The organism is Pseudomonas delhiensis (assembly GCF_900187975.1).
GTDB classification, from domain to species: domain Bacteria; phylum Pseudomonadota; class Gammaproteobacteria; order Pseudomonadales; family Pseudomonadaceae; genus Pseudomonas; species Pseudomonas delhiensis.
Genome location: NZ_FZPC01000018.1, coordinates 112,324 through 163,780 on the forward strand (window position 1 = coordinate 112,324; position 51,457 = coordinate 163,780).

General features: G+C 69.5%; 48 protein-coding genes (1 of these 48 cut by a window edge). 15 read left to right on the forward strand and 33 right to left on the reverse strand.

Annotated features, from left to right (window positions below):
* The 5 genes in view from CHC02_RS17295 to CHC02_RS17315 are tightly spaced (at most 54 nt apart) and all read left to right on the forward strand, a layout consistent with a single transcriptional unit that may run on beyond the window.
* A protein-coding gene (locus CHC02_RS17295; protein WP_089392683.1) for an MFS transporter crosses the window boundary here: on the forward strand, window positions 1-305 show its final stretch. The gene continues 976 nt to the left of window position 1, outside the view; the window shows 305 of its 1,281 coding nt (coding positions 977-1,281); its start codon lies off the left edge, out of view; it ends in the stop codon at window positions 303-305.
* Between the two features lie 20 nt (window positions 306-325).
* On the forward strand, window positions 326-1,078 hold the full coding sequence (locus CHC02_RS17300; protein WP_089392684.1) for a 5-oxoprolinase subunit PxpA: 753 nt from the start codon (window positions 326-328) through the stop codon (window positions 1,076-1,078).
* Window positions 1,075-1,788, forward strand: coding sequence for a 5-oxoprolinase subunit PxpB (gene pxpB / locus CHC02_RS17305; RefSeq protein ID WP_089392685.1), 714 nt, complete (start codon window positions 1,075-1,077; stop codon window positions 1,786-1,788). The genes CHC02_RS17300 and pxpB overlap by 4 nt, the downstream gene beginning before the upstream one ends.
* Entirely contained in the window at window positions 1,785-2,711 is a 927-nt protein-coding gene (locus CHC02_RS17310) for a 5-oxoprolinase subunit C family protein (protein WP_089392686.1), read from the forward strand. The genes pxpB and CHC02_RS17310 overlap by 4 nt, the downstream gene beginning before the upstream one ends.
* Window positions 2,712-2,765: 54 nt before the next feature.
* Entirely contained in the window at window positions 2,766-3,644 is an 879-nt protein-coding gene (locus CHC02_RS17315; RefSeq protein WP_089392687.1) for a DUF1353 domain-containing protein, read from the forward strand.
* 562 nt (window positions 3,645-4,206) lie between these two features.
* Here CHC02_RS17315 and CHC02_RS17320 read toward each other — a convergent pair.
* Window positions 4,207-6,096 carry a filamentous hemagglutinin N-terminal domain-containing protein gene (locus tag CHC02_RS17320; RefSeq protein WP_244160964.1) on the reverse strand — a complete coding sequence of 630 codons (1,890 nt, stop codon included), beginning with the start codon at window positions 6,094-6,096 and terminating at the stop codon, window positions 4,207-4,209.
* Between the two features lie 215 nt (window positions 6,097-6,311).
* Between CHC02_RS17320 and CHC02_RS17325 the strand changes: the two genes are divergently transcribed.
* The 7 genes from CHC02_RS17325 (at window position 6,312) to CHC02_RS17355 (ending at window position 13,473) form a co-directional block, all read left to right on the forward strand.
* Window positions 6,312-7,271 (forward strand): AAA family ATPase, encoded by a 960-nt coding sequence (locus CHC02_RS17325; protein ID WP_089392689.1) that lies wholly within the window; start codon window positions 6,312-6,314, stop codon window positions 7,269-7,271.
* Complete coding sequence (locus CHC02_RS17330; RefSeq protein ID WP_089392690.1) at window positions 7,271-8,230, forward strand: DUF58 domain-containing protein; 960 nt, start codon at window positions 7,271-7,273, stop codon at window positions 8,228-8,230. Before CHC02_RS17325 ends, CHC02_RS17330 begins: the two co-directional genes overlap by 1 nt.
* Window positions 8,227-8,724, forward strand: a complete 498-nt coding sequence (locus tag CHC02_RS17335) for a DUF4381 domain-containing protein (protein WP_089392691.1) — start codon at window positions 8,227-8,229, stop codon at window positions 8,722-8,724. The genes CHC02_RS17330 and CHC02_RS17335 overlap by 4 nt, the downstream gene beginning before the upstream one ends.
* The gene (locus CHC02_RS17340) at window positions 8,717-9,727 is read left to right on the forward strand and encodes a vWA domain-containing protein (protein WP_089392692.1); all 1,011 of its coding nucleotides are present in this window, start codon (window positions 8,717-8,719) and stop codon (window positions 9,725-9,727) included. Before CHC02_RS17335 ends, CHC02_RS17340 begins: the two co-directional genes overlap by 8 nt.
* The gene (locus CHC02_RS17345; RefSeq protein WP_089392731.1) at window positions 9,724-11,469 is read left to right on the forward strand and encodes a VWA domain-containing protein; all 1,746 of its coding nucleotides are present in this window, start codon (window positions 9,724-9,726) and stop codon (window positions 11,467-11,469) included. Before CHC02_RS17340 ends, CHC02_RS17345 begins: the two co-directional genes overlap by 4 nt.
* The gene (locus CHC02_RS17350) at window positions 11,466-13,100 is read left to right on the forward strand and encodes a BatD family protein (protein ID WP_089392693.1); all 1,635 of its coding nucleotides are present in this window, start codon (window positions 11,466-11,468) and stop codon (window positions 13,098-13,100) included. The genes CHC02_RS17345 and CHC02_RS17350 overlap by 4 nt, the downstream gene beginning before the upstream one ends.
* A gap of 187 nt (window positions 13,101-13,287) precedes the next feature.
* Entirely contained in the window at window positions 13,288-13,473 is a 186-nt protein-coding gene (locus tag CHC02_RS17355) for a hypothetical protein (protein ID WP_089392694.1), read from the forward strand.
* A 46-nt stretch (window positions 13,474-13,519) separates the two neighbouring features.
* On the opposite strand, the gene CHC02_RS17360 is transcribed toward CHC02_RS17355, so the two are convergent.
* Together CHC02_RS17360 and CHC02_RS17365 are read right to left on the reverse strand one after the other, a co-directional pair.
* Entirely contained in the window at window positions 13,520-15,334 is a 1,815-nt protein-coding gene (locus CHC02_RS17360; protein WP_089392695.1) for a monovalent cation:proton antiporter-2 (CPA2) family protein, read from the reverse strand.
* Between the two features lie 68 nt (window positions 15,335-15,402).
* A complete protein-coding gene (locus CHC02_RS17365) occupies window positions 15,403-16,119 on the reverse strand; it encodes a lipoate--protein ligase family protein (protein ID WP_089392696.1) in 717 nt (238 codons plus the stop codon).
* A gap of 165 nt (window positions 16,120-16,284) precedes the next feature.
* Here CHC02_RS17365 and CHC02_RS17370 point away from each other — a divergent pair, with 165 nt between their 5' ends.
* Window positions 16,285-17,484: a GGDEF domain-containing protein gene (locus CHC02_RS17370; RefSeq protein ID WP_089392697.1), complete on the forward strand. Its 1,200-nt coding sequence runs from the start codon at window positions 16,285-16,287 to the stop codon at window positions 17,482-17,484.
* A gap of 546 nt (window positions 17,485-18,030) precedes the next feature.
* Here CHC02_RS17370 and CHC02_RS17375 read toward each other — a convergent pair.
* The 10 genes from CHC02_RS17375 to ccmA form a co-directional block, all read right to left on the reverse strand.
* The gene (locus CHC02_RS17375) at window positions 18,031-18,453 is read right to left on the reverse strand and encodes a hypothetical protein (protein WP_089392698.1); all 423 of its coding nucleotides are present in this window, start codon (window positions 18,451-18,453) and stop codon (window positions 18,031-18,033) included.
* A 25-nt stretch (window positions 18,454-18,478) separates the two neighbouring features.
* Window positions 18,479-19,687, reverse strand: coding sequence for a c-type cytochrome biogenesis protein CcmI (ccmI, locus tag CHC02_RS17380; protein WP_089392699.1), 1,209 nt, complete (start codon window positions 19,685-19,687; stop codon window positions 18,479-18,481).
* Window positions 19,684-20,154 carry a cytochrome c-type biogenesis protein gene (locus tag CHC02_RS17385; RefSeq protein ID WP_089392700.1) on the reverse strand — a complete coding sequence of 157 codons (471 nt, stop codon included), beginning with the start codon at window positions 20,152-20,154 and terminating at the stop codon, window positions 19,684-19,686. Before CHC02_RS17385 ends, ccmI begins: the two co-directional genes overlap by 4 nt.
* Window positions 20,151-20,693, reverse strand: coding sequence for a thiol:disulfide interchange protein DsbE (gene dsbE / locus CHC02_RS17390; RefSeq protein WP_089392701.1), 543 nt, complete (start codon window positions 20,691-20,693; stop codon window positions 20,151-20,153). Before dsbE ends, CHC02_RS17385 begins: the two co-directional genes overlap by 4 nt.
* A gap of 2 nt (window positions 20,694-20,695) precedes the next feature.
* On the reverse strand, window positions 20,696-22,672 hold the full coding sequence (locus CHC02_RS17395; RefSeq protein ID WP_089392702.1) for a heme lyase CcmF/NrfE family subunit: 1,977 nt from the start codon (window positions 22,670-22,672) through the stop codon (window positions 20,696-20,698).
* Window positions 22,673-22,674: 2 nt separating this feature from the next.
* The gene (gene ccmE / locus CHC02_RS17400; protein ID WP_089392703.1) at window positions 22,675-23,157 is read right to left on the reverse strand and encodes a cytochrome c maturation protein CcmE; all 483 of its coding nucleotides are present in this window, start codon (window positions 23,155-23,157) and stop codon (window positions 22,675-22,677) included.
* Window positions 23,154-23,330, reverse strand: a complete 177-nt coding sequence (gene ccmD, locus CHC02_RS17405; RefSeq protein ID WP_089392704.1) for a heme exporter protein CcmD — start codon at window positions 23,328-23,330, stop codon at window positions 23,154-23,156. The genes ccmE and ccmD overlap by 4 nt, the downstream gene beginning before the upstream one ends.
* Window positions 23,327-24,073 (reverse strand): heme ABC transporter permease, encoded by a 747-nt coding sequence (locus CHC02_RS17410; protein WP_089392705.1) that lies wholly within the window; start codon window positions 24,071-24,073, stop codon window positions 23,327-23,329. Before CHC02_RS17410 ends, ccmD begins: the two co-directional genes overlap by 4 nt.
* A 64-nt stretch (window positions 24,074-24,137) precedes the next feature.
* Window positions 24,138-24,809: a heme exporter protein CcmB gene (gene ccmB, locus CHC02_RS17415; RefSeq protein ID WP_089392706.1), complete on the reverse strand. Its 672-nt coding sequence runs from the start codon at window positions 24,807-24,809 to the stop codon at window positions 24,138-24,140.
* Window positions 24,806-25,477, reverse strand: a complete 672-nt coding sequence (gene ccmA / locus CHC02_RS17420; RefSeq protein ID WP_089392707.1) for a cytochrome c biogenesis heme-transporting ATPase CcmA — start codon at window positions 25,475-25,477, stop codon at window positions 24,806-24,808. The genes ccmB and ccmA overlap by 4 nt, the downstream gene beginning before the upstream one ends.
* 176 nt (window positions 25,478-25,653) lie before the next feature.
* Here ccmA and fliK point away from each other — a divergent pair, with 176 nt between their 5' ends.
* Window positions 25,654-27,231 (forward strand): flagellar hook-length control protein FliK, encoded by a 1,578-nt coding sequence (gene fliK / locus CHC02_RS17425; RefSeq protein WP_089392708.1) that lies wholly within the window; start codon window positions 25,654-25,656, stop codon window positions 27,229-27,231.
* Window positions 27,228-27,542, forward strand: coding sequence for an EscU/YscU/HrcU family type III secretion system export apparatus switch protein (locus CHC02_RS17430; RefSeq protein WP_089392709.1), 315 nt, complete (start codon window positions 27,228-27,230; stop codon window positions 27,540-27,542). Before fliK ends, CHC02_RS17430 begins: the two co-directional genes overlap by 4 nt.
* Window positions 27,543-27,589: 47 nt before the next feature.
* Here the strand turns inward: CHC02_RS17430 and CHC02_RS17435 are convergent, their stop codons facing one another.
* The 20 genes from CHC02_RS17435 to CHC02_RS17535 form a co-directional block, all read right to left on the reverse strand.
* Window positions 27,590-28,087 (reverse strand): hypothetical protein, encoded by a 498-nt coding sequence (locus tag CHC02_RS17435; RefSeq protein ID WP_089392710.1) that lies wholly within the window; start codon window positions 28,085-28,087, stop codon window positions 27,590-27,592.
* A 112-nt stretch (window positions 28,088-28,199) separates the two neighbouring features.
* Window positions 28,200-28,610: a DUF2802 domain-containing protein gene (locus CHC02_RS17440; protein ID WP_089392711.1), complete on the reverse strand. Its 411-nt coding sequence runs from the start codon at window positions 28,608-28,610 to the stop codon at window positions 28,200-28,202.
* 1 nt (window position 28,611) lies between these two features.
* Window positions 28,612-29,091, reverse strand: a complete 480-nt coding sequence (locus tag CHC02_RS17445; protein ID WP_089392712.1) for a chemotaxis protein CheW — start codon at window positions 29,089-29,091, stop codon at window positions 28,612-28,614.
* A 74-nt stretch (window positions 29,092-29,165) separates the two neighbouring features.
* The gene (locus CHC02_RS17450) at window positions 29,166-30,041 is read right to left on the reverse strand and encodes a CheW domain-containing protein (RefSeq protein ID WP_089392713.1); all 876 of its coding nucleotides are present in this window, start codon (window positions 30,039-30,041) and stop codon (window positions 29,166-29,168) included.
* Between the two features lie 83 nt (window positions 30,042-30,124).
* Window positions 30,125-30,913, reverse strand: coding sequence for a ParA family protein (locus CHC02_RS17455; protein WP_089392714.1), 789 nt, complete (start codon window positions 30,911-30,913; stop codon window positions 30,125-30,127).
* A 46-nt stretch (window positions 30,914-30,959) separates the two neighbouring features.
* A complete protein-coding gene (gene motD / locus CHC02_RS17460) occupies window positions 30,960-31,850 on the reverse strand; it encodes a flagellar motor protein MotD (protein ID WP_089392715.1) in 891 nt (296 codons plus the stop codon).
* Window positions 31,851-31,863: 13 nt separating this feature from the next.
* Window positions 31,864-32,604 carry a flagellar motor protein gene (locus tag CHC02_RS17465; RefSeq protein WP_089392716.1) on the reverse strand — a complete coding sequence of 247 codons (741 nt, stop codon included), beginning with the start codon at window positions 32,602-32,604 and terminating at the stop codon, window positions 31,864-31,866.
* Window positions 32,604-33,704, reverse strand: coding sequence for a protein-glutamate methylesterase/protein-glutamine glutaminase (locus tag CHC02_RS17470; protein WP_089392717.1), 1,101 nt, complete (start codon window positions 33,702-33,704; stop codon window positions 32,604-32,606). Before CHC02_RS17470 ends, CHC02_RS17465 begins: the two co-directional genes overlap by 1 nt.
* A gap of 53 nt (window positions 33,705-33,757) precedes the next feature.
* Window positions 33,758-35,989 (reverse strand): chemotaxis protein CheA, encoded by a 2,232-nt coding sequence (locus CHC02_RS17475; RefSeq protein ID WP_089392718.1) that lies wholly within the window; start codon window positions 35,987-35,989, stop codon window positions 33,758-33,760.
* A gap of 30 nt (window positions 35,990-36,019) precedes the next feature.
* Window positions 36,020-36,808 carry a protein phosphatase CheZ gene (locus tag CHC02_RS17480; RefSeq protein WP_089392719.1) on the reverse strand — a complete coding sequence of 263 codons (789 nt, stop codon included), beginning with the start codon at window positions 36,806-36,808 and terminating at the stop codon, window positions 36,020-36,022.
* Window positions 36,809-36,827: 19 nt separating this feature from the next.
* On the reverse strand, window positions 36,828-37,202 hold the full coding sequence (locus CHC02_RS17485) for a chemotaxis response regulator CheY (protein ID WP_009621098.1): 375 nt from the start codon (window positions 37,200-37,202) through the stop codon (window positions 36,828-36,830).
* 224 nt (window positions 37,203-37,426) lie between these two features.
* A complete protein-coding gene (gene fliA / locus CHC02_RS17490) occupies window positions 37,427-38,170 on the reverse strand; it encodes an RNA polymerase sigma factor FliA (protein ID WP_074984740.1) in 744 nt (247 codons plus the stop codon).
* Window positions 38,167-39,018, reverse strand: a complete 852-nt coding sequence (gene fleN, locus CHC02_RS17495) for a flagellar synthesis regulator FleN (RefSeq protein WP_370311049.1) — start codon at window positions 39,016-39,018, stop codon at window positions 38,167-38,169. Before fleN ends, fliA begins: the two co-directional genes overlap by 4 nt.
* Window positions 39,019-39,145: 127 nt before the next feature.
* Window positions 39,146-40,450 carry a flagellar biosynthesis GTPase FlhF gene (gene flhF, locus CHC02_RS17500; protein WP_089392720.1) on the reverse strand — a complete coding sequence of 435 codons (1,305 nt, stop codon included), beginning with the start codon at window positions 40,448-40,450 and terminating at the stop codon, window positions 39,146-39,148.
* Window positions 40,451-40,461: 11 nt separating this feature from the next.
* Window positions 40,462-42,570, reverse strand: coding sequence for a flagellar biosynthesis protein FlhA (gene flhA / locus CHC02_RS17505; RefSeq protein WP_089392721.1), 2,109 nt, complete (start codon window positions 42,568-42,570; stop codon window positions 40,462-40,464).
* 470 nt (window positions 42,571-43,040) lie between these two features.
* On the reverse strand, window positions 43,041-45,422 hold the full coding sequence (locus CHC02_RS17515; protein WP_089392723.1) for an efflux RND transporter permease subunit: 2,382 nt from the start codon (window positions 45,420-45,422) through the stop codon (window positions 43,041-43,043).
* A 14-nt stretch (window positions 45,423-45,436) separates the two neighbouring features.
* Window positions 45,437-46,537 (reverse strand): WD40/YVTN/BNR-like repeat-containing protein, encoded by a 1,101-nt coding sequence (locus tag CHC02_RS17520; RefSeq protein ID WP_089392724.1) that lies wholly within the window; start codon window positions 46,535-46,537, stop codon window positions 45,437-45,439.
* 900 nt (window positions 46,538-47,437) lie between these two features.
* Complete coding sequence (gene pepN, locus CHC02_RS17525; protein ID WP_089392725.1) at window positions 47,438-50,095, reverse strand: aminopeptidase N; 2,658 nt, start codon at window positions 50,093-50,095, stop codon at window positions 47,438-47,440.
* Window positions 50,096-50,156: 61 nt separating this feature from the next.
* The gene (locus tag CHC02_RS17530; protein ID WP_176450335.1) at window positions 50,157-51,002 is read right to left on the reverse strand and encodes a DUF2797 domain-containing protein; all 846 of its coding nucleotides are present in this window, start codon (window positions 51,000-51,002) and stop codon (window positions 50,157-50,159) included.
* A gap of 13 nt (window positions 51,003-51,015) precedes the next feature.
* Window positions 51,016-51,276: a YeaC family protein gene (locus CHC02_RS17535; protein ID WP_089392727.1), complete on the reverse strand. Its 261-nt coding sequence runs from the start codon at window positions 51,274-51,276 to the stop codon at window positions 51,016-51,018.
* Between the last annotated feature and the right edge of the window lie 181 nt (window positions 51,277-51,457).

The following is a 51,457-nucleotide window of genomic DNA, read 5'->3' on the forward strand; positions in this document are numbered from 1 at the left end:
CCATCGGCAACTCGGCGATGCTCTGGCTGGGCTTCCCCCTGGGCTTCTTCGCCTCGGGCATCTTCAGCGGCATGGGCGCCTTCCTCACCGAACTCTTCCCCACCCGCATCCGCGGCTCGGGCCAGGGCTTCTGCTACAACGCCGGGCGCGCCATCGCGGCGCTCTTCCCCATGCTGATCGGCATGCTCAGCCAGCACGTGCCGCTGGGGCTGGGCATCGGCGGCTTCGCCGCGGTGTCCTACGGCGTGGTGATCCTCGCCGCCCTGAGCCTGCCGGAAACCCGCGGCCGCCAACTGGAACCCTGAGACGTACAGCGAGGACGACCATGCACCTTCCCCTGCTCAACTGCGACATCGGCGAAAGCTTCGGCGCCTGGAAGATGGGCCTGGACGCCGAGGTCATGCCGCACATCGACTGCGCCAACATCGCCTGCGGCTACCATGCCGGCGACCCCGGCAGCATGCGCCGCACCGTGGCCCTGGCGCTGGAACATGGCGTGCGCATCGGCGCCCACCCCGGCTACCCCGACCTGCTCGGCTTCGGCCGCCGCTCCCTGGAGTGCAGCGCGCAGGAGGTCGAGGACATGCTGCACTACCAGGTCGGCGCCCTCGACGGCATCTGCCGCGCCCAGGGCGCCCGGGTGAGCTACGTCAAGCCGCACGGCGCGCTGTACAACGACATGATGCGCAAGCCCGAGCAACTGCGCGCGGTGATGCGCGCGGTCGCGGCCTACGACCGCGAGCTGCCGCTGATGCTGTTGTCCACCCGCGACAACCAGGGCGCCCTGGCCATGGCCGCCGAGTTCGGCCTGCGCCTGTGGTTCGAGACCTTCGCCGACCGCGCCTACACCCCCGAGGGCCACCTGGTGTCGCGCCAGCTGCCCGGCGCGGTGCACCACGACAGCCGCCAGGTGATCGCCCAGGCGCTGACCCTGGCCCGCGGCGAGGCGCTCACGGCCAGCGACGGCAGCGCGCTGCGCCTGCGCGCCGACAGCATCTGCGTGCACGGCGACAACCCCGGCTCGGTGGAGGCCGTGCGCCAGCTGCGCGCGGCCCTGGACGCCCTGGTGCCGGCATGAGGCCGCGCCTGGAAGTGGTCGCCCTGGACAGCTACATGCTGCGCCTGTTCGACGCCATCGACGAAGCCAACATGCCCTGGCTGCTGGCCGCCGCGCGGCGCCTGGGCGAGGTCTTCGGCGACGAGCTGCTGGAACTGGTGCCCTCCTACACCACCCTGATGCTGCGCTTCGACCCGCTGCGGCTGGAGCCGCTGGCGCTCCGCGAGCGCCTGTTCGCCGCCCTCGACGGCCTGCAGCCGCTGCCCGGCGAGAACAGCCGCGAGCAGGTGCTGCCGGTGTGGTACGACCCCGGCGTCGGCCCCGACCTGGCCCGCCTGGCGCGGCACTGCGGGCTGGATGCGGCCGAGGTGATCCGCCGCCACAGCGGCCGCGCCTACCAGGTGTTCGCCCTCGGCTTCGCCCCGGGCTTCGCCTTCATGGGCCTGGTCGAGCCGGCCCTGGCCTGCCCGCGCCTGGCCACCCCGCGGCAACGGGTGGCGGCCGGCAGCGTCGGCATCGCCGAGCGCCAGACCGCCGCCTACCCGCTGGCCTCCCCCGGCGGCTGGAACCTCATCGGGCGCACCCCGGCGCGCCTGTTCGACCGCGAACGCGACGGCTACAGCCTGCTGCAACCCGGCGACCGGGTGCGCTTCGAGGCCATCGACCGCGCCGAATTCATCCGCCTGGGCGGCGACGACACGCCCATGCCCGCCGAGGAGGGCCTGGCATGACCGTGCTGCACGTGGAAAAGAGCACCCCGCTGGCCCAGTTGCAGGACGGCGGCCGCTTCGGCGTGCGCCACCTGGGCGTGACCCAGGGCGGCGCCCTGGACTGGGAAGCCCAGGCCTGGGCCAACTGGCTGCTGGGCAACCGCCTGGACGCGGCAGTGCTGGAGATTCCCCTGGGCGGCGTGGTCCTGCGTGCCAGCGCCGACACACAGCTGGCCCTGGCCGGCGCCGACCTGGCCGCCGAACTCGACGGCCAGCCGCTGGCCCCCTGGCAGGCCTTCGCCATGCGCGCCGGCCAGCGCCTGGGCTTCCACCAGCCGCGCAGCGGCGCCCGCGCCTACCTGGCGGCCCCCGGCGGCTTCCTCGGCGAGGCGGTGCTGGGCAGTTGCGCCACCGTGGTCCGCGAAGGGCTCGGCGGCCTCGACGGCCAGGGCAAACCGCTGGCGGCCGGGGACGAACTGCGCGCCGCCGGCGGAACGCCCCCGCAGCGCCACATGCAGGCCCACCAGCGGCCGTGCTACGACGGCCCGGCGCACCTGGAACTGATCCTCGGCGCCCAGGCCGGCGACTTCGCCGGGCAGAGCCTGTTCGACGCCTTCGAGGCCACCTGGAGCCTCGACCAGCGCGCCGACCGCATGGGCATGCGCCTGCTCGGCCCGCCGCTGCACTACCTGGGCAGGCCGATGATCTCCGAGGGCATCCCGCTGGGCGCCGTGCAGGTGCCCCCGGACGGCCAGCCGATCGTGCTGCTCAACGACCGCCAGACCATCGGCGGCTACCCGCGCCTGGGCGCCCTCAGCCCCAGGGCCCTGGCGCGCCTGGCGCAATGCCTGCCGGGCGCCGAGCTGCGCCTGCGGCCCAGCGTGCAGCCCGCGGCGCTCCAAGCGCACCGGCGCCTGTTGGCGCAATGGCGACAGGTCGACTGAAGCCGGCGAGCGACAATGGCACAATGGCATCCTCCAGACATCACGGAGGATGCCATGCAAGCCGCCCCACCGCTGAACCGCCCGCTGCTGCGCCACCTCGCCAACCTGCTGGTCACCGCCCTGGGCCTGGTGCTGCTGGGCCTGGCCTGGCTGCTGCAGCCGCTGCTGGTGCAGTACCTGCTGGCCGGCGCGCTGCCGGTATACCTGGGCGTGCTGTTGCCGCAACTGGTGGGCCGCCGCGAGCGCCTGCGGCGCATCCGTGCCGCGCGGGCGGCCTCGGTGGAGCGCTGGGGCTTCTGCAGCCGCGACCGCCCCGGGCCCTGGGTCAACTACATCGACTTCCCGCTCACGGTGGTCTGCGAGGAAGCCCGTGGCTGCTTCTTCTATAGCGAATGGCTGGTGGTCCACGACGGGCGCATCATCGTCAACCCCGGGCACAGCGAGGTCGACCTGGCGCGCGGCGAGGTGCGCTACCACTTCGACCGGCCGCGCACCTATGCCTGGGACGGCTGCTCGCCGAAGGTGCCCTTCTACTGGCTGGCGATCTTCGGCACCCCGGACTGGTGGGAGCACCTGGAGGACGTGGCCTGCATCCGCGACGGCGAGGTCCGCCGCAAGCAGGTGTTCTGGCCCCTGGCGCACCATGCCAGCCTGGTGCACGACGCGCTCTACCAGTTCCTCAACGTCTCGCCGCTGGACAAGGCCTGCGCCGACCGCCTGTTCCAGCGGATGCTGCTGGACGCCGGCATGCCGCGCCCGCTGGCGTACCTCTATTACCTGGCGGTGGTGCTCGGCGGCGCGCCGAAGATGCGCCGGGTGCGCAACGGCAACAGCCCGCTGCGCTGCCTGACGTCCATACCCGGCGCGGCGGCCGAGCCGGCCCGAAAGGCCCGGCTCGAGGTGCCTGGTGCGGTTCATTTGGGCCAGGACTAAGCGTCCCTTTCCGGGGGCGTAGGTGCTGGGTTTCAGAGCGCCCTCTCCCCAACCCTCTCCCGCAAGCGGGAGAGGGGGCTGTCCCGAACAAGCGAATAACACAGCGTCAGCCGGCAAGACCGTAGGGATAACCGTTCGCGGTTATCCGCCGTTGACCGTGCCACCGGGGTGTCCGGCATGGCCGGTGAATCCAATCGCGGACGGAGTCCTACGACCGTGATTCCTGGAACCGTAGGAGCAACTGTCTTGCAGTCCGCGCCGGGGTGCTCTTTGTAGGAGCGGGCCCTGCCCGCGATTTCGCGCGCAGGGCGCGCTCCTACAGGGGAATGGCATGACTCGGGCTGCGTAGGAGCGGACTTTGTCCGCGATCATGGCGGATAACGCCGTAGGCGTTATGCGCCCTACGGACTATCGCGAACGCGGGAATGACAGGGGTTAGGTTGGGTACAAGGGGCCAAACCACAAGCAATCCATGACCCACCCCACATGAAAATGCCGTTTCTCCCATGCAGAGAAACGGCATTCTTTCTCAAGTGAACAGCATCGGGCCCGCAGCGCCGGCCTAGAGCGTCCACTTCCAGGGAATATGCGACTCGACGTCGCCGTTACTGAAGATATCCCCTTCATCCTCCAGGCTGCCCACGTCCAGGTAGAGCTCGGAGCCGCTGCCCAGCACCCCGTGGTTGACCAGGCGTTCGGCATTCACCCAGAACTCGTCGTAGGCGAGGATGGCGCCGTGGTTGATGAGCTCGCCGCGGATGTCGAGCCTGGCGTACAGGCCGCTGATCAGGCTGCCGCCCTGCTCTATCTCCATGGACTCGGCACTGAGCCGCAGGTCGTCCTGGCTGATCAGCCGGCCGCTGCCGCTGTAGCGCCCGCTCAGCTCCAGGTGCAGCTCGGATTCGCTGCCGATCACCCCGGCATTGCGCCAGTCGCGGCCCGTTCCCCGCACGCCCAGCACGCCGTTCAGCCGGCCGCTGGCGCCCTGCTCCAGCTCGGCCACGTCGAGGATCAGCTCGCGGGCCTGCAGGCTGCTGTTGTTGAACCAGTGGTCGCGTTCGATGCGCAGCACGGAGCGGGTGACGAAACGGCCGCCGGCCAGGCCCAGCTGCGCCAGGTCGATGCCGAAGCGGCCGTTGCCGTTGTGCCCCACCCAGCCGCCGTCGTTGAGCAGGCCCGCGCTGCGCAGGTCGAGGTCGCGGGCGTTGGTCTCCAGGGTGCCGTTGCGGTTGTCCAGCACGCCGCCGATGACGATCTCGGTGCTTCCCTGCCAGCCCCGGGCGCGGATCCGCCCGCGGTCGTTGACCAGGCCGGCGGCATGCAGGCGCAGGCTGCCGCGGCTTTCGACCAGGCCCCGGCCGTTGTCCAGGGCGCCGCCCAGGCTGAAGTCCATGTCCTGGGCGCGCAGCTCGCCGCCGCGGTTGTCCAGGCCGCCGCCCAGGCGCAGGAGCAGGCGGCCGGCGCTGTCCAGCCGGCCCTGGTTGACCAGGTTGCCGTCGGCCCACAGCTCGGTGTCGCCACCGGCGCTGACCGGCCCGGCCAGGTGCAGGTCGCCGGCCTTCAGGCGCAGGTTCCCGGCGCTGTGCAGGCGCGCCAGCTGCAGGCGGCCATTGGCGTCGATGTGGATGTCGCCGGCGCTGGCGGCCAGTTCCCCGGCCAGCCTCACGCCCACGCCCCGCTCGGTGCCGACCAGGCGGATGGCGTTGGCGTACATGCCGCCCAGGGCCGAGCTGTCGATGGCCAGGCGCGGCCGCGGGCGGCCGTCGTCGGCCTTGGCGCTGGCCGTCAGGCTCTCGCCGTCCACGCGGTTGCGCCCGGCGACCAGGTCGAGCTGCCGGGCGTGCAGCGCGGCATTGAGCGAGGCGCTGCGGGTGATCAGCTCGAAACGCCCCACCTGGCGTGCGTCGAGCCCGGCGCCCTCGATGCCGATGTGCCCGTCGTCGACGTCGTAGCCCACCAGGCGGTCGCCGTCGAACAGCGGCTTGCCGGTGGTCAGGGTGGCCCGCGGCATGTTGATGAAGCCGCAGCCGTTGCAGGTCACCCCATAGGGGTTGGCGAGGATGAAGTGCGCGCCCGGCCCGGCGATCTCGATGGCGCCCAGCAGCTGCGAGGGGCTGCCGCCGGTGACCTCGCCGAGGATCTTGCGCGCCGCGCCATCGTGCAGGTTGGGGTTGCCACCGATGGCGCCGCCCAGTTGCGACTGCGCCGCGCCCGGCGAGTTGTTGAGGATCAGGCCCTCGCGGCCGACGTTGAAGTGGCCGAACCTGTTGTGCGACAGGCCATCGGCGTTGGGGGTGGCGATGTTGACCACGGGCACGCCGTTGCCGGCGGAACCCAGGCTGGCGTTGCCGGCGCCGGGGTCCAGGGTCAGCGGGGCGGCCGCGGCGTGCGGGTGGCTGAAGAACAGCAGGCCGGCCAGGACGACCGGGAAATGCAAGGCATTGCGTTCCATGTCCATCGACTCCACGTTTTCCATGAGGAGCCTCCCACGTTAGAGGCAGTGCGCTTCGGAAACGCGTCCTTGTCCCGTGGGAAGCGTCCCCCTCGGCCAGCGGAACCGACGACCGCGCCGCCACGCCACCCTGCACGCGCCTGCGCCGATGCAGTAAAGTAATGCCCCCGGCGGCCGCGCCACGCCGCCCTCCCCATTCCAGGAACCCGCATTCGATGGAACACCGTGAGTCGCTCCTCGCGTTGCGACATTTCCTCTCCAGCCAGATCCTCGGCCAGGAAAAGCTCGTCGAGCGCCTGCTCATCGCCCTGCTCGCCGACGGCCACCTGCTGGTGGAAGGCGCGCCCGGGCTGGCCAAGACCAAGGCCATCAAGGACCTCGCCGAAGGCCTGGAGGCCGAGTTCCATCGCATCCAGTTCACCCCCGACCTGCTCCCGGCGGACATCACCGGCACCGAGATCTACCGCCCGGAAAACGGCACCTTCTGCTTCCAGCAGGGGCCGATCTTCCACCACCTGGTGCTGGCCGACGAGATCAACCGCGCCCCGGCCAAGGTGCAGTCGGCGCTGCTGGAGGCCATGGCCGAGCGCCAGGTCAGCATCGGCCGCAGCACCTACGACCTGCCGCCGCTGTTCCTGGTGATGGCCACCCAGAACCCCATCGAGCAGGAGGGCACCTACCCGCTGCCCGAGGCCCAGCTCGACCGCTTCCTGATGCACGTGAAGATCGGCTACCCGGAAGCCTCGGTGGAGCGCCGCATCCTCCAGCAGGCCCGTGGCGAGGCGCTCAACGGCGAGGCGCGGCCGGAGCGCCAGGTGACCCAGGAATCGATCTTCGCCGCGCGCAAGGAAATCCTCGGCCTGTACATGGCCGACGCGGTGGAGGAATACCTGGTGCAACTGGTCATGGCCACCCGCACCCCGGCCAAGTACGACACCGAACTGGCCGAGTGGATCGCCTACGGCGCCAGCCCGCGCGGCTCCATCGCCCTCGACCGCTGCGCCCGGGCCCACGCCTGGCTGGGCGGGCGCGACTTCGTCAGCCCCGAGGACATCCAGGCGGTGCTGTTCGACGTGATGCGCCACCGCCTGATCCTCTCCTTCGAGGCGGAAGCCGCGGGGATCGACCAGGACCGCGTGGTCCAGCGCATCCTCGACGTGGTCGCCGTGGCCTGATGCCGGACACCGCCAGCAACGGCGTGACGGTCAGCCTGCAAGAGCTGATCGACATGCGCCATCGCCTGCGCGAGGTGCAGCTGTTCTCCACCCCGGCCCGGCGCAGCCCGCTGATCGGCCTGCACCACTCGCGCCTGCGCGGGCGCGGCGTGGACTTCGACCAGGTGCGCGTGTACCAGCCCGGCGACGACGTGCGCACCATCGACTGGCGCGTCACCGCGCGCAGCCAGGAGCCGCACACCAAGCTGTTCCACGAGGAGCGCGAGCGCCCGGTGTTCGTCCTCGTCGAGCAGAGCCGGCGGACCTTCTTCGGCTCCGGCCTGTGCCTGAAGTCGGTGCTGGCCGCCCGCGCCGCCGCCCTCCTCGGCTGGGCCGCGCTGGCCCACAACGACCGCATCGGCGGCCTGGTGCTGAGCGACCACGACACCCACGAGATCAAGCCGCGGCGCAGCAAGCAGAGCCAGCTGCAGTTGCTCAACCTGATGGTGCGGGCCAACCACGCGCTGCTCGCCGACACCCCGGCGCCCGCCTCCGGCGACGGCTTCGGCCTGGCCCTGCGCCGCGCCCGCGAGGTGCTGCGGCCGGGCAGCCTGGTGATGGTCGTCTGCGACGAACGCGCCCTCGGCAATGCGCCCCAGGGCGACCTGGCCGAGCAGCAGCTGGGCCTGCTGGCGCGGCACACCGACCTGGTCCTGCTGCCGGTGTCCGACCCGCTGGACCACGCCCTGCCGGCCGCCGGGCTGATGCGCTTCGCCGAGGGCCAGGCCATGCTCGAGGTGGACACCCACGTCGACGAACAACGCCTGGCCTACCGCGCCCTGGGCGAGGCGCGCCGCGAGCGCTGGGCGCGGGTCAGCCAGCGCCTGGGCGTGCCGCTGCTGCCGCTGAGCACCCAGCTGGACCTGGTGGAGCAGCTGCGCGACCACCTCGAACAACCCGCCGCGGGGAAGCGCCCGTGAACCCCCTCGACGCCCTGGAACCGCTGCTCCAGCCCGCCGCCGTGCCCTGGTGGCCGCCGGCGCCGGGCTGGTGGCTGCTGGCCGCGCTGCTGCCGCCGCTGGCCTGGGCGGCATGGCGCTGGCGCCACCGCCTGCTGCCGCGCCGCCACGCGACGGCCCCGGCGGAAGCGCCGCTGGAGCCGATCCGCGTCGCCGCCCTGGAAGAGCTGGCGCGCCTGCCGCGCCCCTACGGCGGCGCCCCCGCCGGCCCCTGGCTGCAGGCGCAGAACGCCCTGCTCAAGCGCCTGTCGCGGGTGCGCTGGCCGGACGACAACTGCCACACCCTGAGCGGCCGCGCCTGGCTGGCGTTCCTCGACAACCGCTGCCCGGCAGCCGGCCTGACGCGCTGGATGATCCTGGTGGAAGGCGGCTACCGCGCCGAGTGCAAGCTCGACGACAAGGCCATCGACGGCCTCGCCGCCGCCGTGGAAACCTGGGTGCGCAAGCATGTTTGAGTTCGCCTGGCCCTGGGCCTTCCTGCTCGCCCCGCTGCCCTGGCTGCTGCGCGTGCTGCTGCCGCCGGCCGACAGCGGCGAGGCGGCGCTGAAGGTCAGCTTCCTCGCCGAACTCGAGGGCCTGGCCGGCCGCCGCGCCCGCGCGCAACTGCCGGCCTGGCGCCTGCAGGCGCCCTTCGTGCTGCTCTGGCTGCTGTTGCTGCTGGCGGCGGCGCGCCCGCAATGGGTCGGCGAACCGCTGCCGATCCCCGCCAGCGGCCGCGACCTGCTGCTGGCGGTGGACGTCTCCGGCTCCATGGACACCGCCGACCTCACCTGGCAGGGCAGCGAGATCAGCCGCCTGAACCTGGTGCAGAAGCTCTTCGGCAACTTCATCGAGGCGCGCCGCGGCGACCGCGTCGGCCTCATCCTGTTCGGCAGCAAGGCCTACCTGCAGGCGCCGCTGACCTTCGACCGCCACAGCGTGCGCGTCTGGCTGGACGAGGCGCTGATCGGCATCGCCGGCAAGGACACCGCCCTGGGCGACGCCATCGGCCTTGCGCTCAAGCGCCTGCGCCAGCGCCCGGCGCAAAGCCGCGTGCTGGTGCTGATCACCGACGGCGCCAACACCGCCGGCGAGATCCCGCCGCTGACCGCCGCGCGCCTGGCCGCCGAAGAGAGCGTGAAGATCTACACCATCGGCATCGGCGCCGACCCGCAGCCCGGCGGCGTGCTCGGCGCGCTCGGCCTCAACCCCGGCCTGGACCTGGACGAAGGCACCCTGAAGGCGATCGCCAACCTCACCGGCGGCGAATACTTCCGCGCCCGCGACGGCGCCGAGCTGGAGGCCATCTCCAGCACCCTCGACAGCCTCGAGCCGGTGACCCAGAAGCCCACCCAGGCGCGCCCGGCCCTGGCCCTCTACCACTGGCCGCTGGCCGCCGCGCTGCTGCTGAGCCTGCTGCTGGTGGCCGGCGAACTCTGGCCGCCGCAGCAATGGCGCTGGCCGTGGAGGCGCCCATGAACCTCTGGCCGCACCTGCTGCGCCCCTGGTGGCTGCTGCTGTTGCCGCTGCTGGCCTGGCTGCTGTGGAAGCTGCTGCACCGCCAGCGCCGCGCCGGGCGCTGGCAGTTGCTGCTGCCGGCGGCCTTTCACCCCTGGCTGCTCAAGGGCGGCAGCGGCCGCGCCGACCGCCGCCCCTGGCTGTACCTGGGCCTGGCCTGGCTGCTGGCGGTGCTGGCGCTGCTCGGGCCGAGCTGGGAACGCATCGAGCAACCGGCCATGCAGCGCAGCGACCCGCTGGTGGTGATCCTCGAGCTGACGCCGCGGATGCTCGCCGGCGACCTGCCGCCCAGCCGCCTGGAGCAGGCCCGGCGCAAGCTCCTCGACCTGCTGCGCGCGCGCCCCGACGCGCAGACCGCCATCGTCGTCTACGCCGGCAGCGCCCACACCCTGGTGCCGCTGTCCAACGACCTGTTCACCGCGCGCAACCTGCTCGATGCGCTCAAGCCGTCGATCATGCCCGAGCCCGGGCAGCGCGCCGACCTCGCCGTGCAGCTGGCGCGCCGCCTGCTCGACCAGGGCGCCCAGGGCAAAGGGCGCCTGCTGCTGCTCACCGGCGGCCTGGACGAAAGCGAGCAGCAGGGCATCGGCAAGGCGCTGCACGGCCACGGCCGGGACTTCGCCATCCTCGCCGTGGGCAGCGCCGGCGGCGCGCCCATCCCGCAGGAGGACGGCACCTACCTGAAGGACGGCCAGGGCGGCATCCTCCTGCCGCGCCTGGACGAAGCCGGGCTGCGCCGGTTCGCCGCCGGCCTGGACGCCGGCTACCAGCGCCTGGGCGCCGGCGACCGCGACCTCAAGGCCCTCGGCCTGCTGGACGCCAACCGCGGCCTGGAGGCCGCCGGCAACGACGCCGTGCTGCGTCTGCAGCGCTGGGCCGACCAGGGCTACTGGCTGCTCCTGCCGCTGCTGTTGCTGGCCGCCTGCGCCGGCCGCCGCGGCTGGCTGTTCAGCCTGCCCCTGCTGCTGCCGCTGTGGCTGGGCGCGCCGCAACCGGCCCTGGCCTTCGAGTTCGCCGACCTCTGGCTGCGCCCCGACCAGCAGGGCCAGCGCCTGCTCGCCGAGCAGCGCCCGGCCGACGCCGCCCGGCACTTCGCCGACTTCCGCTGGCGCGGCCTGGCCCTCTACCAGGCCGGCGACTACGACGGCGCGGCCCACGCCTTCGCCCAGGGCGACACCGCCGCCGACCACTACAACCGCGGCAACGCCCTGGCCCGCGCGGAGCAGTACGAGGCCGCCATCGACGCCTACGAGCGGGCGCTGGAACTGCAGCCGGACCTGCAGCAGGCCCAGCGCAACAAGGCGCTGCTGGAAGAGCTGCTGCGCCAGCGCGAGCAGGACGCCGCCCAGCAGCGCGCCAACGCCTCGCAGGCCCTGCGCAGCGGCGAGGCCGAGTCGTCGCCGACGGCACCGGCCAGGCCCTCGGGCCAGCAGGACCGGGAAGAACGGCCGGCGCGCCCTTCCGCGGCCCTGCAGAACCGCCAGCAGGCCAACGCCGAGCGCCTGCAGGCCCCGGCCCCGGACGACGAGCCGCCCACCGATGCGACGGAACTCCCGGCCCCCTCGGCGGACGAAGAGGAGCTCAGCGACGAAAGCCGCCAGGCCCTGGAACAATGGTTGCGGCAGATTCCCGACGAACCCTCCGAACTGCTGCGCCGCAAGTTCTGGTACCAACAGCAGCAGCACCAGGAAAACATGCCATGAAAGGGTTGATCTGCCTGATCCTGCTCAGCCTCCTCGCTTTCCAGGCGCAGGCCAGCTTCACCGCCAGCGTCGACCGCGCGCGCCTGACCGAGGGCGAGAGCCTCGACCTGACCCTGGAGTCCGACGACCCCACGCAGTTCGGCAAGCCGGACCTCACGCCCCTGGGCGAGGCCTTCGAGATCCTCGGCACCCGCCAGGTCAACCGCCTGACCACCCTCGACGGCCAGGCCCAGGCCACCACGCGCTGGATCATCACCCTGCGCCCCACCCGCACCGGCGCCCTGCGGATACCGGCGCTGCGCATGGGCAACAGCCAGACCCAGCCGATCGGCCTGCAGGTGCTCAAGGCCGAGGACGCGGCCGGGCAGCAGAAACTCTCGCCGGTGTTCATCGACGCCAGCCTCGACCACGAAACGGTCTACGTGCAGGCCCAGGCCATCCTCACCCTGCGCATCTACCACTCGGTCTCGCTGTACGACGACAGCAGCCTCAGCCCGCTGCAGATCGACGACGCCAAGGTCGAGCAGCTCGGCCAGCCGCGCACCTACGAGAAGGAAATCAACGGCGTGCGCCACGGCGTCATCGAGGTGCGCTTCGCGATCTTCCCGCAGCGCAGCGGCGAGCTGACCATCCCCGCGCTGAACTTCAGCGCCACCCAGGTGGCGCGCAACAACCCCGGCGACACCTTCGGCGCGCTGCCCGGCAAGCGCCTGCGGGTGAACTCGCCGGAGATTCCCCTGGAAGTGAAACCCAAGCCCGCCGACTACCCGGCCGACGCGCCCTGGCTGCCGGCCCGCGCCGTCGCCCTCAGCGAAAGCTGGGCCCCGCAGCCGGACCAGGCGAAGGCCGGCGAGGCCCTGACGCGCAACCTGATGCTGCGCGTCGAGGGGCTTTCCAGCGCCCAGTTGCCGCCGCTGCCCCAGGCCCTGCCGGCCGGGTTGCGGCACTACCCCGACCAGCCGCAGCTGGCCGAGGAACAGGGCGATCAGGGCGTGATCGGCAGCCGCGAGGAACGCCAGGCCCTGGTGCCGGACCAGGCCGGCCAGCTGAGCCTGCCGGACATCGAGATCACCTGGTGGAACACCCAGGAAGACCGCCTGGAGCACACCACCCTGCCCGGCCGCACCCTGGACGTCGGCGCCAACCCGCAGCTGGCGGCCCAGCCCCCGGCGGCGCTGGAAGGCGCCGTGGGCACCGGCGGCCAGCCTCTGTGGCCGTGGCAGCTGGCGACCCTGCTGCTGGCCCTGACCAGCCTGCTCGGCTTCGGCCTCTGGTGGCGCGCCCGGCGCCAGCCGGCCATCGTCCGCGCCGCGGCCAATGCGCCCAGCGCCCGCACCCTGCTCGACGAGCTGCGCCGCTGCTGCCAGGCCAACGACCCCCACGCCACCCGCCAGGCCCTCGACGCCTGGGCCCGGCAGCAGCCGGAAACCCTGGCCGACATGGCGGCGCGCTTCGTGCCGCTGTCCGACGCCATGGACGGCCTCAACGGCGCGCTCTACAGCGACAGCGAGGGCGGCCACAACTGGGAGGGCGAGGACCTCTGGCGGGCGATCCGCACCCTGCCCGCCGCGGAAGGCGGCGGCGCGGCGACGGCCGAGGGCAACAGCCTGCCGCCGCTCTACCCGCGCTGAGCCGGGCCGGCGCCCCGCCGCGGCATCGATGGCGTCGATAGTCACCAGCAGGCGGATTCAATTCCCTTAGCCGCGCCCGGGCGCGAGCATGCTCCCATGGCCCCGCGAACCCAGGGGCCGCGAGGCGGCCTGAGCGTGCATACCCCGGAACGCCCCGCTGACCACGAGGCTGACGGAGGATCGCAGCATGCAGGCCGCACTGGATATTCTGCTCATCATCGGCTCCCTGGCGGAGCTGCTGCTCTACGTCGCGCTGGCCGCCATCGGCCTGGCCGTGACCCTGCTGCTGGCCGCCATCGGCGTGCTCACCCTGCGCTCGCCCGGCGAACCCATCCGTATCGACGAGCCGCCGCGCCGCCGCGTGCGCGGCTGAAGCCCGCCCGCCGGCCAGGCGCAAGCGGCCCGGCCGCGGCGCCCGCTCAGGGCTTGCCCACGCCCCGGTCCTCCAGCTGGTCGGCCTCGAACAGCGTCTCCAGCTCCTGGCGCGCCTCGCGGGCGGTCTGGATCACCGCCGCGGCATCGTCGTAGACCTTGTACTGGGCCATCAGCACTTCCTCGTCGTGGCGGCGGAAGCGGCGGATGCGCGCCAGCGCCTGTTCCTCGGAAAGCCCCATCTCCACCAGCACCCGCCGGCTCATCTCCAGGCTGGAGTGGAACAGCTCGCGCACCGGGCTGGCCCCGGCGTCGAGCAGGTGGTAGACGTGCTGGCGGTTGCGTGCCCGGGCGATGATCTTCACGTGCGGGTAGAGCTTGCGCACCAGGCGCGCGGTGTCGATGTTGGTCTGCGGGTCGTCGGTGGCGACGACGAAGAACTCGGCCTTGTCCACCTGGGCCGCGCGGAGGATTTCCGGGCGCAGCGGGTCGCCATAGAAGATCGGGATGCTGCCGTAGCTGCGGCTCAGCTCGATGGTGTCCACCGAGGTGTCCAGGGCGATGAAGGGCACGCGCTGGGCGCGCATGATCCGCGCGACCACCTGGCCCATGCGGCCCATTCCGGCGATCACCACCCGCGGCGCGTCGCCCTCGATGCGCGTGTATTCCTCCGGCGCCTCGCGCACCGGCTCCGGCTTGGGCTTCACCAGGCGCGCGGCCAGCAGCACCAGCAGCGGCGTCACCGCCATCGACAGGGTGATGCAGAGCACCAGCAGGCTGTGCAGGTTGGCGTCCAGCAGGCCTTCGGCGCGGGCCAGCTTGAACACCACGAAGGCGAATTCGCCGCCGGCCGCCAGGACGATGCCCAGGCGCAGCGCCGAATGGCCGTCGAGGCCGCCGGTGAGGCGCCCGAGCAGGTACAGCAGCGGCAGCTTCAGGGCGATCAGCAGCACCGTCAGGCCCAGCACCAGCAGCGGCGAATGCAGCAGCAGGCCGAGGTCGGCGCTCATCCCCACGCTGATGAAGAACAGCCCCAGCAGCAGGCCCTTGAAGGGTTCGATCTGCGATTCGAGTTCATGGCGGTATTCCGAGTCGGCCAGCAGCAGGCCGGCGAGGAAGGCGCCCAGGCCCATGGACACCCCGGCCAGCTCCATCAGCCAGGCGGTGCCCACCACCACCAGCAGCGCGGTGGCGGTGGACAGGTCGGCCATGCCGGTGCGCGCCACCGTGCGGAACACCGGGCGCAGCAGGTAGCGCCCGCCGACCACCACCACGGCGATGCTGCCCACGACCTCCAGGAAGTGGCGCCAGTCGCCGCCCGGCGCGGCCTCGTCGGCACGCGCGCCGAGCAGCGACACCGCGGCGATCAGCGGGATGGCGGCGATGTCCTGGAACAGCAGGATGGCGAAGGCCAGGCGGCCGTGGGGGCTGGCCAGTTCCTTGCGCTCGGCGAGGATCTGCAGGCCGAAGGCGGTGGACGACAGCGCCAGGCCGCCGCCGAGCACCACCGAGGTGTTCAGCGGCAGCTCGAAGGCCAGGTGCGCCAGCGCGCCTATCACCAGCGCGGTGAGCAGCACCTGGGCCAGGCCGATGCCGAACACCGCCTTGCGCATCACCCACAGGCGCTTGGGCGACAGCTCCAGGCCGATGATGAACAGCAGCAGCACCACGCCCAGCTCGGACAGGCTGGCGACGCTCTCGGGGTCGTCGATCAGGCGCAGCACCGAGGGGCCGATCAGCACCCCGGCCAGCAGGTAGCCGAGCACCGCGCCCAGCTGCAGGCGCTTGGCCAGCGGCACCATGAAGACGGTGGCGATGAGGAAGACCACCGCCGATTGCAGATAGTTGGAACCATGCTCCATGCCGGAACGCTCCTTGGCAGGATGAGGCCCGGCGCGCGGCCGGGCGGGTGGAACGGAAAAGGTGTGGATCAGGCCGGCGGCGGCAGGCCTTCGCGGGCCAGGTGGCGCTGGAACTGCCCGGCCAGGGCTTCGACCTGCGACCAGGGCTGGGCGTGCCGTTCCTCCAGGGCCACGTGGCTGTCGGCGCGGATGACGGCCGGCAGCTCGACGGCGCGGTAGAAGGCATTGACCACCTCGGCCATGGCTGCGCGCTGGTTCTCCAGCAGGATGGCGCCATGGGCCAACACCACGTAGCGCCCGTCGCTCTGCCGGCGGCGCCAGCGCTGGGCGGTGCCGACCAGCTTGCGCCCGCCCAGGTTGACGTTGTAGCGGCCGTCGCAGAAGGCGCCCTCCACCTCGCCCAAGCCGGCCTCCAGGCCCAGGGCGGCGAGCCAGTCGCAGAGCGGCTGGCAGAGGCGCTGGTAGGCGGTGTCGATGCGCGTCTGCTCGTTGTCGCCGTCTGGCACCGCGTAGCACAGGGCGACGTTGAGCACCGCCGGCGACTGCGGCACCGGCTCGCCGCCGGTGTCGCGCAGGGCGATCGGCCAGCCGAGCTCGGCGCAGCGCGCCTCGGCCTCGGCGAAACCGGCCAGGCGGCTGAGCCGGCGCGGCATCACCAGCGCCTGCTGCAGCGGGCGCCAGAACAGCAGGCGGCTGTCGCCCTGGCCGCCGAAGACCTGGTCCAGGGCGGCGCGTTCGGCATCCAGGCCGTCTTCCGCGGAAAACCGCAATACCCGTTCGCCCATGTCCTTCTCCTTTCGCCGTGCTGCCTGACAGGTAGCGGACTATGCCCAGCCGCCACGCCAGGCTGCAAGCGAAAAGCCCGGCAATCCCCCGGCGGGCGTCGGGACAGCCTGGCGGCATCTCGCTATGCTCATAGCCGGATGCCATCGCGCACAGGACCTGCCCCCGTGTCCCAGCCGTTCCCGCAACGCCTTCGCCAGCAATTCAGGCTCGCCCGTTCCCTGGCGCGGCCGGTAGCCACGGAAAACCTCAGGCGCCTGGCCTGGCTGGCGCTGCTGGCCGTGCCCTTCGACCTGGTGCACATCCTGGTGTTCTGGCTCAACCTGCAGGGCAGCCTGCCGGCGTACGACGGCTGGCGCCAGCACATCATCCTCACCCACGCGGTGGCGGCCGTGCTGCTGCTCGGCCTCGGCCTGCTGGCCTGGCAGGCCCGCCAGCGCCCGCAGGCGACGCCGCCGTGGTACTGCGAGCTGCTGGCGCTGCTGGGCGCCGCCGTGCTGCTGGGCTTCGGCCTGGTCATCAGCGCCTTCGACCAGCAGGTGACCAGCAGCATCACGCCCTTCCTCATGGGCGCGGTGGCCACGGCGCTGATCCTGCTGCTGCGCCCGGTGTTCGCCACGCTGCTCTACGTGCTGCTGTTCATCGCCTTCGAACTGGCCATGGAAACGGCCCAGCCGGACCCGCAGCTGCGCCTGTCCAACCAGATGGGCGGCCTGACCATCTGCGGCATCGGCCTGCTGCTGTCGCAGATCCTCTGGTTCAGCCACCTGCGCAACCTGCGCCAGCGCCAGCACCTGCGCCGGCAGCGCAAGGAACTGGAGGAGAAGAACCGCCAGCTGGAATACCTGGCCGGCCACGACCCGCTGACCGGGCTGTTCAACCGCCGCCAGTTCGACCAGTTGGTGAAGCAGGAGCTGGCGCGCTGCGACCGCCAGCCGATGCCGGTGAGCCTGCTGATGATCGACCTGGACCACTTCAAGTTCATCAACGACCGCTACGGCCACCCGCTGGGCGACGAGGTGATCCGCCACACCGCCACCCTGCTGCGCAAGCACACCCGCAGCAGCGACAGCGTGGCGCGCCTGGGCGGCGAGGAATTCCTACTGCTGCTGCCGGACACCGCCGCGCCCCAGGCCCGGGTGATCGCCGAGAAGCTGCGCAAGCTGCTGGAAGACACCCCGCTGCCGATGAAGGACGGCCTGCTCTACCTCACCGCCAGCTTCGGCATCGCCGGCCTGGCCAGCGGCGTATCGAGCACCTACGAAAGGCTCTACAGCACGGCCGACCAGGCCCTGTACCGGGCCAAGGCCAGCGGCCGCAACCGGGTGGAAGTGATGGATGCGGCGCCCCATGGGACCTTGGAGTGAGCTTTTGTGTAGGAGCGAGCTTGCTCGCGAATGGGGTTTCCCGGCGGTATAGATGTTGGGTTCAAGAGCGCCCTCTCCCCAACCCTCTCCCTGAAGGGAGAGGGAGCTGTCCTGAGCGGCCTGGAAGTCAGGCGCCATCCTCATACCCTGTCGTGACTGCCAGCCCGTAGGGCGCATAACGCCTACGGCGTTATCCGCCGATATCGGTGGCACCGGTGTTCCAGCCAACGGCGGATAACCGCGAACGGTTATGCGCCCTACGGTTCCAGGGAGGCCGTGGTGATGGGTATCGCTTCGCTCAACACCATCCTACGACGATGTGCCTACCTGCCAAGGAGCGGACTCCGTCCGCGATTGGATTCGCCGGCCTCGGCGGCGGGTAGCCGCGTAGGCGTTTCAGGATGACTCCAGATTGATCGCTCGCTCCGAACGGCCCCCTCTCCCTCTGGGAGAGGGCTGGGGTGAGGGAACCGAGTCAACCCGAGCTTCACAGCCGCCGGGAAGCACCATTCGCGAGCAAGCTCGCTCCTACGAAAATCCCCGGCCTCAGGGCTGTGCGTAACGCCGGCTCAACCCCGGCGGCACGCCGTTGGCATCGGTGGCGGTCCAGGGCCCCTGCGGGCTGACGCCCCAGTACCAGGCGCCGTCCCAGTGGTAGTAGGTGCGCTGGCGGTAGTACAGGTCCTTCTGGCCCTGGATCACGTAGACGCCCAGGTTCGGGTCCCAGCGGCCCTTGCCGCCCGGCGGCGGGGCGAACTGGGTGTGGGTGCTGCGGGGCTTGTTCGAGGGGTTCTGCGGGTTGGGCGTGATGGCCGAACGCGGCGCCGGCTTGTTCGACGGCATGGCCGCCGGCGGCTGGCCGCTGGCGCCGGGCTGCGGGGCCGGCGCCGGGGCTTGCGAGTGGGGCTGCTGGCCGGCGCAACCGGCCAGGGCGAGCAGGGCCGCGAGGGCGAGGATTCGGCCTTTCACGGACGTACCTCCGGGAGTTTGTCGGTCAATGCTGGTCCGGGCTGTCGATGGTCACCGCCTGATCGCCCGCGCCGGCAGTAGACAACGGCTGGCTGCGTCCGATCCATTCGCCGCTGATGGCATTGCCGGCGCGCGACACCCGCGCCACCAGCTCCACCTGCGGGAAGGCCGACAGCTTCAGCTGCGGCATCATGGCGTCGGCATCGCTGAGCGACACCTCGTCCGGCAGGTCGGCCACCTTCAGGCGCTTGACCGCCAGCGGCATCGGCGGGCCGTTCACCGCGCGGGCGAAGACGAACACGCTGTCGTCCGGCTTGACCTGGCCCTTCACCGCGTCGCTGAGGTCAACCCGGACCTTCAGCGTCACGCCGGCGCTGGCCGCCGCGGCCGGCGCTTCCGGCAGCTTCTCGCCGCGTTCGGCCAGGTGCTGGCGGGCGCGCTCGATGCCGCTCTGGATGGCTGCGCGCGACGGATCGTCGGCCGGCAGCGCGGCGACCAGGCGCTGCCAGTAGCTGGCGGCGTCGGCGTAGCGTTGCTCCTCGAAGGCGGAGATGCCCATCAGGCCGAGGGTGGTGACCTCCTCCGGGTTCTGTTTGAGCGCCTCGTCGGCCAGGGTCTGGGCGGCGCCGGCCATCTTCTTGCCATTGGCGAAGTACAGCGCCTGGGCCCACTGGCCGAGCACCTCGGACTGGCGCCCGGACAGGTTGGCGGCGCGCTCGAAGGCCTTGGCGGCGTCCTCGAAACGCTCCTGGGTCATGTAGGTGCGGCCGAGGAAGTACCAGCCCTCGGCGGAATCCGGCTGGGCCTGCACGGCCTTCTCCAGGCGCGCGGTCATCTCTTCCATGGAATGCGGCGGCTCGGCGAACTCGCGGGACAGGGCCAGCTTGTCGCTGGCGCCCCAGTGCAGGTACAGGCCCAGGCCCAGCAGCGGCAGCAGCACGGCCACCGCCAGCGGCGCGGCGCGGCCCAGGCGCGCGCGGCGTTCGCCCTCGCCTTCGGTGTCGGCCAGCAGCTCGCGGCCGGCCTCGGTGCGCCCGGCCTGCAGCTGGGCGTCGTCGAGGGTGCCGGCGGCGTGCTGGGCATCCAGCTCGGCGAGGCGCTCCTGGTACAGGGCGACGTTGAGGGCGGTGCGGTCTTCCTCGGCCTGGGCGCGGCGGCCACGCAGCAGCGGAATCAGCAGGAAAGCCATGGCCACCAGCGCGAGCAGGCCGGCGGCGAGCCAGAAGTCGATCATTTGTCTTGGTTATCCAGCAATTGATTCAGGCGGGCCTGTTCCTCGGCGGACAGGCTGGCGGAGGGGCCGCTAGCGGCGCGGCGGCGGCGCGCCACCAGCACGCCGACCACCAGCACGCCCAGGCCCAGCAGGGCCGCCGGGCCGAACCAGAGCAGCCAGGTGCGGGAATTGACCGGCGGCTTGTAGCGCACGAAGTCGCCGTAGCGGTCGACCATGTAGTCGACGATCTGCTCGTCGCTCTTGCCCTGCTGCAACTGTTCGTAGATCTGCTTGCGCAGGTCGGCGGCGATGGGCGCGTTGGAGTCGGCGATGTCCTGGTTCTGGCACTTGGGGCAGCGCAGCTCGGTGGTCAGGTCGCGGAAGCGCTGGCGCTCGGCCTCGTTGGGGAATTCGTAGGTGTCGATGGCGGCGTACACCGCGCCGCTCAGGGTCAGGCCCAGCAGGGCCGCGCTCAGGAGTCGCTTCATTTGCCCCCCGCCTCGTCCACCAGGCGCTGGTAGATCGGCGCCAGCTGTTCGCGCCAGACCTTCTCGTCGACGGCGCCGACCAGCTTGTGGCGGATGATGCCGTCCTTGTCGATCACGTAGGTCTCCGGCGCGCCGTACACGCCCAGGTCCAGGCCCAGGGTGCCCTGGGCATCGGCGATGTTCAGCACGTAGGGGTCGTGCAGGTCCTGCAGCCACTTCCGCGCGGCGGCGTTGTCGTCCTTGTAGTTGATGCCGACGATCACCACGCCCTGCTCGGCCAGCCTGGCCAGCACCGGGTGCTCGAAGCGGCAGGTCGGACACCAGGTGCCCCAGACGTTGACCAGCGCCGGCCGGCCCTTGAGGTCGGCCAGGGTGTAGGTCTTGCTCGGCTCCAGCACGCCCGGCAGGGAGAACGCCGGGAACGGCTTGTCGATCAGCGCCGAGGGCAGCTCGCTGGGGTCGAGCCACAGGCCGCGGAAGAGGAATACCGCGACGATGAGGAAGATCGCCAGCGGCAACAGCAGGATCGCACGCTTCACACTCAGGCTCCCTGTCCGGCGGCGAGGCCCAGCGCCTCGCGCACCTTGGTTTTGACTTTCAGCCGGTAGCGCCGGTCGCACGCCGCCAGCACGCCGCCCAGGGCGGTGAGCAGGCCGCCCAGCCAGATGAAGCGGACGAACGGCTTGATGTGCAGGCGCACGGCCCAGGCGCCGTCGTCCAGCGGCTCGCCCAGGGCGACGTAGAGGTCGCGGGTCAGGCTGCCGTGGATGCCGGCCTCGGTCATCATCGAACCCTGCACGCGGTACAGGCGCTTCTCCGGGTGCAGCACCGCCACTTCGCTACCGTCGCGGGTGACGCGGATGGTGCCCTTGTCGGAGGTGAAGTTCGGGCCCTCGAAGTGATGGGTGCCTTCGAAGGCGAACTGGTAGCCGGCCAGTTCCACGCTCTCGCCCGGGGCCATGCGCAGGTCGCGCTGGGCGCTGAACTGGCTGGTGAGGACCACGCCGATGGCGCACACGGCGATGCCCAGGTGCGCCACCTGCATGCCCCAGTAGCTGCGGTTGAGGCTGGCGGCACCGGCCACCAGGCCCTTGTGGCGGACCTTGTCGAGGAAGTCGCGGACGCCGCCGAGGATCACCCAGAAGGCCAGCAGGAACACCGCCAGCACCGGCCAGTGCAGGTCGCCGTAGAGGAAGGTGGCGACGCCGCCGAGCACCACGGCGCCGATCAGCACCGGGGTCAGCATGCGCAGCAGCCACTGCGTCGGGGTGTCCTTCCAGCGCACCAGCACGCCCACCGTCAGGGCCAGCATCAGCACCGCCATCAGCGGCATGAACAGGGCATTGAAGTACGGCGGGCCGACCGACAGCTTGGCGCCGCTGATGGCGTCGAGCACCAGCGGGTAGAGGGTGCCGAGCAGGATCATCGCGGCGGTCACCACCAGCACCACGTTGTTCAGCAGCAGCAGGGTCTCGCGGGACCACAGGGCGAAGCCGACCTGGCTCTTGACCACCGGCGCGCGCAGGGCGAACAGCGTCAGCGAGCCGCCGACCACCACCAGCAGGAAGGCCAGGATGAACACCCCGCGCTCGGGGTCCGAGGCGAAGGCGTGCACCGAGGTCAGCACCCCGGAGCGGACCAGGAAGGTGCCCAGCAGGCTGAGGGAGAAGGCGGCGATGGCCAGCAGCACCGTCCAGCTCTTGAACACCCCGCGCTTCTCGGTCACCGCCAGCGAGTGGATCAGCGCGGTGCCCACCAGCCAGGGCATGAAGGAGGCGTTCTCCACCGGGTCCCAGAACCACCAGCCACCCCAGCCCAGCTCGTAGTAGGCCCACCAGGAGCCGAGCACGATGCCGATGCCGAGGAAGGTCCAGGCCACCAGGGTCCAGGGCCGCGACCAGCGCGCCCAGGCCGCGTCGAGGCGGCCGCCGAGCAGCGCGGCGATGGCGAAGGCGAAGGCCACCGAGAAGCCGACGTAGCCCATGTAGAGCATCGGCGGGTGGATGATCAGGCCCGGGTCCTGCAGCAGCGGGTTGAGGTCGTTGCCGTCGGCCGGCACCTGCGGCAGCAGGCGGCTGAAGGGGTTGGAGGTGATGATCAGGAACAGCAGGAAACCGGTGCTGATCATCCCCATCACCGCCAGCACCCGCGCCAGCATGGGCTCGGGCAGCTCGCGGGAGAAGATCGACACGGCGAAGGTCCAGCCGCCGAGGATCAGCGCCCAGAGCAGCAGCGAGCCCTCGTGGGCGCCCCACACGGCGCTGGCCTTGTAGTACCAGGGCAGCGCGCTGTTGGAGTTGCTGGCCACGTAGGCCACGGAGAAGTCGTCGTGGAGGAAGGCCCAGGTCAGGCAGGCGAAGGCGAACGCCAGGAAGGCGAACTGCCCCCAGGCCGCCGGGCGCGCCAGGCTCATCCACTGGCGGTCGCCGCGCCAGGCGCCGACCAGGGGGAAGAAGGACATCACCAGCGCCATGCACAGCGCCAGGATCAACGACAGGTGGCCGAGTTCCGGGATCATCGTCAGTTGCTCCCCTGGGCCGCGGCGCCGGGCTGGCCGCCCTGCTGGTACTCACCGAGCTTGCCACTGTCCTTCAGCGCCTTGGTGACTTCCGGCGGCATGTATTTCTCGTCGTGCTTGGCCAGCACCTCGTCGGCGGTCAGCACGCCGTTCTCGTCGAGCTTGCCGAGGGCGACTATGCCCTGCCCCTCGCGGAACAGGTCCGGCAGGATGCCGCGGTACTTCACCGTGACCTCCCTGGCGAAGTCGGTGACCACGAACTCCACGTCCAGGGAGTCGGCCGAGCGCTTCAGCGAGCCCTTCTCGACCATGCCGCCGGCGCGGATGCGGGTGTCGTGCGGCGCTTCGCCGTTGGCGATCTGCGTCGGCGTGTAGAACAGGTTGATGTTCTGCTGCAGCGCGGACAGCGCCAGGGCCACCGCGACGCCGACGCCGGCGACGATGGCGAGGACGATGAACAGGCGTTTCTTGCGAACCGGATTCACTTGCTGGCCTCCCGGCGCAGACGGCGCGCCTCTTCTTGCAGGTAACGCCTGCGCGCCAGGATGGGCGCGGCGACGTTGATCGCCAGCACCACCAGGCTGATGGCGTAGGCCGACCACACGTAGGGGCCGTGGTGGCCCATGGCGAGGAAATCACCGAAGGAGTGGAAACTCATAGCGCGCGCTCCACGACAGCCTTGACCCAGGACGCGCGGGCTTCGCGCTTGAGCACTTCCAGGCGCATGCGCATCAGCAGCACGGCGGCGAAGAAGCAGTAGAAGCCGAGCACCATCAGCAGCAGCGGGATCCACATCTCCGGCGGCATCGGCGGCTTCTCGGTGAGGGTGAAGGTGGCCGGCTGGTGCAGGGTGTTCCACCACTCCACCGAGAACTTGATGATCGGGATGTTGACCACCCCGACGATGGCCAGCACGGCGCTGGCCTTGGCCGCGCTGTCGCGGTTGCCGATGGCCTGGCCGAGGGCGATGACGCCGAAATAGAGGAACAGCAGGATCAGCATCGAGGTCAGGCGCGCGTCCCACACCCACCAGGCGCCCCAGGTCGGCTTGCCCCAGATGGCCCCGGTGATCAGGGCGACGAAGGTCATCCAGGCGCCGATGGGCGCGGCGCACTGCACGGCGACGTCGGCGATCTTCATCTTCCAGATCAGGCCGATGGCGCCGGCCACCGCCAGCATCACGTAGCACGACTGGGCGAGGAAGGCCGCCGGCACGTGGATGTAGATGATCCGGAAGCTGTTGCCCTGCTGGTAGTCCGGCGGCGCGAAGGCCAGCCCCCAGACGAGGCCGACGGCCATCAGCAACGCCGCGGCGACGGCGAACCAGGGCAGCCAGCGTCCGCTGATCTCGTAGAACCACTTGGGCGACCCAAGCTTGTGAAACCAAGTCCAGTTCATCATCAGGCTCTGTGTGTCAGGGCACTTTTTTCTAGTGCCGGCCCCGCTCCAGCGGCGCCGGCAGGCGTCATTCGCCCACGCTGATCTTCAGGCCGGCAGCGATGGCGAAGGGCGTCAACGTCAATGCTAACGCCGTCAGGCTGGCCAACCAGAGCAGGTGCCCGGCGGTCGGCAGCCCCTGCAGCGAGGCCTGGAGGGCACCGCTGCCAAGGATCAGTACGGGGATGTAGAGCGGCAGGATCAGCAGCGCCAGCAGCAGCCCCCCGCGCTTGAGGCCCACGGTCAGCGCCGCGCCGACCGCGCCGAGCAGGCTGAGCACCGGGGTGCCGAGCAGCAGCGAGAGCAGCAATACCGGCAGGCAGCGTACCGGCAAACCCAGCATCAGGGCCAGCAGCGGCGACAGCAGGACCAGGGCCAGCCCCGAAACGAGCCAGTGTGCCAGCACCTTGGCCAGGACCAGAAGAGGCAGGGGGTGCGACGAAAGGACCCACTGCTCCAGGGAACCGTCCTCGAAATCGCTGCGGAACAGGCCGTCCAGCGACAGCAGCACCGCCAGCAGCGCCGCCACCCACACCAGGCCCGGCGAGAGGTTCTGCAGCATCTGGCTTTCCGGGCCGACGGCCAGGGGGAACAGGGCGATGACGATGGCGAAGAACACCAGCGGGTTGGCCAGCTCAGCCGGGCGGCGGAACTGCAGGCGCGCCTCGCGCGCCAGGAGCAGGCCGAAGACGTTGCTCATGCGCCCTCCCCCGCCGTCTCGCGGGCGTGCTGGCCGAGGTCCAGGGCACGGTAGCCGGCGGGCATGCGCGCCAGCGTGTGGTGGGTGGTGAGCACCACCAGGCCGCCGCTCTCGCAATGCCGCGCCAGGTGCTCCTCGAGCTGGGCCACGCCCTGCTTGTCGAGGGCGGTGAAGGGTTCGTCGAGGATCCACAGCGGCGGCGCGTCCAGGTACAGGCGCGCCAGGGCCACGCGGCGCTGCTGGCCAGCGGACAGGGTGTGGCAGGGCACGTCCTCGAAGCCGCGCAGGCCGACCGCCTCCAGGGCGCGCCAGATCGCCGCGTGGTCCGCCGGCTGGTGCAGGGCGCAGAGCCAGGCGAGGTTCTCCTCGGCGCTGAGCAGGCCCTTGATGCCGGCGGCATGGCCGATCCACAGCAGGTTGCGTGCCAGTTCGCCGCGCTGTTCCTCCAGCGGCCGGCCGTTCAGGCGCACCTGCCCGGCGGTGGGCTGCATCAGCCCGCAGAGCAGGCGCAGCAGGCTGGTCTTGCCGCTGCCGTTGGGGCCGGCCACCTGCAGCATCTCGCCGGCGGCCAGGCGCAGGTCCAGGCGCTCGAAGAGCATGCGCCAGTCCCGCTCGCAGGCGAGCGCCACGGTTTCGAGAAGCGGGCTGGTCAAGGCATCGGCACCCATCGGGAAAATCGAAATCAGGCTAAAGTCGGTGCATCGCAGGCCGCTATAGTGGCCACGGGCGGCGCATTATACACGCCCGCTTCCGGCCCCGGCGCCGGCAATTTCGACAGCTTGTTAAGGCTTCCCAGGCTTTCGCCGCCCCCGCGACGATGCGCCGCAAGCCCCGAAGGACGCAGATGCCGAGCGAGATTGGCGCTTCCCGCCCGCTCCCCATGCCCCTGGCCAGCCGCGCCGCGCAGAACGCCGGGGAGCTGTCGCTCAGGCTCGCCCGCAGCCTGGGCGACCTGCTGCCGCCGGGGCAGAGCGCCCAGGCCGAGGTGCTGGGCGTCAAGCAGGCGGCTGTCAGTTTCCAGTTGCTGCTGCGCCTGACCCTGGCCGGCGGCCAGCAGACGCTGGTCACCGCCGAGAGCCCGCAGGCCCTGGCCCAGGGCAGCACCCTGAACGTTTCCGCCCTCGGCGCCACCAGCCTGGTCGCCACCCTGCTGTCCGGCGCCCGGCAAGCGCTGGGCGACCTGCCGCCGCTGGACAGCCTCGACCTGGAACAGCTGCCGGTGGGCAGCCTGCTGCAGGGCAAGGTGCTGTCCAGCACGCCCCAGGGCGGCACCCCGGCGCAACCGGCCAGCTACCGGGTGCTGCTCAGCCTGCTCGGCGGCCCCCTGGCCGGGCGCATGCTGGACATCGACTCGGCCCGCCCGCTGAAGGCCGGCAGCCTGCTCAGCGCCCAGGTCCAGGACAGCCGCGCCCTGCTCTTCCTGCCGCTGGCCGGGCGCCTGGACCGCCTCGAACTGAACAACCAGTTGGGCACCCAGCAGGTCCGCCAATCCTCCACCGAGGGGCTGCTGGACGCGCTGCAGGCGCTCAAGCCCGGCAACCTGCCCCCAGCCCTGCGCGGCGCCGTGGACCGCCTGCTCGCCGGGCTGCCCGGCGTGCAGCAGCTCAGCGACGCCAAGGGCCTGGCCCAGGCCCTGCAACAGAGCGGCGGCTTCCTCGAGGCGCGCCTGCTGCAGGGTCTGCCGCCGCTGCCGGGCGACTTCAAGGCCAACGTCCTGCGCCTGCTCGGCCAACTGCTGCCCGCCGAGCAAGGCAGTGCCGCCCCCAACCTGCTGGCGAACCTCGCCAACAGCACCGCCGCCAACCTGGCCAGCAGCCTGCCGGCCTTCGTCCGCAACGCCCTGGGCGCGCTCAACCAGAACGGCAGCCCGCGCCTGCAGCAGGCGGACTTCCCGCTGCCCTCGCGCACGCTGCAGAAGCTGGAAGAGGAAGGCGACCTGGAATCCCTGCTGAAACTGGCCGCGGCCGCCGTGGCGCGGCTGCAGACGCACCAGTTGAGCAGCCTGGTGCAGAGCGAGCCGCTGCGCGGCGGCGGCCAGCTGCAGACCTGGCAGATGGAGGTGCCCATGCGCACCGAGGATGCGCTGGTGCCGCTGCAGGTCCGCATCCAGCACGAGGACAGGCGCGAATCCCAGGACAGCGAACAGCCGCGGGAAAGCCTGTGGCGCATCGACCTGGCCTTCGACCTCGACCCGCTGGGGCCGCTGCAGGTCCAGGCAACCCTCGCGCCCCTGGGCCTGAGCAGCCAGTTCTGGGCCGAGCGCGAAAGCACCGCGAGCCTGCTGGAACGCGAACTCGGCCACCTGCGCGAGCGCCTGCAGGACGCCGGCTTCACCGTGCGCGAACTGTGCTGCCGCCAGGGCCGGGCACCGCAAGGCCGGCGCACCGCACTGGAACAACGCTGGGTGGACGAAAAGGCATGAACAAACAGACGGCGCCGCGCCAGGCCATCGCCCTCAACTACGACGGCCAGAACACCCCCACCCTCAGCGCCAAGGGCGACGCCGAACTGGCCGAGGCCATCCTGGCCATCGCCCGCCAGCACGAAGTGCCGATCTACGAGAACGGCGAACTGGTACGCCTGCTGGCCCGCCTGGAACTGGGCGACGCCATCCCCGAGCAGTTGTACCGCACCCTGGCGGAAATCATCGCCTTCGCCTGGTACCTCAAGGGCAAGAGCCCAGCCCCGCGAGCGCCGCAAGATGCGGCGAAGGCATTGATGTTGAGGCCCTAGACCGAAGGCACTTCGTCATGAAGCGCCTTCTCCACAAGCCATCCCTTCTACGTGTGCTCAGGCCACTGCGGCATGCCGGTGGCCGACCTGGGTGGCAGGGCTTCGCTGGGAAGCAGCGGATGGGCTCCTGGGAAGCTTCCCTGCTCGGCTTCGGAATAATCGACAATGCTGGCGACGACCGAGCGCAGTTGGCCCAGGCTGAAGGGCCGTTCCAGCACCTGCAGCAGCGGCACGTGCTGGCGCCAGGCCCAGTCCAGCAGTTCGCGGCGCTGCGCCTCGCTGAAGCTGCCGACCAGCAGGAACTGCTGGATGCCCGGGTTGCGGCTCAGGTGCAGGAGGGTCGCGAGGTCGTCCTCGCAAAGGCTGAACTTGTCGTAGATGAACAGGTTGTAGCGCTGCCCGCCGGCCAGCGCCTGGTCCACCTCGGCCAGGTTCACGCACAGGCTCAGGTGGTAGACCTCCAGGCGGTTCAGCAGGATGCCGTACTGCTGCAGGCAGCCGGGATGGGGGCAGAAGACCAGGGTGCGGCGCGACAGCGGCAACATGGCGGTTTCCTCGAAAAAAAAGCGACGCGAGTCACTCTATAGGGGTGTTTCGAGGAAAAAGATCGGATAAATCCGAAAAGGCCCTAAGGGTATACCGAGGGACCGACGGGCTTCAGTCCTGCTGCTTGTGGCCGCTGTGCAGGCGGGTGATCAGCTCCGCCTCGGCCTGGGACAGCCCGCAGGCCTGGGCCAGGTCGGACGCCGACGCGCCCATCCCGGCCAGGCGCGCGGCCTGGCTGAAGGACAGGCTGGTGGGGTCGCGCTGCTCCAGGCGCGCCAGGCGCTCGGGCAGGCTGGCCAGTTGCTTGCGCAACTCGCCCAGTTCCTCGCCCATGCGCACGTTGACACGCTGGTAGGCCTCGCTGCGCTTGGCCAGCTCCTTCAGGCGCTGTTCCAGGGCGGCGTGGCGCGCGGCCTGCTCGGCCAGCTGCGCGGCCAGGCGGCGCTGCCCCTGCAGCAGCCAGGCGCAGAAGCCGATCAGCCCGAGGCAGACGACGGCGAGCAGGACGACGAGTTCGAGCACCTCAGATGCTCTCCAGCTCCGACCACTCTTCCTCGGTCATCATCTTGTCCAGCTCGACCAGGATCAGTAGCTCGCCGTTCTTGTTGCACACGCCCTGGATGAACTTGGCCGACTCGTCGTTGCCGACGTTGGGCGCGGTCTCGATCTCGGACTGGCGCAGGTAGACCACCTCGGCGACGCTGTCGACCAGGATGCCCACCACCTGCTTGTCCGCCTCGATGATGACGATGCGGGTGTTGTCCGAGACCGACGCCGAGTCCAGGCCGAAGCGCTGGCGGGTGTCGATCACGGTGACCACGTTGCCGCGCAGGTTGATGATCCCCAGCACGTAGCTGGGCGCGCCCGGCACCGGGGCGATCTCGGTGTAGCGCAGCACTTCCTGGACCTGCATCACGTTGATGCCGTAGGTCTCGTTGTCCAGGCGGAAGGTGACCCACTGCAGAATCGGATCTTCGGCACCTTGCGCAGACGTCTTGTTCATATCCCTAGCCTCTCGTGTTCGGCCACGCCCCAAGGGTAGCGCAGCGGTTGTCGTTCAATTGCCTCGCCAGCCCGTCAGTGGCGGGCCCGGCTGCGGAGCGCGCCGCTGTCGATCAGCCCGGCCAGGGCCGAGACGTCGAGCAGCGCGCACATCTGTTCGATCACCGTGCCGGCCAGCCACGGGCGTTGCTGGCGCTGGCTGCGCCATTTCACCTCGGACGGGTCCAGGCGCACGGAGCGGCTGACCTGGTGCACCGCCAGGCCCCATTCGTAGCCCTGCACGGAAATCACGTACTGCAGACCTTCGCGGTAGTCGTCGCGGTAGCGCTCGGGCATCACCCAGCGCGCGGTGTCCAGCACCTTCAGGTTGCCCGACTGGCTGGGCAGGATGCCGAGGAACCAGTCCGGCTGGCCGAACAGCGGCGTCAGCTCCTTGCCGGCCAGCGGGTAGATGGAGCCCAGGCATACCAGCGGCACGGCCAGGGTCAGCCCGGCGACGTCGAACAGCAGGCACTCGAAGGGCTCGGCGGCCCACACCGGGCGACCGTCGTCGAGCAGCGCCAGCGGCGCCGGGGGCATCTGCGCGCTGCCCGGGCGGTGCAGGTCGATCACCTCGTCGGCGGCTTCCTCCGGCGCTGCGGCCTCGGCCACCGGCGGCTCGACGGGCTGTGGCGCCTCGGCCACCGGCGCAGTGGCGCGCGCGACCAGGCGCGCATCGCGCACCTGCTCCTCGAGCACCGCGGCCTCGAACTCGTCGAGGCTGACGCTGCTGCCGGGCTCGGGCTCGGCGACCGGCGCCACGGGCACAGGCACCGCGGTCAGCACCGGGGCGGCCGGCGCAGGGGCCGGCGCCTGGGCCTCGAAATCGTCGAATGTGGCCTCCTGCAGCAGCGCGTCCAGGTAGGACTGCAGCGCGAGCTGGGGGCGTGTGGCGGTAGCGGAACGGCTCATGCAGGAAATCCGCGCAAAGGGTTCACCCAGCCTATCGGCCGGACCGGGCTCAGACTTGAAGGCACCCGTCGGAAAAACATCGCTCAGGCCACCTGGCTCGCCGGCACCTGGCCGAGCAGGTGCTTGAGCAGTGCGCGGTAGGCGATCACCCCGCGGCTGTTGGCGTCGTGGCGCGAGGGCACCACGCCATGGCGGCTGGCGTCGCGCAGGCGGGTGTCGATCGGGATGAACGCCGGCCACAGGGTGTCCGGGTAGGTGTCGCGCAGCATGCGCAGGGCTCCGATGGAGGCCTGGGTCCGGCGGTCGAACAGCGTCGGCACTATGGTGAAGGGCAGCGCCTGGCGCCGCGAGCGGTTGACCATGTTGAGGGTGTTGACCATGCGCTCCAGGCCCTTCAGCGCCAGGAACTCGGTCTGCACCGGGATCACCAGGTGCTGGCTGGCGGCCATGGCGTTGACCATCAGCACGCCCAGCAGCGGCGGGCTGTCGATGATGGCGTGGTCGAAGTCCTGCCACAGCTGCGCCAGGGCCTTGGAGACCACCAGGCCCAGGCCGTTCTGCCCGGGCGACTGGCGCTCCAGGGTGGCCAGGGCGGTGCTCGACGGCAGCAGGGCGATCTTCTCGTGGCTGGTGGGCAGCAGCAGTTGCCGCGGCAGCCCCTCGGGCACCGCGCCCTGGTGCTGGAACAGGTCGAAGACGCTGTGCTCCAGGGTGTCCGGGTCGTGCCCGAAGTAGCTGGTCATGGAGCCGTGGGGGTCGAGGTCGACCACCACCACGCGCTTGCCGGCGTCGGCCAGCAGGCCGGCCAGGGCGATGGACGAGGTGGTCTTGCCGACGCCACCCTTCTGGTTGGCTACCGCCCAGACTTTCATGCTGCTCTCCCCGGTCCGTATGCTCGGTTCATGTCTTTCATCGTTCTCAGCTCCCAGGCGCGGGCGCCGGCGCCGCCGACGGGGAATTGACGGTTGCCGCCGCGGGCGCATCGCTGGCAGCCACCGGTGCAGGTTGCGTGCCAGCCTGCCGCAGGGCGCCATCCGGCTGCGCCTTGGCGCTGCCCACGCCGCTGACGCTACGGCGCACTTCCAGGTTGCGGGAGATCACCAGCACCACCCGGCGGTTGCGCGCGCGGCCCTCGGCGCTGGCGTTGTCCGCCACCGGCTGGAACTCGCCGTAGCCCACCGCCGCCATGCGCGAGGGGGAAACGCCGTCCTGGGCCAGCAGGCGGACTATGCTCGCCGCCCGCGCCGCCGACAACTCCCAGTTGGTGGGGTACTGGGCGTTGTGAATGGGGACGTTGTCGGTGAAGCCCTCGACGTGGATGGGGTTCTGGTAGGGCGCCAGAATCCCGGCGACCTTCTCGACGATGCCGAAGGCGGCGTCCGCCGGCATGGCGTCGCCGCTGGGGAACAGCAGGCTGGAGTTGAGGGTGATCTCGATCCACAGCTCGTTGCCGCGCACGCTCAACTGGTCGCTGCCGATCAGGTCGCCGAACTGTGCGCGCACGGCATCGGCTATCTGCGTCAGCGGGTCGCCGTCGAGGTTGTCGTCGCCGCCCTGCTGCATGGCGTCGCTGGGCTGCCGGGTGGTGCGCGGGCGGTCGTCGCCCACCGGGATCGGCCTGATCGAGCGGTCCGGCTGGTTGAACACGCCGGTGAGGGTCTCGGAGAGGATCTTGTACTTGCCCTCGTTGATCGAGGAGATGGAGTACATCACCACGAAGAAGGCGAACAGCAGGGTGATGAAGTCCGCGTAGGACACCAGCCAGCGTTCGTGGTTCTCGTGCTCCTCGCGGGGCGGGCGGCGGGCCATGGCGCAGCGCCCCTCAGCCGACGAAGCCTTGCAGCTTCAGTTCGATGGAGCGCGGGTTCTCGCCCTCGGCGATGGACAGCAGGCCTTCCATGAGCATTTCCCGGTAGCTGGACTGGCGCAGCACCAGGCTCTTGAGCTTGTTGCCCACCGGCAGCAGCAGCAGGTTGGCCATGCCCACGCCGTAGATGGTGGCGACGAAGGCCACGGCGATGCCGTTGCCCAGCTGGCTGGGGTCGGCCAGGTTGCCCATCACGTGGATCAGGCCCATGACCGCGCCGATGATGCCGATGGTCGGCGCGTAGCCGCCCATGGCCTCGAACACCTTGGCGGCCTGCAGGTCGCGGCCTTCCTGGTTGAACAGGTCGACTTCGAGGATGCTGCGGATGGCCTCCGGCTCCACGCCGTCCACCAGCAGCTGCAGGCCCTTGCGCGCGTAGGGGTCGGGCTCGGCGTCGGCGATGGTCTCCAGGCCCAGCAGGCCTTCCTTGCGCGCGGTCATGCTCCAGCCCACCACGCGGTTGATGCCGCCGGGCAGGTCGATCTTCGGCGGCAGGACGATCCAGCGCAGCAGGCTCAGGGCGCGCTTGAGCACCAGCACCGGGGTCTGCACCAGGGCCGCGGCCAGGGTGCCGCCGACCACGATGAGCGCCGCCGGGCCGTTGGCCAGGGCGCTGATGTGCCCGCCCTCGAGGAAGTTGCCGCCGATGATGGCGACCAGCGCGAGGATCAGGCCGACGAGGCTCAGTACATCCATCAGCCACAGGCCTCGGAGAGGTGCCGGCCGATGTCGTCGAGGCTGTACACGGCGTCGGCCAGGCCGGCCTTGGCGATGGCCATGGGCATGCCGTAGATCACGCAGCTGGCCTCGTCCTGGGCCCACACCTGGCTGCCGCTCTGCTTGAGCATGCGCGCGCCCTCGCGGCCGTCGGCGCCCATGCCGGTGAGGACCACCGCCAGGACCTTGTCGCCGTAGGCCTTGGACGCCGAGCCGAAGGTGACGTCGACGCAGGGCTTGTAGTTCAGGCGCTCGTCGCCGGGGAGGATGCGCACCACCCCGCGCGAGTCGATCATCATCTGCTTGCCGCCGGGCGCCAGCAGGGCCAGGCCGGGGCGCAGGTGGTCGCCGTCCTCGGCTTCCTTGACGCTGATCTTGCAGAGCTTGTCCAGGCGCTCGGCGAAGGCCTTGGTGAAGGCCGCCGGCATGTGCTGGATCAGCACCAGGGGTGCGGGGAAGTTGGCCGGCAGCTGGGTCAGCACCCGCTGCAAGGCTACCGGCCCACCGGTGGAGGTACCGATGGCGACCAGCCGGTAGGGCTTACGCTTTGGCGCGGCGGAGGCCGCCGGGGCCGAGGCCGGGGCGGGTACCGGCTGCGCGGAAGCGCGCGGCGCGGCGCTGGCCGGCGCCGGGGCGCTGGCGCCGCTGCCGGGGGAGCTCAGGAAGGACGCGTAGCGGCGGTTGGCGCGGGCGATGCTGTGGACCTTCTCGCAGAGCAGCTGGCGCACCTTCTCGGGGGTGCGCGAGATGTCCTCGAAGTTCTTCGGCAGGTAGTCCACCGCGCCGGCGTCCAGGGCGTCGAGGGTGACGCGGGCGCCTTCGTGGGTCAGCGAGGAGAACATCAGGACCGGCGTCGGGCAGCGCTGCATGATGTTGCGCACCGCGGTGATGCCGTCCATCAGCGGCATCTCGTAGTCCATGGTGATGACGTCGGGCTTGAGCGCCAGCGCCTGCTCGATCGCCTCGCGGCCGTTGGTGGCCGTGCCGACCACCTGAATCTGCGGGTCGGCGGAGAGGATCTCCGAGACGCGGCGGCGGAAGAATCCCGAATCGTCCACTACCAGGACTTTGACAGCCATAAACACTCCTGATTGAAGCCTTGCGGGCGCGCGGGCGTCCCCGCGCGCCGGGTTCAGATACGCCGCGCGTAGCGCTTGAGCATGCTCGGCACATCGAGGATCAGGGCGATGCGCCCGTCGCCGGTGATGGTCGCCCCGGCCATGCCGGGGGTGCCCTGGAGCATCTTGCCCAGGGGCTTGATCACCACCTCTTCCTGGCCCACCAGCTGGTCGACCACGAAACCGATGCGCTGGGTGCCCACCGAGATGATCACCACGTGGCCCTCGCTGGATTCGTCGCACTGCGCGCCCGGCACCAGCCAGCGCTTGAGGTAGAACAGCGGCAGGGCCTTGTCGCGGACGATCACCACTTCCTGGCCGTCGACCACGTTGGTGCGCGACAGGTCCAGGTGGAAGATCTCGTTGACGTTGACCAGCGGGAAGGCGAAGGCCTGGTCGCCGAGCATCACCATCAGCGTCGGCATGATCGCCAGGGTCAGCGGCACCTTGATGACGATCTTCGAGCCCTGGCCCTTGGCCGAGTAGATGTTGATGATGCCGTTGAGCTGGGAAATCTTGGTCTTCACCACGTCCATGCCGACGCCGCGGCCGGACACGTCGGAAATCTCGGTCTTGGTCGAGAAGCCCGGGGCGAAGATCAGGTTGTAGCAGTCCGACTCGCTCAGGCGCTCGGCGGCGTCCTTGTCCAGCAGGCCCTTCTCCACCGCCTTGGCGCGGAGGATGTCCGGGTCCATGCCCTTGCCGTCGTCGGAGATCGACAGCAGGATGTGGTCGCCCTCCTGCTCGGCGGACAGCACCACCCGGCCGCCGCGCGCCTTGCCGGCGGCCTCGCGCTCCTCGGGCGACTCGATGCCGTGGTCCACGGCGTTGCGCACCAGGTGCACCAGCGGGTCGGCCAGGGCCTCGACCAGGTTCTTGTCCAGGTCGGTCTCCTCGCCCACCAGCTCGAGGTTGATCTCTTTCTTCAGGTTGCGCGCCAGGTCGCGCACCAGCCGCGGGAAGCGTCCGAAGACCTTCTTGATCGGCTGCATGCGCGTCTTCATCACCGACATCTGCAGGTCGGCGGTGACCACATCGAGGTTGGCCACGGCCTTGGCCATGGCCTCGTCGCCGCTGTTGCTGCCCAGGCGCACCAGGCGGTTGCGCACCAGCACCAGCTCGCCGACCATGTTCATGATCTCGTCCAGGCGCGCGGTGTCCACGCGCACCGTGGTTTCCGCCTCGCTGGCGCTCTTCTCGTGGGCCGGCGCGGGAACGGCGGCTGGGCGCGGGCTGTCCGCGGGCTTGGCGGCCGGCTTGGGCGCGGGCTTGGGCTTGGCCACGGCGGCCGGCTCGGCGGCCTTGGCCGGCGCGGGGGCGGCTGACGGGGCCGGCGTGGCGGCAGCGTCGGCGCTGAACTTGCCCTTGCCGTGCAGTTGGTCCAGCAACGCCTCGAATTCGTCGTCGGTGATGTTGTCGCCGCCGGCGGCGGGCGCCTCGGCTTCGGCCGGCGCAGCGGGTTCTTCCGTCGCACCGCCGAACTTGCCCTTGCCGTGCAACTGGTCGAGCAGCGCCTCGAACTCGTCGTCGGTGATCTCGTCGCCAGCGGCCGGCGCTTCGGCCGGAGCGGGCGCAGCGGCCGACTCTTCCGGCAGGCTGCTGGCGCCGCTGAACTGGCCCTTGCCGTGCAACTGGTCGAGCAGGGCCTCGAATTCGTCGTCGGTGATCTCGTCGCCGGCGCCGGCGGCCTCGGCCTGCGGCGGCTGTTCGGCCTGCGGCGCCTGGTCGCCCGGCTGCAGGGCGTCGAGCAGTTGCTCGAACTCGGCGTCGGTGATGTCGCCATAGGCGGCCGGCTCGGCGGCGGGTTCCGGCGCGGCGGCTTCTTCCCGGGGCGCGGCTTCGACGGCGTCGTCCTCGCCCGGTTCGGCCAGGCGCGCCAGCGCGGCGAGCAGCTCGGGGGTGGCCGGGGTCGGCTCTTCCTGGTCGCGGACCTGGGCGAACATGACGTTGACCGTGTCCAGCGCCTGCAGGACCACGTCCATCAGCTCGGAGGTGACGCGGCGTTCACCCTTGCGCAGGATGTCGAAGACGTTCTCCGCCACGTGGCAGCACTCCACCAGGGCGTTCAGCTGGAGGAAGCCGGCGCCGCCCTTGACGGTGTGGAAACCACGGAAAATGGCATTGAGCAGGTCCATGTCGTCCGGCCGGCTTTCCAGCTCGACCAGTTGCTCGGACAGTTGCTCGAGAATCTCGCCGGCCTCCACCAGAAAGTCCTGGAGGATCTCGTCATCGGCGTCGAAGCTCATTCGGTGCTCCCCACGGTGTGTTCACACACCTCAAAAACCAAGGCTGGACAACAGGTCATCGACGTCGTCCTGACCGGATACGACGTCCATTCTCTTATCGGCAGCAACCTGCGGACCTTCACCCTTGGACGATCTTTCTTTTTCCACGGCCGTGCGCAGGCCCTCGTGGTCGTGCTCGATGCCGGCGTAGCGGTCCACCTGCCCGGCCATCCAGACCAGCTTGACCAGGTTGCTCTCCACCTCGGTGACCAGCCGGGTGACGCGCTTGATCACCTGCCCGGTGAGGTCCTGGAAGTCCTGCGCCAGCAGGATGTCGTTCAGGTGCGCGGAGAGCTTGCGGCTGTCCTGGGCGCTGCTGTAGAGGAAGGCCTCGACACGCTTGGCCAGCTCGCGAAAGGCCTCAGGGCCCAGCTCGCGGCGCATGAAGCGCGACCACTGTTCCTGCAGCTCCTTGGCCTCGCCCTCGATGTGGCCGACCAGCGGCGTGCACTCTTCCACCAGGTCCATGGTGCGGTTGGCCGCCTTCTCGGTCATCTGCACCACGTACGACAGGCGGTCGGTGGCGTCGGCGATCTGCGACATTTCCTCGGCGTGGCGCGAGCGCGGGTCGATCTGGAAATTGACGATGGCGTTGTGCAGCTCGCGGGTGAGCTTGCCAACCTCCTGGTAGAGGCCGCGGTCACGGGCCTGGTTGAGCTCCTGGATGAGCTGCACGGCCTGCTGCACTTCGCCGCGCTCCAGGCTCTCGACCAATTCGCGCGCGTGTTTCTTCAGGGTCGACTCGAAGTCGCCCCCCTTGGATTCGTTGACGAGATCCATGACGCCCTCTTGGTCGGCTTCAGCCGCCGACCCGCTCGAATATCTTCTCGATCTTCTCTTTCAGCACCTGGGCGGTGAAAGGCTTGACCACGTAGCCGTTGACCCCGGCCTGGGCCGCTTCGATGATCTGGTCGCGCTTGGCCTCGGCGGTGACCATCAGCACCGGCAGGTGCTTCAGGCGCTCGTCGGCGCGCACCGCGCGCAGCAGGTCGATGCCGGTCATGCCGGGCATGTTCCAGTCGGTGACGAGGAAGTCGAAGTTGCCGCTGTGCAGCATCGGCAGCGCGGTGGTGCCGTCATCGGCTTCCGCGGTGTTGGTGAACCCCAGGTCGCGCAGGAGGTTCTTGATGATGCGCCTCATCGTGGAGAAGTCGTCCACGATGAGAATTTTCATGTTCTTGTCCAAACCTGCCTCCGTCCAGTCCCGGCGCGCCGTGGCGGGCGCGCCTTGAATACCCTTGGGCGGGCGCCCTGGCGGCGCCTGCCGTGTTGCTTGTCGGTGGCGGGGTGCCCCGCCCTTTCGCCGCCCTCATAGCAAAGGGCCAGCAGTTGTCGAACCGACGGGATTCTATACGCCCCGCCGGAAAATTCCGTTACTTCCTTGCGTCCACCGGTCGATCAGTGCGCACGCCACTCCGACAGCCGGGCCCGCAGGCGCGCGGCGCACTGGCTGTGCAGCTGGCTGACCCGCGACTCGCTCACCCCGAGCACCTCGCCGATCTCCTTGAGGTTCAGCTCCTCGTCGTAGTACAGCGCCAGCACCAGGCGCTCGCGCTCGGGCAGCTTGGTGATGGCGTCGGCCAGCGCCTGCTGGAAACGCTCGTCCTCCAGGCCGTGGGAGGGCTCGTTGTCCAGGTGCGTGGTGTCTTCCGCCGGGCCCTGGGCGCCTTCCTGCAGCAGGTCGTCGAAGCTGTACAGGCGGCTGCCCTGGGTGTCGCTCAGGATCGCGTAGTAATCGTCGAGGCTCATATTGAGTTCGGCAGCGACTTCCTGATCTTTAGCGTCGCGTCCGGTTCGCGCCTCGATGGTGCGGATCGCGTCGCTGACCAGGCGGGTGTTGCGGTGCACCGAACGCGGCGCCCAGTCACCCTTGCGCACCTCGTCGAGCATGGCCCCGCGGATGCGGATGCCGGCGTAGGTCTCGAAACTGGCTCCCTTGCCCTGGTCGTACTTCTTCGCCGCCTCGAGCAGGCCGATCATCCCGGCCTGCATCAGGTCCTCCACCTGCACGCTGGCCGGCAGCCGGCCCAGCAGGTGGTAGGCGATACGCTTGACCAGCGGCGCATAGCGCTGGATCAGTTCTTCCTGGGAATTGCGCGCCTGCGTCTTGCTGTACATAAGCGCTCCGGAGCCGCTCATCATACGGTCGAACCCGTGGTCGGATGCTGCACCAGGCGCTCGACGAAGAACTCCAGGTGCCCGCGCGGGTTGGCCGGCAGCGGCCAGCTGTCGACTTTCTGGGCGATGGCGCGGAAGGCCAGCGAGGCCTTGCTGCGCGGGAAGGCTTCATACACCGAGCGCTGCTTCTGCACGGCCTTGCGCACCGACTCGTCGTAGGGGATGGCGCCGACGTACTGCAGCGCCACGTCGAGGAAGCGGTCGGTGACCTTGGTCAGCTTGGCGAACAGGTTGCGCCCTTCCTGCGGGCTGTGCGCCATGTTCGCCAGCACGCGGAAGCGCGTCATGCCGTAGTCGCGGTTCAGCAGCTTGATCAGTGCGTAGGCATCGGTGATCGAGGTCGGTTCGTCGCAGACCACCAGCAGCACTTCCTGGGCCGCGCGGACGAAGCTGACCACCGAATCGCCGATGCCGGCAGCAGTGTCCACCAGCAGCACGTCGATGTTCTCGCTGATGTCGCTGAAGGCCTGGATCAGCCCGGCGTGCTGCATGGGCGAGAGCTGCACCATGCTCTGCGTGCCCGAGGCCGCCGGGACGATGCGGATGCCGCCGGGGCCCTGGAGGATCACGTCACGCAGGTCGCATTCGCCTTCGATGACGTCGGCCAGGGTGCGCTTGGGCGAAAGCCCCAGCAGCACGTCGACGTTGGCCAGGCCGAGGTCGGCGTCCAGCAGCATGACGCGGCGGCCGAGGTCGGCCAGCGCCATCGCCAGGTTCACCGAGACGTTGGTCTTGCCGACGCCACCCTTGCCACCGGTGACCGCGATTACCTGAACGGGATGCATACCCATAGTCTTACCTTGTCTCTTCATCGTCCCCGGCGCGGTGGGCGCCTGGGTCTGCCGGTCGCGGTGCTCTCCCGCCACCAGCGCTTACGGATCTGCTCGAGCATCCGTATCCGCCTGGAACCCCCGCGTGCGGGGGCGCCCCTGGAATCCGTCAGCCGACGTGTCGCGCCGGCTGCTGATAGAGGCCGGCGAACATGCCGGCCATGGTGTCCTCGCATGGCTCCTCGGGAGCCTGCAGGCTGACCGCGCGGCTGACCAGCTGGTGCGCGCGCGCCACCTGCAGATCATCCGGAATTCGCGGCCCGTCCGCCAGATAGGCAACCGGCATGCGTTGTGCTATCACCAGCGCCAGGGCCTCGCCCAGGCTGCCCGCCTCGTCCAGCTTGGTCAGTATGCAACCGGCCAGGCCGCAGCTGCGATAGGCATGCCAGGCGGCCTTGAGCACCTGGCTCTGGCTGGTCGCGGCCAGCACCAGGTAATTCTTCACGCTCAGGCTCTGCGCCGCCAGGGCCTCGAGCTGCATGCGCAGCGCCGGGTCGCTGGCCGGCAGGCCGGCGGTGTCGATCAGCACCAGGCGCTTGCCCGCCAGCGGCGCCATGGCCTGCAGCAGCGACTGGCCGGGGTCGACCAGGGTCACCGGCACGTTGAGGATGCGGCCCAGGGACTTGATCTGCTCCTGGGCGCCCAGGCGGAAGCTGTCCATGCTGACCAGCGCCAGGTTGTGCGCACCGTACTTGAGGACGTAGCGCGCCGCCAGCTTGGCCAGGGTGGTGGTCTTGCCCATGCCGGCCGGGCCGACCAGGGCGATCACCCCGCCCTGCTCCAGCAGGTCGGCGTCGGGGGTGCGGATCGAGCGCGCCAGGTGGGCCAGGAGCATGCGCCAGGCCTGCTTGGGGTCGACGATCGAGGCCACGCGCTCGAGCAGCTGGCGGCCCAGGTCCGCCGGCATGCCCATGCGCTGCAGGCGGCGCCACAGGCCGGCCTGCTTCGGGCGCTGGTGCTGCAGCTGGCTCCAGGCGATGGAGCCCAGCTGCACTTCGAGCAGCTCGCGCAGGCCGTTGAGTTCGAAGCGCATGGCGTCCAGCGCCTGCTGGCTGACGGCGGCCGGCGCGGCGGCGGGCGCCGGGGCGGCCATGGCCTCGGCCAGGCTCGGGCGTTTGGCCGGCTCGGCGCCGTACAATTGACGGTCCTTGCGCGCGGTGGCGGCGGCGCGCACCGGGCTGTCCAGCTCGGCGCGGGCCTGGGCGATGCGCTGCTGGGTCTGGCGCAGCTCGGCCTCCAGCGCCGGGTTCGGCTTGCTGGCCGCTGCCGGTGGCTGGTAGTCCAGCGCCGCGGTCAGCTCGACACCGCCGGCGACCCGGCGGTTGCCGATGATGGCGGCATCCGCGCCCAGCTCGTCACGGACCAGTTTCATGGCCTGACGCATATCGGCGGCGAAGAAGCGTTTAACCTGCATGGCGCTGTCCTTCAGTTCTGTCCAACGGTGGCGACGATGGTGACTTGCTTGTTATCCGGAATTTCCTGGTAGGCCAGCACGCTCATGCTCGGCACCGCCATCCGCGCGAAACGCGACATCATCGCGCGGATCGGCCCGGCCACCAGCAGGATCGCCGGCTTGCCGAGCATTTCCTGGCGCTGTGCGGTCTCGACCAGCGAGCGCTGCAGTTTTTCCGCCATGCCCGGCTCCAGCAGAATGCCGTCTTCCGAACCTTGCCCGGCCTTCTGCATGCTGTTCAGCAAGATCTGTTCCAACCTGGGCTCGAGGGTGATCACAGGCAGCTCCGGCTCTAGTCCCACGATGCCTTGGACGATTGCGCGGCTCAGCGCCACCCGTACCGCGGCCACCATGGCGGCGGGATCTTGACTCTTGGCGGCAACGTTGGCGATGGCCTCGGCGATGGTGCGGATGTCACGCACCGGCACCTGCTCCTGCAGCAGGTTCTGCAGGACCTTGAGCAGGGTGGACAGGGAAATCAGCCCCGGAACCAGCTCTTCCGCCAGCTTCGGCGAGGTCTTGGCCAGCAGCTGCAGCAGTTGCTGGACTTCCTCGTGGCCGAGCAGCTCGTGGGCATGCTTGTGCAGCACCTGGTTGAGGTGGGTGGCGACCACGGTGCTGGCGTCCACCACGGTGTAGCCCAGGGACTGCGCCTGGTCGCGCTGGCCGGGCTCGATCCACACGGCTTCCAGGCCGAAGGCCGGGTCCTTGCCGGCGATGCCGTTGAGGGTGCCGAAGACCTGGCCGGGGTTGATCGCCAGCTCGCGGTCCGGGTAGATCTCCGCCTCCGCCACGCTGACGCCCATGAGCGTCAAGCGATAGGCGTTGGGCAGCAGGTCGAGGTTGTCGCGGATGTGCACCGAGGGCATCAGGAAGCCCATGTCCTGGGACAGCTTCTTGCGCACGCCCTTGATCCGCGCCAGCAGCTGGCCGCCCTGGTTGCGGTCCACCAGCGGGATCAGCCGGTAGCCGACCTCCAGGCCGACCATGTCCACCGGGGTCACGTCGTCCCAGCCCAGCTCCTTGGTTTCCTGGGCGCGCTGGGCCGGCAGCAGTTCCTGCTGGCGCTGGGTTTCCTGGACCTCGGCCTGGGCCGCCTTGCGCTGGCGCTGGACGATCAGCCAGGCGCCGCCGGCGGCCACCGCGCCGAGGCCGATGAAGGAGACGTGGGGCATGCCCGGGACCAGGCCCATGGCGATGAGGATGGCGGCGGAGATGGCCAGGGCCTTGGGCGAGGCGAACATCTGCCGGTTGACCTGCTGGCCCATGTCCTCGGAGCTGGAGACGCGGGTCACCATGATCGCCGCGGCGGTGGACAGCAGCAGCGACGGCAGCTGCGCCACCAGGCCGTCGCCGATGGTCAGCAGGGCGTAGACCTTGCCGGCGTCGCCGAAGGACATGGAATGCTGGATCACGCCGATCAGGTTGATGAAGAGGATCAGCAGGCCGGCGACGGCGTCGCCGCGGACGAACTTGCTGGCACCGTCCATGGAGCCGTAGAAGTCGGCCTCCTGGGCCACCTCGGCGCGGCGTTTCTTGGCCTCGGCCTGCTCGATGAGGCCGGCGTTGAGGTCGGCGTCGATGGCCATCTGCTTGCCGGGCATGGCGTCCAGGGTGAAACGCGCGCTCACTTCGGAGATGCGCCCGGCGCCCTTGGTGACCACCACGAAGTTGATGATCATGAGGATCGCGAAGACCACGATGCCGACCACGTAGTTGCCGCCGATCACCACCTCGCCGAAGGCCTGGATCACCTTGCCGGCGGCGGCGTGGCCATCGTGGCCGTGGAGCAGCACCACGCGGGTGGAGGCGACGTTCAGCGCCAGGCGCAGCAGGGTGGCGACCAGCAGGATGGTCGGGAACACGGCGAAGTCCAGCGGGCGCAGGGCGTACACGCAGACCAGCAGGACGACGATGGACAGGGCGATGTTGAAGGTGAAGAGCACGTCCAGCAGGAACGGCGGGATCGGCAGGGTCATCATGCCCAGCATCGCCAGCAGCAGCAGCGGCACACCCAGGTTGCCGCGGCCCAGCCCGGCCAGGTTGCTGCGCACTGTTCCGATCAATTGCGTACGATCCACCCCGAACTCCCCTGCCCTGGTACAACAAACTTTTGACGCCGACGGTGCCGGCGCAAGGGTATCTGCAGGAAGCGTTCCAACTTTTCCGGAGCCAGGTGTGGCGCGGATTTCCGACGAAATCCCGGGGGGCGGCCAAGGCCAACGGCGGGAGTGGCGACGTAGCCAGGAGTATCAGGATGGCTGCGGATTTTCCGGCCGCTCAGGACAGCCCCCTCTCCCGCTTGCGGGAGAGGGTTGGGGAGAGGGCGCTCTAAAGCCCAGCACCTAAAGTCCCCTGCAAACCCCGTTCGCGAGCAAGCTCGCTCCTACGAAAAGCACCTCGGCAGCGCTTCCTTGTAGGAGCGCGCCCTGCGCGCGATTCGCGGGCAGGGCCCGCTCCTACACTTCCGGGTAGCCGGGGTGATGGGTTCGTCGCCCCGGCAAGCAAAAAAACCGCGGCCGAAGCCGCGGTTTTCTGGGTCACGCCAGGATCAGTGGACCAGGATCGAGGCCTTCTTCGCCCGGACCTTCTCCGGGTTGATCAGGAAGCGGGCCAGGGCCGGCAGCAGCCAGAGCGCGCCGAACATGTTCCACAGCAGCATGAAGGTCAGCATCAGGCCCATGTCGGCCTGGAACTTGATGGCCGAGAAGATCCAGGTGGCCACGCCGATGGCCAGGCACAGGCCGGTGAACAGCACGGCCTTGCCGGTGGACTTCAGGGTCTCGTAGTAGGCCTCCTGCAGCGACAGGCCCTGGCGCAGGAACGACTCCAGGCGGGTGTAGATGTAGATCCCGTAGTCCACGCCGATGCCCACGCCGAGCGCGATCACCGGCAGCGTCGCCACCTTGACGCCGATGCCGAGGGTGGCCATCAGCGCGTTGCCCAGCACCGAGGTGAGGATCAGCGGCAGGACGATGCAGAGGGTCGCGGCGAAGGAGCGGAAGGTGATCATGCACATGACCGCCACGCAGATGTAGACCAGCACCAGGATGATCAGCTCGGACTGCTTGATCACCTCGTTGGTGGCCGCCTCGATGCCGGCGTTGCCCGCGGCCAGCTTGAACTTCAGGTCATCCTTCTCGTGCTCGGCGGCGAACTCCTGCACGGCATGCACGGCGCGGTCGAGGGTCTCGGCCTTGTGGTCGTTGAGGAACACCAGCAGGGGCGCCAGCGAGCAGCTGCTGTTGTACAGGCCGTCGGCGCGGCTGATGGAGTTGTTCAGCACGTCCTTGTTGCGCGACAGGGTCTCCCACTTCAGGTTGCCCTCGTTCATGCCCTTGATCACCTGCTTGGACACGGTGACCAGGGAGATGGCCGACTGCACGCCCTCGGTGTTCTCCAGCTTCCACGACAGCTCGTCGATGGCCTGCAGCGTCTGGTGCGCGGAGCAACCCTCGGCCGCCGACTCGACCATCACCACCAGCACGTCGGAGCTGGTGGAGTAGTTGCGGATGATGAAGTCGTTGTCCTGGTTGTAGCGCGAGTCCGGGCGCAGCTCCGGGGCGCCCTGGTCGAGGTCGCCGATCTTCAGGTGATGGCCCTGCCAGAGGCCGCCGGCGAACATCACCAGGGCGATCAGGATGGAGATGGGCGCCACCTTGGAACTGGCGAAGTTGGACAGCAGGCGCCAGAACGGATGCTCGCGCACCGCGTCCTTCTTGCTGCGCTCCACCGCGCGCTTGCTGATGCCGATGTAGGAGATCGCCACCGGCAGCAGGATCAGGTTGGTGAAGACGATCACCGCCACGCCGATGGAGGCGCCGATGGCCAGCTCGCGGATCACCCCGATGTCGATCACCAGCAGGGTGATGAAGCCCACGGCGTCGGCCAGGATGGCGATCATGCCCGGCAGGAACAGCTGGCGGAAGGTGCGCCGCGCGGCCAGCAGCGGGGTTTCCGCGTCACTGGACTGCAGGGCGATGCCGTTGATCTTCTGCACCCCGTGGGAAATGCCGATGGCGAAGATCAGGAAGGGCACCAGCATCGAGTACGGGTCCAGCCCGAAGCCGATGCAATGCAGCAGGCCGAGCTGCCAGATCACCGCCACCAGGGTGGTGGACAGCACGGCGATGGTCGAGCGCACGCACTTGGTGAACCACAGCAGCAGCACCAGGGTGATGACGAAGCAGATGCCGAAGAAGCCGACCACCATCAGCAGGCCGTCGATCAGGTCGCCGACCTTCTTGGCGAAGCCGACGATGTGGATCTTCACGTTGGGGTTCTGCACCTGGTACTTGTCGCGGATCTTCTCTTCCAGCTCATGGGAGAACTGGCGGTAGTCCAGCTTCAGCAGCTTGCTCTGGTCCTTGGCGTCGGGGTAGACCTCCAGCAGCGGCACGTCGACGATGCTGGACTTGAAGTTGTTCGCCACCAGGCGGCCGATCTGCCCGGACTTGAGCACGTTGTCGCGCAGCTTCTCCAGGGCCTTGGCCGAACCGTCGTAGGTCTGCGGGATGACCTCGCCGCCGGCGAAGCCTTCCTCGGTCACCTCGGTCCAGCGCACGCTGGGGCTCCACAGCGACTTCAGGCCGGAACGGTCGACGCCGGGGATGTAGAACACCTCGTCATGGATCTGCCGCAGGGTGTCCATGTACTCCTTGGTGAAGATGTCGCCGTTCACCGCTTCCACCGAGATGCGCACGGTGTTGCCCAGGTTGGCCAGGTCGTTGACGTGGGCCAGCATGTTCTGGATGAACGGGTGCTTGAGCGGGATCATCTTCTCGAAGCTGGTGGACGGCCGCACCTGGGTCGCCTGGAAGGCGAGGAACAGGGTCGCCAGCAGGCAGAGGACGATCACGATCGGGCGGTTGTTGAAGATCAGGCGCTCGAGCAGGGTCGCCTTGTCCTGGTGATGCGAATTGACTGCGTTCATGGGGCTTCCCCGGCTCATTGTTGTTCTGTCAGCTCGGCGCCGGTCGCCGAAGCCAGGTGGATGCCGCCCTGGCCGACCAGCACCAGGTTGCCGTCGCCGGCCGCGCCGACCCCGGCCAGCGCCAGGCGGTCGGGCCGGTTGAAGATGTTGAAGGTGCGGCCGTCGTCCTTGCTCACCAGCACGCTGCCGCTGTTGCCGACCACGGCGATGCTGCCGTCGGGCAGCAGCGAGCCTTCGGCCAGGCCGAACTCCAGCACGCCGTCACCGGCGATGGGCAGCGCCACCTGTTGCCAGGTGTCGCCGAAATCGGTGGAGCGGAACAGGTGCCCGCGCAGGCCATAGATGAGCACGGTGCCGGGCTGGGCGGTGCCGACGGCGCCGAACAGCGAACCCTCGTAGGGGCCCTGCAGTTTCTCCCAGGTCTGGCCCCAGTCCTTCGAGCGGAACAGGCTGCCGGACTCGCCCACCACCAGCAGGCCGGAATCCTTCACCGCGGCGATGCCGTTGAGGTGGAACTGGTCCTCGTTGTCCAGGCGCTCGCTGACGTCTTCCCAGCTCTTGCCGCCGTCGCGGGTTTCCAGCATGGCGCCGTAGGCGCCCACGGCCAGGCCGTGGCTCTCGTCCTGGAACCACACGTCCAGCAGCGGCGCCTCGCGCTTGAGGTCCTCGAACTGGCGCGTCCAGGTGGCGCCGGCGTCCTCGCTGACGAGAATCTGCGCGTCGTGGCCGACCGCCCAGCCCTTCTTGTCGTTGACGAAGAACACCGCGGTCAGCAACTGGCGGGTGGGCACCTTGGCCTGGATCCAGTTCTTGCCGTTGTCGTCGGAATAGAGGATGTGCCCGCGATCACCGACCGCCACCAGGCGCTTGCCGGCGTGGCTGACGCTCAGCAGCAGGCTGCTGGGGGCCTTGGCCGAGGCGATGGCATAGCCATCGGTGTCGCTGGCCGGCGCATCCGCCGCGCTGGCGTGCAGCGGAACGGCCGCCAGCCACAGCAGCGAGAACGCGCCGAGCAGCGAAAGCGATTTGCGCAGGGGGGACGGGGAAGCGGAAACCGAGGGCCCGGACGAACGCACGGACAGCTCGCCGGTGGCGTGCCGCAGATGCTCACGCATATAGCCTTACCTCTTTGTTTTTATTGCAGGCGGATAGGGAGTGGTCGTTATATGCCAGCCTTTCTGCAGCCTGACAATTAAAGGCACGTTATCTTTTGTTAAGCGCGGCGGGACTCATCCAAAAGGACTAGGGAAAGCTGCAGCCCAGTCACCACGCGGCTTCCAGCGGACACGAAAAAAGATACCGACGGTAACACTCCGGGTATTTGCGGGTACCTGGACGCGTCCGGGGAAACACTCGGGAACCTGCGGTGCGGATATGTGCAGGAGCGGACTCCGTCCGCGATCCGCGCGGGAATCTCCGGCTATCGCGGACAAAGTCCGCTCCTACGACCGTGCTTCCCTGGAATTGTAGGAGCGGGCCCTGCCCGCGATTTCGCGCGCAGGGCGCGCTCCTACAGGGGAATGGCGCGGGTGGGGCGGCGTAGGAGCGAATCTCATCCGCGATCCGCGCCGGAATCTCCGGCTATCGCGGACGAAGTCCGCTCCTACGGCCGTGCTTCCCTGGAATTGTAGGAGCGGGCCCTGCCCGCGATTTCGCGCGCAGGGCGCGCTCCTACAGGGGAATGGCGCGGGTGGGGCGGCGTAGGAGCGGATCTCATCCGCGATCCGCGCCGGAATCTCCGGCTATCGCGGACGAAGTCCGCTCCTACGGCCGTGCCCGAGCGTAGGGCGAATAACCGTTCGCGGTTATCCGCCGCCGGCCGGAACACCGATGCCCGGGACAATTGGCGGATAACGCCGTAGGCGTTATGCGCCCTACGTTGGAAGGGGTAGCGCAGGATGGGTTGAGCGAAGCGATACCCATCCTGCGAAGAGCACCTCGGCGCAAATCCACGGGCGAAAAAAAAGTGTTACCGGCAAGGCCGATAACACTTTTTCCGCCAGCTGCGCGCAGCGTCAGGCGAGGCTCTTGCTCACCACCTCGTAGACGTCGCTGGACAGCTCGCCCGAGGCCAGGATGCGTTCCAGCTCGGCGCGCATCAGGCCCTGGCGCGCCGGGGCATACTTGCGCCAGCGGGTCAGCGGCGCCAGCAGCCGCGAGGCGATCTGCGGGTTGAGCGCGTTGAGGGTGATCACCTGGTCGGCCAGGAAGCGGTAGCCGGCCCCGTCGGCGCGGTGGAAGTTGACCAGGTTCTGGTTGGCGAAGGCGCCGATCAGCGCGCGGATCTTGTTCGGGTTCTTCAGGGTGAAGGCCGGGTGGCCCATCAGCGCCTGCACCCGCTCCAGCCCGCCGGGCAGGGTGCAGCCGGCCTGTACGCTGAACCACTGGTCCATCACCAGCGGGTTGTCCTTGAAGTAGTCGGCGAACATTTCCAGGCCCTTGGCCTTCTCGTCGTCGTACGGCGAGTTGACCAGCACCGCCAGGGCGGTCAGGCGTTCGGTCATGTTGTCGCAGGACTCGTACTGCTCCAGGCAGGCCGCCAGCACCTCGTCGCCGCCCACCAGCATCAGGTAGGACAGCGCGATGTTCTGCAGGCTGCGCCGGGCGATGTGCTCGGCCTCGGCCACGTAGGGGGTCTTGCGCGAGATTTCGCGGTTGGCCTGGTAGCGCTGCCACAGCGGCTCGCGCAGGGCCTCGGCGATGCGCTGGCGGGCGAACTCGCGGGCGGCGTGGATGGCCTCGACGTCGGCCACCTCGCTCAGCTCGGTGAGGTAGGCCTCGCTGGGCAGCGAGAGCATCTCGGCGACCATCGCCTGGTCCAGCGCGTTGTCCTGCAGCAGGGTGTGGAAGGCGCTGAGCAGGCGCTCGTCGAGCACCAGTGGCTCGCCGCGCTGGTGCTGGCCGATCAGCTCCTGGAGCACCTGCACCGAGAGCTGCTGGCCGGCTTCCCAGCGGTTGAAGCCGTCCTCGTCGTACTGCATGAGGAACATCAGCTGGTCGCGGCCGTAGGGGAAGCTCAGCTTCACCGGCGCGGAGAAGCCGCGCAGCAGCGAGGGCAGCGGCTTCTCGGCCAGGCCGACGAAGGTGAAGGACTGCTCTGCCTCGGTCACCTGCAGCACGCGGTTGCTGCCGTGGGCATGTTCCTCGCCGGCCAGGCGCAGCGGCAGCGGGTTGCCCAGGGCGTCGAGCAGGCCCATTTCCACCGGGATGACGAAGGGCTGCTTGACCTGCTGGCCCGGGGTCGGCGGGCAGCTCTGGCGGAAGGTCAGGGTGTAGCGCTGCGCCGCCGCGTCGTAGCTTTCCTCCACCGCCAGGCGCGGGGTGCCGGACTGGCTGTACCAGCGCTTGAACTGCGTCAGGTCCACGCCGTTGGCGTCTTCCATGGCCTTGACGAAGTCGTCGCAGGTCACCGCCTGGCCGTCATGGCGCTCGAAGTACAGGTCGGTGCCCTTGCGGAAGCCCTCGGCGCCGAGCAGGGTGTGGATCATGCGCACCACTTCCGAGCCCTTCTCGTAGACGGTCAGGGTGTAGAAGTTGGAAATCTCGATGAACGAGTCCGGGCGCACCGGGTGGGCCATGGGGCCGGCGTCCTCGGCGAACTGGTTGGTGCGCAGGAAGGCCACGTCCTCCACGCGCTTGACGGTGCGCGAGTTCATGTCGGCGGAGAACTCGCTGTCGCGGAACACGGTGAAGCCTTCCTTGAGCGACAGCTGGAACCAGTCGCGGCAGGTCACGCGGTTGCCCGACCAGTTGTGGAAGTACTCGTGGGCCACCACGCCCTCGACGCGCTGGTGCGCGGCGTCGGTGGCGGTCTCGGCCCTGGCCAGCACGCAGCTGGAGTTGAAGATGTTGAGCCCCTTGTTCTCCATGGCGCCCATGTTGAAGTCGTTGACCGCGACGATCATGAAGATGTCCAGGTCGTACTCGCGGCCGTAGACCTTCTCGTCCCAGCGCATGGCCTTCTTCAGGCTGTCCATGGCGTGCTGGCACTTGTCGATGTTCTCCGGCTCGACGTAGATGCGCAGGGCGACCTCGCGCTCGCTCAGGGTGGTGTAGGTGTCTTCCACCGCCCAGAGGTCGCCGGCGACCAGGGCGAACAGGTAGGCCGGCTTCCTGAACGGGTCCTGCCAGGTGGCCCAGTGCCGCCCGTCCTCTTCCGAGCCGCTGGCCACCGGGTTGCCGTTGGACAGCAGCACCGGGTACTTGTGCTGCTCGGCCGAGACCGTGGTGGTGAAGCTGCTCATCACGTCCGGGCGGTCGAGGTAGTAGGTGATCTTGCGGAAGCCCTCGGCCTCGCACTGGGTGCAGAACATCTTGCCGGACTTGTACAGGCCTTCCAGCGCGGTGTTGCTCTCCGGGTGGATGCGCACCGTGCTGTCGACGGTGAACTGACTGGCGGTGGGCTGCAGGGTCAGGTGGTTCTCGTCCAGCTGGTAGTCGCCCTCCTCCAGCACCCGGTCGTCCAGGGCCACCCACTGCAGCTCCAGCTGCTGGCCGTCGAGCACCAGCGGCGGCAGGCCTTCGCCGCGCTCGGGGTTGCGCCGCATGACCAGTTGCGCGTGGACCAGGGTGTGGTCCTCGTACAGCTCGAAGGTCAGGTTGGTCTCGTCGATCAGGTACTCGGGCGCCTGGTAGTCCTTGAGGTAGATGACTTTCGGTTGATCGGTGCGCATGGTGGCCCTCCGGGCAGCTTCAAGCTTCGTGCTTCAAGCCGCAGGTTCGTGGTTCGCCGGCTCAGCTGGCCGCTTGAGGCTCATAGCTGATGGCTAGCTGATAAGCCGTGTACTTACGGATATTGATGACGCCGCTGTCGAAGATCAGGTACTGGCCCTTGATGCCTTGCAGGGTACCCTCCACCACCGGCGTCTTGTCCAGATCGAAGCTGGTGATCTTGGCCAGGTAGGCCTCCACCGGGTAGCGGATCTCGATCGGCTCGAGGTCGCTCACCGGCTGGATCGCCTGCAGGCCGAAGCGCTGCTGCAGCTCGCGCAGGCCCTCGGCGCAGTGGTCGAACAGCTGCTCGCGGATGGCCGCCAGGTCCAGCGGCTCGGCCTCGCCCTTGAGCAGGGCGCGCCAGTTGGTGCGGTCGGCCACCTGGCTGCGCAGCAGGTCTTCCACCAGCCCGGACTGCTGGCGCGTGGCCACGCGCAGGATCGGCAGCGCCTGGCGGGCGCCCTGGTCGATCCAGCGGGTCGGCACCTGGGTGGCGCGGGTGATGCCCACCTTCACCCCCGAGGAGTTGGCCAGGTAGACCACGTGGTCGGTCATGCAGAAGCGCTCGCCCCACTCCGGCTCGCGGCAGGTGCCTTCGTCGTAGTGGCACTTTTCCGGGCTGACGATGCAGCTGTCGCACTGCGCCAGCCTGGTGAAGCAGGGGTAGCAGTAGCCCTGGCTGAAGCTCTTCTTCGTCTTGCGCCCGCAATGGCAGCAGTGGATGGCGCCCAGGTACTCCAGGCGCACCGTCCTGCCGATCAGCGGGTTGACCGCGATTTCCTCCTCGCCGAGGCGGAAGGCGTACTGCACGGGGCTTTCAAGGCGCGCCGACATCTTGCTCAGGGCGCCGCGTCCTAGCTCTTTCATCAAAGCCCGGTCATCAGTGCAGCGAATTGGACGAGAAGAGGATGTTGGGGATCGGCTCGGCGTGGGACTCGCATTCCTGCGGGCCCATGTAGCCGGTGCGCTGGTCCTCGGGCAGGTTCTGCAGTTCCCAGGCGATCATCGCCTGCAGGCACAGTTCCTTCTGCTCCTGGGTGAGCTTGCGGCCGTCCGGCCACTTGCCGATCTCCACGGCGAGCTTGAGGCTCTCGTAGATGTCCGGGGTGATGTTCTCGATGGTTTCGGCGAAGGACGACATGGGGCCGGCTCCTGCTGGGGGCAAAACCGGCATTCTACCGGGCCCGGCGGCCTGGCGCACGAACAGAGGTCAAACGGTGGCATGGACGTAGGGCAATGAAATGGACTCCTCCCTCCTACGGCATCTAGGTGCCAGACTGATGTGTTGGCAACAGTCCCGGAGGGGGAGTCACGATGAACAT

What these genes read in the sequence shown, in the direction of transcription:
- CHC02_RS17300 (WP_089392684.1), top strand. Translation starts at nt 326, where the DNA reads ATGCACCTTCCCCTGCTCAACTGCGACATCGGCGAAAGCTTCGGCGCC.
- pxpB (WP_089392685.1), top strand. Translation starts at nt 1,075, where the DNA reads ATGAGGCCGCGCCTGGAAGTGGTCGCCCTGGACAGCTACATGCTGCGC.
- CHC02_RS17310 (WP_089392686.1), top strand. Translation starts at nt 1,785, where the DNA reads ATGACCGTGCTGCACGTGGAAAAGAGCACCCCGCTGGCCCAGTTGCAG.
- CHC02_RS17315 (WP_089392687.1), top strand. Translation starts at nt 2,766, where the DNA reads ATGCAAGCCGCCCCACCGCTGAACCGCCCGCTGCTGCGCCACCTCGCC.
- CHC02_RS17320 (WP_244160964.1), bottom strand. Translation starts at nt 6,096, where the DNA reads ATGGAACGCAATGCCTTGCATTTCCCGGTCGTCCTGGCCGGCCTGCTG.
- CHC02_RS17325 (WP_089392689.1), top strand. Translation starts at nt 6,312, where the DNA reads ATGGAACACCGTGAGTCGCTCCTCGCGTTGCGACATTTCCTCTCCAGC.
- CHC02_RS17330 (WP_089392690.1), top strand. Translation starts at nt 7,271, where the DNA reads ATGCCGGACACCGCCAGCAACGGCGTGACGGTCAGCCTGCAAGAGCTG.
- CHC02_RS17340 (WP_089392692.1), top strand. Translation starts at nt 8,717, where the DNA reads ATGTTTGAGTTCGCCTGGCCCTGGGCCTTCCTGCTCGCCCCGCTGCCC.
- CHC02_RS17345 (WP_089392731.1), top strand. Translation starts at nt 9,724, where the DNA reads ATGAACCTCTGGCCGCACCTGCTGCGCCCCTGGTGGCTGCTGCTGTTG.
- CHC02_RS17350 (WP_089392693.1), top strand. Translation starts at nt 11,466, where the DNA reads ATGAAAGGGTTGATCTGCCTGATCCTGCTCAGCCTCCTCGCTTTCCAG.
- CHC02_RS17355 (WP_089392694.1), top strand. Translation starts at nt 13,288, where the DNA reads ATGCAGGCCGCACTGGATATTCTGCTCATCATCGGCTCCCTGGCGGAG.
- CHC02_RS17360 (WP_089392695.1), bottom strand. Translation starts at nt 15,334, where the DNA reads ATGGAGCATGGTTCCAACTATCTGCAATCGGCGGTGGTCTTCCTCATC.
- CHC02_RS17365 (WP_089392696.1), bottom strand. Translation starts at nt 16,119, where the DNA reads ATGGGCGAACGGGTATTGCGGTTTTCCGCGGAAGACGGCCTGGATGCC.
- ccmI (WP_089392699.1), bottom strand. Translation starts at nt 19,687, where the DNA reads ATGATCGACTTCTGGCTCGCCGCCGGCCTGCTCGCGCTGGTGGCCATG.
- CHC02_RS17385 (WP_089392700.1), bottom strand. Translation starts at nt 20,154, where the DNA reads ATGAAGCGACTCCTGAGCGCGGCCCTGCTGGGCCTGACCCTGAGCGGC.
- CHC02_RS17395 (WP_089392702.1), bottom strand. Translation starts at nt 22,672, where the DNA reads ATGATCCCGGAACTCGGCCACCTGTCGTTGATCCTGGCGCTGTGCATG.
- ccmD (WP_089392704.1), bottom strand. Translation starts at nt 23,330, where the DNA reads ATGAGTTTCCACTCCTTCGGTGATTTCCTCGCCATGGGCCACCACGGC.
- CHC02_RS17410 (WP_089392705.1), bottom strand. Translation starts at nt 24,073, where the DNA reads ATGATGAACTGGACTTGGTTTCACAAGCTTGGGTCGCCCAAGTGGTTC.
- ccmB (WP_089392706.1), bottom strand. Translation starts at nt 24,809, where the DNA reads ATGAGCAACGTCTTCGGCCTGCTCCTGGCGCGCGAGGCGCGCCTGCAG.
- ccmA (WP_089392707.1), bottom strand. Translation starts at nt 25,477, where the DNA reads ATGGGTGCCGATGCCTTGACCAGCCCGCTTCTCGAAACCGTGGCGCTC.
- fliK (WP_089392708.1), top strand. Translation starts at nt 25,654, where the DNA reads ATGCCGAGCGAGATTGGCGCTTCCCGCCCGCTCCCCATGCCCCTGGCC.
- CHC02_RS17430 (WP_089392709.1), top strand. Translation starts at nt 27,228, where the DNA reads ATGAACAAACAGACGGCGCCGCGCCAGGCCATCGCCCTCAACTACGAC.
- CHC02_RS17435 (WP_089392710.1), bottom strand. Translation starts at nt 28,087, where the DNA reads ATGTTGCCGCTGTCGCGCCGCACCCTGGTCTTCTGCCCCCATCCCGGC.
- CHC02_RS17445 (WP_089392712.1), bottom strand. Translation starts at nt 29,091, where the DNA reads ATGAACAAGACGTCTGCGCAAGGTGCCGAAGATCCGATTCTGCAGTGG.
- CHC02_RS17450 (WP_089392713.1), bottom strand. Translation starts at nt 30,041, where the DNA reads ATGAGCCGTTCCGCTACCGCCACACGCCCCCAGCTCGCGCTGCAGTCC.
- CHC02_RS17455 (WP_089392714.1), bottom strand. Translation starts at nt 30,913, where the DNA reads ATGAAAGTCTGGGCGGTAGCCAACCAGAAGGGTGGCGTCGGCAAGACC.
- motD (WP_089392715.1), bottom strand. Translation starts at nt 31,850, where the DNA reads ATGGCCCGCCGCCCGCCCCGCGAGGAGCACGAGAACCACGAACGCTGG.
- CHC02_RS17465 (WP_089392716.1), bottom strand. Translation starts at nt 32,604, where the DNA reads ATGGATGTACTGAGCCTCGTCGGCCTGATCCTCGCGCTGGTCGCCATC.
- CHC02_RS17470 (WP_089392717.1), bottom strand. Translation starts at nt 33,704, where the DNA reads ATGGCTGTCAAAGTCCTGGTAGTGGACGATTCGGGATTCTTCCGCCGC.
- CHC02_RS17475 (WP_089392718.1), bottom strand. Translation starts at nt 35,989, where the DNA reads ATGAGCTTCGACGCCGATGACGAGATCCTCCAGGACTTTCTGGTGGAG.
- CHC02_RS17480 (WP_089392719.1), bottom strand. Translation starts at nt 36,808, where the DNA reads ATGGATCTCGTCAACGAATCCAAGGGGGGCGACTTCGAGTCGACCCTG.
- CHC02_RS17485 (WP_009621098.1), bottom strand. Translation starts at nt 37,202, where the DNA reads ATGAAAATTCTCATCGTGGACGACTTCTCCACGATGAGGCGCATCATC.
- fliA (WP_074984740.1), bottom strand. Translation starts at nt 38,170, where the DNA reads ATGATGAGCGGCTCCGGAGCGCTTATGTACAGCAAGACGCAGGCGCGC.
- fleN (WP_370311049.1), bottom strand. Translation starts at nt 39,018, where the DNA reads ATGAAGAGACAAGGTAAGACTATGGGTATGCATCCCGTTCAGGTAATC.
- flhF (WP_089392720.1), bottom strand. Translation starts at nt 40,450, where the DNA reads ATGCAGGTTAAACGCTTCTTCGCCGCCGATATGCGTCAGGCCATGAAA.
- CHC02_RS17515 (WP_089392723.1), bottom strand. Translation starts at nt 45,422, where the DNA reads ATGAACGCAGTCAATTCGCATCACCAGGACAAGGCGACCCTGCTCGAG.
- CHC02_RS17520 (WP_089392724.1), bottom strand. Translation starts at nt 46,537, where the DNA reads ATGCGTGAGCATCTGCGGCACGCCACCGGCGAGCTGTCCGTGCGTTCG.
- pepN (WP_089392725.1), bottom strand. Translation starts at nt 50,095, where the DNA reads ATGCGCACCGATCAACCGAAAGTCATCTACCTCAAGGACTACCAGGCG.
- CHC02_RS17530 (WP_176450335.1), bottom strand. Translation starts at nt 51,002, where the DNA reads ATGAAAGAGCTAGGACGCGGCGCCCTGAGCAAGATGTCGGCGCGCCTT.
- CHC02_RS17535 (WP_089392727.1), bottom strand. Translation starts at nt 51,276, where the DNA reads ATGTCGTCCTTCGCCGAAACCATCGAGAACATCACCCCGGACATCTAC.